The sequence below is a fragment of the Streptomyces sp. NPDC012794 genome, from assembly GCF_042901085.1.
Lineage (GTDB): Bacteria > Actinomycetota > Actinomycetes > Streptomycetales > Streptomycetaceae > Streptomyces.
Window position 1 is genome coordinate 131,630 of sequence record NZ_JBIBCI010000011.1, and the last position, 57,005, is coordinate 188,634.

Annotated in this window: 46 protein-coding genes (1 of these 46 cut by a window edge); 22 read left to right on the forward strand and 24 right to left on the reverse strand. The window is 74.9% G+C overall.

Features of this window, described 5'->3' with window-relative positions; genetic code table 11:
• Positions 1–474, forward strand: the 3' end of a protein-coding gene (locus ACFY7H_RS21605) for a M64 family metallopeptidase (protein WP_388940231.1). Its footprint begins 873 nt before the window's first position; 474 of the gene's 1,347 nt are visible here — the last part of the coding sequence; its start codon lies beyond the left edge, outside the window; the stop codon is at positions 472–474.
• Between the two features lie 52 nt (positions 475–526).
• Here ACFY7H_RS21605 and ACFY7H_RS21610 read toward each other — a convergent pair whose 3' ends face one another.
• From ACFY7H_RS21610 to ACFY7H_RS21625, 4 genes are all read right to left on the reverse strand, one after another.
• Entirely contained in the window at positions 527–2,194 is a 1,668-nt protein-coding gene (locus ACFY7H_RS21610; RefSeq protein ID WP_388940233.1) for a carboxylesterase/lipase family protein, read from the reverse strand.
• 321 nt (positions 2,195–2,515) lie between these two features.
• A complete protein-coding gene (locus ACFY7H_RS21615; RefSeq protein ID WP_388940234.1) occupies positions 2,516–3,541 on the reverse strand; it encodes a PHP domain-containing protein in 1,026 nt (341 codons plus the stop codon).
• Between the two features lie 60 nt (positions 3,542–3,601).
• Positions 3,602–4,363, reverse strand: coding sequence for a VOC family protein (locus ACFY7H_RS21620; protein ID WP_388940380.1), 762 nt, complete (start codon positions 4,361–4,363; stop codon positions 3,602–3,604).
• A 105-nt stretch (positions 4,364–4,468) separates the two neighbouring features.
• Positions 4,469–5,014, reverse strand: coding sequence for an HPP family protein (locus ACFY7H_RS21625; protein ID WP_388940236.1), 546 nt, complete (start codon positions 5,012–5,014; stop codon positions 4,469–4,471).
• 272 nt (positions 5,015–5,286) lie between these two features.
• Here ACFY7H_RS21625 and ACFY7H_RS21630 point away from each other — a divergent pair, with 272 nt between their 5' ends.
• The 3 genes from ACFY7H_RS21630 to ACFY7H_RS21640 all read left to right on the forward strand — a co-directional run bounded on the left by ACFY7H_RS21630 (position 5,287) and on the right by ACFY7H_RS21640 (position 7,961).
• Positions 5,287–5,787: a hypothetical protein gene (locus tag ACFY7H_RS21630; protein WP_388940238.1), complete on the forward strand. Its 501-nt coding sequence runs from the start codon at positions 5,287–5,289 to the stop codon at positions 5,785–5,787.
• Between the two features lie 92 nt (positions 5,788–5,879).
• The gene (locus ACFY7H_RS21635) at positions 5,880–6,413 is read left to right on the forward strand and encodes a GNAT family N-acetyltransferase (protein WP_388940240.1); all 534 of its coding nucleotides are present in this window, start codon (positions 5,880–5,882) and stop codon (positions 6,411–6,413) included.
• 186 nt (positions 6,414–6,599) lie between these two features.
• Positions 6,600–7,961 (forward strand): FAD-dependent oxidoreductase, encoded by a 1,362-nt coding sequence (locus ACFY7H_RS21640; RefSeq protein WP_388940241.1) that lies wholly within the window; start codon positions 6,600–6,602, stop codon positions 7,959–7,961.
• Positions 7,962–8,039: 78 nt separating this feature from the next.
• Here the strand turns inward: ACFY7H_RS21640 and ACFY7H_RS21645 are convergent, their stop codons facing one another.
• Positions 8,040–8,501: a hypothetical protein gene (locus tag ACFY7H_RS21645; RefSeq protein ID WP_388940243.1), complete on the reverse strand. Its 462-nt coding sequence runs from the start codon at positions 8,499–8,501 to the stop codon at positions 8,040–8,042.
• A gap of 222 nt (positions 8,502–8,723) precedes the next feature.
• On the opposite strand from ACFY7H_RS21645, the gene ACFY7H_RS21650 reads away from it, so the two are divergent.
• The 5 genes from ACFY7H_RS21650 (at position 8,724) to ACFY7H_RS21670 (ending at position 13,164) form a co-directional block, all read left to right on the forward strand.
• Complete coding sequence (locus tag ACFY7H_RS21650; protein ID WP_388940245.1) at positions 8,724–9,386, forward strand: NADPH-dependent F420 reductase; 663 nt, start codon at positions 8,724–8,726, stop codon at positions 9,384–9,386.
• Positions 9,387–9,555: 169 nt separating this feature from the next.
• A complete protein-coding gene (locus ACFY7H_RS21655; RefSeq protein WP_007268031.1) occupies positions 9,556–9,759 on the forward strand; it encodes a cold-shock protein in 204 nt (67 codons plus the stop codon).
• A gap of 138 nt (positions 9,760–9,897) precedes the next feature.
• Positions 9,898–11,337: a VWA domain-containing protein gene (locus tag ACFY7H_RS21660; protein WP_388940247.1), complete on the forward strand. Its 1,440-nt coding sequence runs from the start codon at positions 9,898–9,900 to the stop codon at positions 11,335–11,337.
• 238 nt (positions 11,338–11,575) lie between these two features.
• Positions 11,576–12,193, forward strand: a complete 618-nt coding sequence (locus ACFY7H_RS21665) for a HutD family protein (protein ID WP_388940248.1) — start codon at positions 11,576–11,578, stop codon at positions 12,191–12,193.
• A gap of 53 nt (positions 12,194–12,246) precedes the next feature.
• Complete coding sequence (locus ACFY7H_RS21670) at positions 12,247–13,164, forward strand: RNA polymerase sigma-70 factor (RefSeq protein ID WP_388940250.1); 918 nt, start codon at positions 12,247–12,249, stop codon at positions 13,162–13,164.
• Here the strand turns inward: ACFY7H_RS21670 and ACFY7H_RS21675 are convergent.
• Entirely contained in the window at positions 13,161–13,745 is a 585-nt protein-coding gene (locus ACFY7H_RS21675) for a YdeI family protein (protein WP_388940252.1), read from the reverse strand. The genes ACFY7H_RS21670 and ACFY7H_RS21675 overlap by 4 nt on opposite strands.
• Before the next feature lie 184 nt (positions 13,746–13,929).
• On the opposite strand from ACFY7H_RS21675, the gene ACFY7H_RS21680 reads away from it, so the two are divergent.
• The 3 genes from ACFY7H_RS21680 to ACFY7H_RS21690 all read left to right on the forward strand — a co-directional run bounded on the left by ACFY7H_RS21680 (position 13,930) and on the right by ACFY7H_RS21690 (position 18,789).
• On the forward strand, positions 13,930–14,889 hold the full coding sequence (locus ACFY7H_RS21680; RefSeq protein WP_388940254.1) for a PLP-dependent cysteine synthase family protein: 960 nt from the start codon (positions 13,930–13,932) through the stop codon (positions 14,887–14,889).
• A gap of 85 nt (positions 14,890–14,974) precedes the next feature.
• A complete protein-coding gene (locus tag ACFY7H_RS21685; RefSeq protein WP_388940256.1) occupies positions 14,975–17,533 on the forward strand; it encodes an ATP-grasp domain-containing protein in 2,559 nt (852 codons plus the stop codon).
• Positions 17,530–18,789 carry an MFS transporter gene (locus ACFY7H_RS21690; RefSeq protein WP_388940258.1) on the forward strand — a complete coding sequence of 420 codons (1,260 nt, stop codon included), beginning with the start codon at positions 17,530–17,532 and terminating at the stop codon, positions 18,787–18,789. The genes ACFY7H_RS21685 and ACFY7H_RS21690 overlap by 4 nt, the downstream gene beginning before the upstream one ends.
• Positions 18,790–18,904: 115 nt before the next feature.
• Here ACFY7H_RS21690 and ACFY7H_RS21695 read toward each other — a convergent pair whose 3' ends face one another.
• Complete coding sequence (locus tag ACFY7H_RS21695; RefSeq protein ID WP_388940260.1) at positions 18,905–19,144, reverse strand: DUF6296 family protein; 240 nt, start codon at positions 19,142–19,144, stop codon at positions 18,905–18,907.
• The gene (gene cynR, locus ACFY7H_RS21700) at positions 19,141–20,142 is read right to left on the reverse strand and encodes a transcriptional regulator CynR (protein WP_388940262.1); all 1,002 of its coding nucleotides are present in this window, start codon (positions 20,140–20,142) and stop codon (positions 19,141–19,143) included. The genes ACFY7H_RS21695 and cynR overlap by 4 nt, the downstream gene beginning before the upstream one ends.
• 150 nt (positions 20,143–20,292) lie before the next feature.
• On the opposite strand from cynR, the gene ACFY7H_RS21705 reads away from it, so the two are divergent.
• Positions 20,293–20,754: a hypothetical protein gene (locus tag ACFY7H_RS21705; protein WP_388940264.1), complete on the forward strand. Its 462-nt coding sequence runs from the start codon at positions 20,293–20,295 to the stop codon at positions 20,752–20,754.
• Here ACFY7H_RS21705 and ACFY7H_RS21710 read toward each other — a convergent pair.
• Positions 20,747–22,075: an amidohydrolase gene (locus tag ACFY7H_RS21710; protein ID WP_388940265.1), complete on the reverse strand. Its 1,329-nt coding sequence runs from the start codon at positions 22,073–22,075 to the stop codon at positions 20,747–20,749. The two genes, ACFY7H_RS21705 and ACFY7H_RS21710, sit on opposite strands and share 8 nt — an antisense overlap.
• Positions 22,076–22,312: 237 nt before the next feature.
• Between ACFY7H_RS21710 and ACFY7H_RS21715 the strand changes: the two genes are divergently transcribed.
• Positions 22,313–22,486, forward strand: a complete 174-nt coding sequence (locus tag ACFY7H_RS21715) for a thiazolylpeptide-type bacteriocin (RefSeq protein ID WP_007268044.1) — start codon at positions 22,313–22,315, stop codon at positions 22,484–22,486.
• 147 nt (positions 22,487–22,633) lie between these two features.
• Here the strand turns inward: ACFY7H_RS21715 and ACFY7H_RS21720 are convergent, their stop codons facing one another.
• From ACFY7H_RS21720 to ACFY7H_RS21770, 11 genes are all read right to left on the reverse strand, one after another.
• Positions 22,634–24,595: a TOMM precursor leader peptide-binding protein gene (locus tag ACFY7H_RS21720; protein ID WP_388940267.1), complete on the reverse strand. Its 1,962-nt coding sequence runs from the start codon at positions 24,593–24,595 to the stop codon at positions 22,634–22,636.
• Entirely contained in the window at positions 24,592–25,347 is a 756-nt protein-coding gene (locus ACFY7H_RS21725) for an ABC transporter permease (RefSeq protein ID WP_388940269.1), read from the reverse strand. Before ACFY7H_RS21725 ends, ACFY7H_RS21720 begins: the two co-directional genes overlap by 4 nt.
• The gene (locus ACFY7H_RS21730; RefSeq protein ID WP_388940271.1) at positions 25,344–26,312 is read right to left on the reverse strand and encodes an ABC transporter ATP-binding protein; all 969 of its coding nucleotides are present in this window, start codon (positions 26,310–26,312) and stop codon (positions 25,344–25,346) included. Before ACFY7H_RS21730 ends, ACFY7H_RS21725 begins: the two co-directional genes overlap by 4 nt.
• Before the next feature lie 102 nt (positions 26,313–26,414).
• Complete coding sequence (locus ACFY7H_RS21735) at positions 26,415–27,521, reverse strand: peptidase M50 (RefSeq protein WP_388940273.1); 1,107 nt, start codon at positions 27,519–27,521, stop codon at positions 26,415–26,417.
• Positions 27,518–28,585: a lantibiotic dehydratase C-terminal domain-containing protein gene (locus ACFY7H_RS21740; RefSeq protein ID WP_388940276.1), complete on the reverse strand. Its 1,068-nt coding sequence runs from the start codon at positions 28,583–28,585 to the stop codon at positions 27,518–27,520. The genes ACFY7H_RS21735 and ACFY7H_RS21740 overlap by 4 nt, the downstream gene beginning before the upstream one ends.
• The gene (locus ACFY7H_RS21745; RefSeq protein ID WP_388940278.1) at positions 28,573–31,350 is read right to left on the reverse strand and encodes a lantibiotic dehydratase; all 2,778 of its coding nucleotides are present in this window, start codon (positions 31,348–31,350) and stop codon (positions 28,573–28,575) included. The genes ACFY7H_RS21740 and ACFY7H_RS21745 overlap by 13 nt, the downstream gene beginning before the upstream one ends.
• 30 nt (positions 31,351–31,380) lie before the next feature.
• Positions 31,381–32,928 (reverse strand): SagB family peptide dehydrogenase, encoded by a 1,548-nt coding sequence (locus ACFY7H_RS21750; protein ID WP_388940279.1) that lies wholly within the window; start codon positions 32,926–32,928, stop codon positions 31,381–31,383.
• Positions 32,929–32,976: 48 nt separating this feature from the next.
• Entirely contained in the window at positions 32,977–34,887 is a 1,911-nt protein-coding gene (locus tag ACFY7H_RS21755; RefSeq protein WP_388940281.1) for a TOMM precursor leader peptide-binding protein, read from the reverse strand.
• The gene (locus tag ACFY7H_RS21760; RefSeq protein WP_388940283.1) at positions 34,877–37,069 is read right to left on the reverse strand and encodes a TOMM precursor leader peptide-binding protein; all 2,193 of its coding nucleotides are present in this window, start codon (positions 37,067–37,069) and stop codon (positions 34,877–34,879) included. The genes ACFY7H_RS21755 and ACFY7H_RS21760 overlap by 11 nt, the downstream gene beginning before the upstream one ends.
• Positions 37,070–37,143: 74 nt before the next feature.
• Positions 37,144–38,856: a BTAD domain-containing putative transcriptional regulator gene (locus tag ACFY7H_RS21765; protein ID WP_388940284.1), complete on the reverse strand. Its 1,713-nt coding sequence runs from the start codon at positions 38,854–38,856 to the stop codon at positions 37,144–37,146.
• A 515-nt stretch (positions 38,857–39,371) separates the two neighbouring features.
• Positions 39,372–39,992 (reverse strand): L-threonylcarbamoyladenylate synthase, encoded by a 621-nt coding sequence (locus ACFY7H_RS21770; RefSeq protein ID WP_388940286.1) that lies wholly within the window; start codon positions 39,990–39,992, stop codon positions 39,372–39,374.
• Positions 39,993–40,190: 198 nt separating this feature from the next.
• Between ACFY7H_RS21770 and ACFY7H_RS21775 the strand changes: the two genes are divergently transcribed.
• From ACFY7H_RS21775 to ACFY7H_RS21785, 3 genes are read left to right on the forward strand one after another with little or no spacing between them, the layout of a single operon-like run.
• Entirely contained in the window at positions 40,191–41,612 is a 1,422-nt protein-coding gene (locus ACFY7H_RS21775; RefSeq protein WP_388940288.1) for an Ig-like domain-containing protein, read from the forward strand.
• A 3-nt stretch (positions 41,613–41,615) separates the two neighbouring features.
• Positions 41,616–42,965 (forward strand): MFS transporter, encoded by a 1,350-nt coding sequence (locus ACFY7H_RS21780; RefSeq protein WP_388940289.1) that lies wholly within the window; start codon positions 41,616–41,618, stop codon positions 42,963–42,965.
• Positions 42,962–44,161, forward strand: coding sequence for an anhydro-N-acetylmuramic acid kinase (locus tag ACFY7H_RS21785; protein ID WP_388940291.1), 1,200 nt, complete (start codon positions 42,962–42,964; stop codon positions 44,159–44,161). The genes ACFY7H_RS21780 and ACFY7H_RS21785 overlap by 4 nt, the downstream gene beginning before the upstream one ends.
• 25 nt (positions 44,162–44,186) lie before the next feature.
• Here ACFY7H_RS21785 and ACFY7H_RS21790 read toward each other — a convergent pair whose 3' ends face one another.
• On the reverse strand, positions 44,187–46,091 hold the full coding sequence (locus ACFY7H_RS21790; protein WP_388940382.1) for a choice-of-anchor R domain-containing protein: 1,905 nt from the start codon (positions 46,089–46,091) through the stop codon (positions 44,187–44,189).
• 159 nt (positions 46,092–46,250) lie between these two features.
• Positions 46,251–47,393 (reverse strand): ADP-ribosylglycohydrolase family protein, encoded by a 1,143-nt coding sequence (locus ACFY7H_RS21795; RefSeq protein ID WP_388940293.1) that lies wholly within the window; start codon positions 47,391–47,393, stop codon positions 46,251–46,253.
• A 169-nt stretch (positions 47,394–47,562) separates the two neighbouring features.
• On the opposite strand from ACFY7H_RS21795, the gene ACFY7H_RS21800 reads away from it, so the two are divergent.
• The 5 genes from ACFY7H_RS21800 to ACFY7H_RS21820 all read left to right on the forward strand — a co-directional run bounded on the left by ACFY7H_RS21800 (position 47,563) and on the right by ACFY7H_RS21820 (position 55,228).
• Positions 47,563–49,038, forward strand: a complete 1,476-nt coding sequence (locus tag ACFY7H_RS21800) for a multicopper oxidase family protein (protein ID WP_388940295.1) — start codon at positions 47,563–47,565, stop codon at positions 49,036–49,038.
• A 147-nt stretch (positions 49,039–49,185) separates the two neighbouring features.
• Positions 49,186–52,365 carry an amidohydrolase family protein gene (locus ACFY7H_RS21805; protein ID WP_388940297.1) on the forward strand — a complete coding sequence of 1,060 codons (3,180 nt, stop codon included), beginning with the start codon at positions 49,186–49,188 and terminating at the stop codon, positions 52,363–52,365.
• A gap of 71 nt (positions 52,366–52,436) precedes the next feature.
• A complete protein-coding gene (locus ACFY7H_RS21810) occupies positions 52,437–53,951 on the forward strand; it encodes an alpha/beta hydrolase (protein WP_388940299.1) in 1,515 nt (504 codons plus the stop codon).
• A 106-nt stretch (positions 53,952–54,057) separates the two neighbouring features.
• Positions 54,058–54,717: a DUF2278 family protein gene (locus tag ACFY7H_RS21815; RefSeq protein WP_388940301.1), complete on the forward strand. Its 660-nt coding sequence runs from the start codon at positions 54,058–54,060 to the stop codon at positions 54,715–54,717.
• A 181-nt stretch (positions 54,718–54,898) separates the two neighbouring features.
• The gene (locus ACFY7H_RS21820) at positions 54,899–55,228 is read left to right on the forward strand and encodes a methyltransferase domain-containing protein (RefSeq protein WP_388940303.1); all 330 of its coding nucleotides are present in this window, start codon (positions 54,899–54,901) and stop codon (positions 55,226–55,228) included.
• An 18-nt stretch (positions 55,229–55,246) separates the two neighbouring features.
• On the opposite strand, the gene ACFY7H_RS21825 is transcribed toward ACFY7H_RS21820, so the two are convergent.
• Both ACFY7H_RS21825 and ACFY7H_RS21830 read right to left on the reverse strand, forming a co-directional pair.
• A complete protein-coding gene (locus tag ACFY7H_RS21825) occupies positions 55,247–56,323 on the reverse strand; it encodes an N-acetylmuramoyl-L-alanine amidase (protein WP_388940305.1) in 1,077 nt (358 codons plus the stop codon).
• Positions 56,324–56,533: 210 nt separating this feature from the next.
• Complete coding sequence (locus ACFY7H_RS21830; protein WP_388940307.1) at positions 56,534–56,968, reverse strand: CBS domain-containing protein; 435 nt, start codon at positions 56,966–56,968, stop codon at positions 56,534–56,536.
• Positions 56,969–57,005 lie beyond the last annotated feature (37 nt).

Consider the following 57,005-nt stretch of genomic DNA (forward strand, 5'->3'; position numbering starts at 1 on the left):
CGCTGGCTCGGCGAGACCTCCCCCGACGGCGGCACGGTCGGCGCGTACGAGGGCGGCGGCTACTACGTCACCGGCCTCTACCGGCCCACGGACAACTCCCTGATGCGGATCCTGGGCAAGCCCTTCAACCTCCCCGGCGTCGAGGCGATGATCGCCGGATTCCACCGGCACGCCCGCCTGGCGACGCCGCTCACCCCCACCGACCGCACCCTGCGCCTGGGGGACGCCGCCGAGGTGGCCGTCCCGCGCCTGTACGGGGCCGACGGGCGCGAGCCGGAGGTGCGCTGGTACCTCGACGGCCGGGAGCTCAAGCGGTTCGCGGGCCGCAGCGAGGTCCGGGTGGCCGAGCTGTGGCTGCTCGACCTGCGCGGCCACAGGCTGTCGGTCAGCGTGCGGGACCGCACCCCCTCGGTCCGCGACCCCGAGATCGCGCGCACCCTGGTCTCCACGGTCGCCTGGGACGTCAGGCTCTGAACCCCCGCCCCCGGGCGACCGCCCGGAGGCGGCGCCCCGCCCGGTCCGGCCGTCACCGGCCCGCCCCGGAGGCGGGGGACGCGGGGGCGGGCAGGCCGTCCCAGAGGGCGCAGTGGTGCGCGGCCGCCGGGTCGATCCGCCGGATACCGCCCGCGCCCGGCGCCAGGCGCAGCACGGAGGGGGCGGGCGGCGCGAACCGGGGCCAGAGGGGGGAGTCCGGCGCGTTCGGTGAACCGGTGCGGGCGAAGCGCGTCCAGTAGTCCGTCATCCGGCCGGACAGGGCGCGCTGGGGCTCCGTCAGCTCCGCCATCGTGAACAGGTAGGACAGTTCGAAGCCGTGCGCCGCGCCGTACGGAAAGCCGGCCGGCTCGGGCAGTCCGGTGAAATTGGGCGCCGTCCTGTCACTGAAGAGGTAGCCGTACACCGGCACGTGCCGGGCCAGCGCACGGCCGTCCCGCAGCGTGGGGCAGGTGAAGGACGCGTCGGAGAGCACCGCGGCCCAGGCCAGCGCGGGCGTCGCGAAGCGGTCCGGCGGATAGGCCGCTTCCACGGCGGGGGCCGCCGCACCGAAGGAGACCCGCAGCCGCTCCCGGTAGCCCTCCGCCCCCTCCACCGGATACGCGGCCAGGGTCTGCCTGAGGAAGATCCGCATCTCGTCGAGGTTGCTGCCCTGCATCACCGGCACCCGGTGGAAACGCCCCGAGACCAACGCCCGCGCCGGCTCGGCCGGCAGCAGGGCATTGCCGTACGCGACCCCGGAGAACCGCTCCATCAGCTCCGCCGTCAGCAGCCGCCCCGTCTCCAGCCCGCGCAGGCAGTCGAGCACCCGGCCCGCCGGCCGGCCGCCGCAGCCGAGCGCGCCGGCCGCGGCCGCGCCGGCCGAGACCGTGCGCTCCTCGGGCACGAACGGCTCGTACGTCCCCAGCGTCGGCAGCAAGGAGTACGGCGGGATGGTCGTCGAGCAGGATCCGCTCTGCACGATCGCCCGCTGGAACAGGCCGGCCGAGCCGGGGGAGACCAGGTGCGCGCAGACGCTGAGCCCGCCCGCGGACTCCCCGAACACGGTGACCCGCTCCGGATCGCCGCCGAAGCGGGCCGCGTTCGCCCGTACCCAGCGCAGCGCCGCCTGCTGGTCGGCGAGCCCGAAGTCCGGCGCGCCGCCCAGCTCCGGGTGGCCGAAGAAGCCGAAGACGCCGAGCCGGTAGTTGACCGTGACCACCACGGCGTCGCCCCGCACCGCCAGCGGCTCCGGCCGGTACGTGTCCGCCGAGCCGACGCGGAAGCCGCCGCCGTGGAACCACACCATCACCGGCCGGCCGCGTCCCCGCCCCGCGGGGACGGTGACGTTCAGGAAGAGGCAGTCCTCCGAGCCGGACGGCCCGCCCGGGCCGAGCGGCGGCAACTGGGCGCAGGGAGCCCCCGGCGCCCCCGCGTCGAGCACCCCCGTCCGGTGCGGCGCGGGCCGCGGCGGCCGCCAGCGCAGTGGACCGGTCGGCGGGGCCGCGTACGGGATCCCCTGGAACGTGTCGTACGCCCCGTGCGCGCGCCCCCGTACGGGTCCCTCGGCGGTCCGGACCACGGGCCGCTCGCCCTCGCCGGCCACGGCCACGGCGGCGGGCGGCCCCGAGCCGGCCGCGCAGAGCAGGACCAGCGCGGCCAGCGGCGCGCCCAGCGGCCGGCGGCGGACGCGCGCGCCGCGGGCGGGTCGGGGATCCGGCACGGCTGCCCCCTCCTCGACGGGTCGGTCGGGCCACTGTGACCCGGCCGCGCCGTCCCGGGCCGTCTTGGCCCCCGGCGTGTCCGGCCCGGGGCGCGGACACGCCGGGGCGCCCCCCGTTTGCCCGCCTCGAACGGCGCAGTGGGGACGGAGGCCGCTGCGCATGCGCCGGCGCCGCGGCGGTCCAGGCCGGCCTGGACCTGACGTACCGTCGCCCGCCGCCCGGCGCGGAAGGCTGACCCTGACGGACCCGACGGGCCCCCGGCGGCGCACGGCGCGGCCGGGGGCCCGTCCCGTGCCGTTCTCGGCCCCGCCGGGCCCGGACTACGCGGAGCGCGTCCAGGCGAGCAGCCGGTCAGCGGGCCAGGTGTTGACCACGCGTTCGGCGGGCACCCCGCACTCGGCCGCCCGCTCACAGCCCAGGATCTGCCAGTCCAGCTGGCCGGGGGCGTGCGCGTCGGTGTCGATCGCGAAGAGGGTGCCTGCCCCGACGGCCAGGCGCAGCAGCCGCCGGGGCGGGTCGAGCCGCTCGGGACGGCTGTTGATCTCCACGGCCGTGCCGGACTCCGCGCAGGCGGCGAAGACGGCCTCGGCGTCGAAGGCGGACTCGGGGCGGGTCCGGCCGGTCACCAACCGCCCCGTGCAGTGCCCGAGGACGTCCATCAGAGGGTTGCGCACGGCCTTGAGCAGCCGCCGCGTCATCGCGGGCGACTCCATCCGCAGCTTCGAGTGGACGGAGCCCACCACCAGGTCGAGCCCTTCCAGCAGTTCCGGCTCCTGGTCGAGCGAGCCGTCGAGGAGGATGTCGCACTCGATGCCGGTGAGCAGCCGGAAAGGGGCCCACGCCTCGTTCAGCTCGGCCACCACCCGCAGCTGTTCGCGCAACCGCTCCGGCGACAGGCCCCGGGCCACCTTCAGGCTCGGCGAGTGGTCCGTCAGCACCGCCCACTCGTGGCCCAGTTCCGCCGCCGCCCGTCCCATCGCCTCGATGGGGCTCCCGCCGTCCGACCAGTCCGAGTGCAGGTGGCAGTCCCCGCGCAGGGCGGCGCGCAGCGCGGTGGCGGCGGGGGAGGCGGGCGGCCCGTGCGGCATCGCCGCGGCCTCCTCCTCCAGGACGCCCAGGTACTCGGGGATCCCCCCGGCCAGCGCCTCGCGCACCACCTTGGCCGTCTTGGGCCCGATGCCCTTCACCGCTTCCAGCGAGCCCGCCGCCACCCGCTCGGCCGTCTCCCGCTCGCCCAGGTGCGCCACGGCCGCCGAAGCGGTACGGAAGGCCCGTACCCGGTAGGTCGGGGCCTGAGCGCGCTCCAGCAGGAAGGCGATCCGGTCCAGCGCCGCCACCGGGTCCATCGCGTACCTCCTCCAGGACCCAGTGTCCCCGCGGGCCCGGGGTCAGGCGAGCGGACCCCGTCAGCGCGCGCCGTCCTGCGGTCCGGGCGGCGCGACCCGCTCCGTGAGCGTGAAGAGGGCGCCGTCCGGGTCGCGGAGCGCGATCGAGCGCACGGCACCGTCCGTGGTGACCACCGAAACGGCCCGTCCGCCGAGGTCGACGGCCCACTCGACGGCGGAGTCCAGGTCCGCCACCCGGAAGTGGACGTGCCAGCGGGGCCGGGTGTGCGGGGTGTAGGCGCCCTGCTCCACGGGGCCGCTGTCCAGCCGGGCCACCGGCTCCCCGCCCTGCCGCAGGACGACCCGCTCGTCCTCGTACGAGACCTCGCAGCACCCCTCACGGCCCGAGGCCCACTCCAGCACCTCGCCGTAGAACAACGCGGCGTCGAACGCGTTCCTGGTCCGCAGCTCCAGCCACGCCGGGGCGGGTCCCACCCCCACGCGCCAGCCCGCTGAGACGGGCCCCTGCCAGACCCCGAAGGCCGCGCCGTCCACATCGGCGACCAGCGCCGCCCGCCCGCCCCCGGGGAAGGAGACCGGGCCCACCCCGACCGTGCCGCTGCGCTCGCGGACCCGGGCCGTCGCCACGTCGACGTCGTCGACCGCGAAGTACGGGGTCCAGGCCACCGCCACCGCCAGATCCGTGGCGAGCGCCCCGATTCCGGCGACGGGCACGTCGTCCACCACGGCGACCGAGAAGGCGGAGCCGAGCCTGGCCCGCCGGAAGCTCCAGCCGACGACCGCCCCGTAGAAGCGCTGGGACGCCTCCAGGTCACGGGCCATCAGACTCACCCAGCAGGGGGCCCCGAAGACGTCCTTCGTAGAAATGTCCACACCTCAAGGAGTAGCGCCCGCGCCCCCTCGCCGCGGCGCAGGCGCGCCAGCGGATCACCACCAGTACGCGGGGTACCTCGGCGCGGTACGGCGGATGCGCGAACCGGCGTATCCGGTCAGGACCAGCAGCACGGTGGACCCGAGGAGCAGGGGGACGAACCGGGCCGGATCGGGGGTCTGGAGCACCGTCACCACGGCGGTCGCCACCGCCGGGGAGTGCGGCGTGCGGGCCAGCGTCAGCAGGGCCAGGGTGAGCCCGGCGGCCAGGGCGGCCGCCCAGGCGCTGCTGCCCGCCATGGCCAGGACCGCGAAGCCGGCCGCCGCGCCCAGGAGGTGCCCGATGACCACTCCGCGCGGCTGGGCCAGGGGCAGGGTGGGCGCGCTGTGCACCAGCGCCGCGCTCGCGGCCAGCGGGGGTATCAGTACCGGCTCGTGGATCGCCGCGCCGATCGCGACGAGGCCCAGCAGCACGGTGGTCGCGGCGCTGACGCTGTGGAAGGCGGCGACCGCGCTCGGGCGGGCCGGGGCCCGGGGCGTGATCAGGCGCCTGCGCGGGGCGGGGTCAGGGGCGGGAGCGGCGGTGGTGGTGCTGGGGTGCATGCGGGGCAGGTTTCCGGTACGGGCGGGGCGGGGAGGCGGGAGCGGCCGTGCCCGGGCGGTGATCGACCGCCGGCCGGGCCTCGCGTCCGAACCGGGTGGGGCCGGCGCAATCCGGACACGACCATATCGGCCGGACGGACGGAGGCGGTCGCCGGGGTGCGGCCGCCGGGACCCCGGGCAGTCGGAGTGCAAAGAGCGGATCGGCCGGAAATGGCCGCCCGCGATCGTGTATGACTGCGGAGGCACGTGCTCCAGGCAGGGAAGGACCAGCAATGACCACGCATCCCCAGCTCACCGGGATCCTGACGGACCTCGACGAGGTGATCGCCGGAGCCCCCGCCGACGCGACCGGCGCCCTGTGGCGGCTGACCGGAACCGGGCGCGGCCTGGACTCCAACCTGATCCGGCTGCGTCCGGGCGCGGCCATCGCGGAGCACGCCGAGCCCGCCCTCGACGTCCTGCTCGTCGTGGTGGAGGGCGGCGGGCGGATCGACACCGAGGACGGCCCGCACCCGCTGCGCCCCCACACCGCCTGCTGGCTCGCGCGCGGCGCCCGGCGCTCCCTGACCGCCGGCCCGCAGGGGCTGACGTACCTCACCGTCCACACCCGGCGCCCCGGGCTCGGCATCGGCACCGCCGGGCGGCCGGTCGACGCCGCCGAGGGCGGCGAGACGGCCTGCCTGCTGCACCGGGTCTGCCCGGACTGCGGCCGGCTCGCCACCGATTCCGGGGCCCGCTACTGCTCCCGCTGCGGCACCGGCCTGCCGGACTGACCCGGAGGCCCGACGCGGTCACCGCGCCCGGGGCGGGGCGCGGGCGGTGGGCCGATTACCCCTGGCCGGACCCCGTTCGGCAGGATGTGCGCATGACCGAGATCCGCACCCCCCGCCTCCTCCTCCGCCGCTGGACCGACGACGACCTCGTTCCCCTCTCGGAGATCAACGCAGACCCGGAAGTGATGCGCTGGATCGGCGACGGCTCCGCCCTCGACCTGGAGGAGACCGCCGAAGCCATCGAGCGCTGGGAGGAGGAGTGGGACGACGAGGGCTTCGGCGTGTTCGCCGTCGAGCTCCTGGCCTCCGGCGAGCTGATCGGGGCCGTGGGGCTGTCGGCCGCGGACGACCTGCCCGAGACGCGGCACCAGGTACAGATCACCTGGCGGCTGGGCCGGCCCTTCTGGGGCCAGGGCTACGCCTCCGAAGCGGCCCAGACGGTCCTGGAGTTCGCCCTTCAGGACCGGGGTCTGGACCGCGTCGTCGCCGTCAACCGGCTCGGCAACGACGAGTCCGCGAACGTGATCCGCAAGCTCGGCATGGAGGAGGACGGGCAGGCCTCCGACCCGCGGACCGGGGACCGGCTCAGCCTCCACAGCATCGACCTCACCCAGTACGAGGCCTGAGCGGACGGGCGCGTCGCACGTCAGCGGAGGGGCCGGCGGGGAGGCCGCGGTCAGCCAAAAGTCAGCCTTTGGCAAGCCATAAGATTCGATTATGGGGTCATAACCCGGGGGCGGGTGCCGGGTTAGGGTGGCCTTAGTTTAGGGTTTCCTTGATCAGTCAGATTGTCGGTCGAAGGGAACCCAGTCATGCCTCGCTCTCTGCGGGTAGCAATCGTCGGTGCCGGCCCCGCCGGTATTTACGCGGCCGACGCGCTGCTGAAGTCCGAGGCGGCGGCCGACCCCGGCGTGTCCATCGACCTCTTCGAACGGATGCCCGCGCCCTTCGGCCTCATCCGCTACGGGGTCGCCCCCGACCACCCCCGCATCAAGGGCATCATCACCGCCCTGCACCAGGTGCTCGACAAGCCGCAGGTCCGCCTCTTCGGCAATGTCGACTACCCGAACGACATCTCGCTCGACGAGCTCCACGCCTTCTACGACGCCGTTGTCTTCTCCACCGGCGCCACCGCGGACCGGGCGCTCAGCATCCCCGGCGTCGACCTCGACGGCTCCTACGGCGCCGCCGACTTCGTCTCCTGGTACGACGGCCACCCCGACGTGCCGCGCACCTGGCCGCTGGAGGCCGAGAAGGTCGCGGTCCTCGGCGTCGGCAACGTCGCCCTCGACGTCGCCCGCATCCTCGCCAAGACCGCCGACGAGCTGCTCCCGACCGAGATCCCGCCGAACGTCTACGACGGCCTCAAGGCCAACAAGGCCCTGGAGGTCCACGTCTTCGGCCGCCGGGGTCCGGCGCAGGCCAAGTTCAGCCCGATGGAGCTGCGCGAGCTCGACCACTCGCCGAACATCGAGGTCATCGTCAACCCCGAGGACATCGACTACGACGAGGGCTCGATCACCACCCGCCGCTCCAACAAGCAGGCGGACATGGTCGCCAAGACCCTCGAGAACTGGGCGATCCGCGACATCGGCGACCGCCCCCACAAACTGTTCCTGCACTTCTTCGAGTCCCCCGCCGAGATCCTCGGCGAGGACGGCAAGGTCGTCGGCCTGCGCACCGAGCGCACCGAGCTGGACGGCACCGGCAACGTCAGGGGCACCGGACAGTTCACCACCTGGGACGTCCAGTCCGTCTACCGCGCCGTCGGCTACCTCTCCGACGAACTGCCCAAGCTGCCCTGGGACGTGGAGTCCGGCACGGTGCCCGACGAGGGCGGCCGGGTCATCGAGAACGGCGAGCACCTCGCCTCGACGTACGTCACCGGCTGGATCCGGCGCGGCCCCATCGGCCTGATCGGCCACACCAAGGGCGACGCGAACGAGACCGTCGCCAACCTGCTGGCCGACCACGCCCAGGGGCGCCTGCTCACCCCCGCGACCCCCGAGCCGGAGGCGGTCGAGGCCTTCCTCGCCGAGCGGCAGGTCCGGTACACCACCTGGGAGGGCTGGTACCGGCTGGACGCCGCCGAGAAGGCGCTGGGCGAGCCGCAGGGCCGTGAGCGCGTGAAGATCGTGGAGCGCGAGGAGATGCTCGGGGCGAGCGGCGCGTAAGGGCGCCCCGCCGCGAGCGGAAGACGGACGAGCGGGGCCCGCCGGGTGGCGGGCCCCGCTCGCGTCACGGGGACCGGGTCAGTCCGTGATGGCCGTGATCTTCTTCGTCCGCAGGTCGGCCTGCACCCGGATCTGGGTCGTGGAACTTGCGCTCCAGGTCAGGGTGACCGTGGCGTTGGTCTTGCCCGCCCCGCTGCCCGTGGAGGTCACCTTCCACTCGACCGGAACGTTCTGCGCGCGCAGCACGCCGTTGGCGTGGTGGGTGTCCTCCCACTGCCTCAGCTCCCGCTGGAGGGGCTCGGAGAGGTAGAAGGAGCGCAGCCGGTCGGCCGTCACGCCGTCCCCGTCGTACATCGCGTCGACGTACGAGCCGTAGAAATCGGCGATCCGGGTGAAGGCCCCCTCCGGGCTGCCGGAGACGGACGGCGGCGCGGCGGCGGTCGCCGAGGTGGTGGAGACGAGGGCCAAGGAGAGGGCTGCGGCGCCCGCGGTGGCCGCGAGGGCGATGGAGAGGGTGCGCTTGGTCGGGAGCTTGGGCATCGATCGGTACCTTTCCCCGTGCTGGGTGCGGGCCGGTACGGTCCCCGGCCCCGCAGGGAAGGACGGGTCCCGCTCACCCGTCGGTTGACACCGAAGGGATAAATGGCGGGATTTCACCCGTACGGGCCATCACGGAGCCATGGCGTGCCGGCGCGGAATGCGGCGGCCGGGCGAAGGGTTGGGGCAGGGGTCGCACGCATTTCCGTACGCAATGGAGGGCTCATGAAGATCGGCATCATCGGCGCCGGCAACATCGGCGGCAACCTCACCCGCCGGCTCACCTCGCTCGGACACCAGGTCCGCGTCGCCAACTCCCGCGGACCGCAGACCCTCACGGCCCTCGCGGAGGAGACCGGCGCCACCGCCGTCACGGTCGCCGAGGCGGCGCACGGCGCCGAGATCGTGGTGGTCACCATCCCCTTCAAGAACATCCCCGACCTGCCCGCCGGGCTCTTCGACGGGGCGGCCGACGGCTTCATCGTCATCGACACCGGCAACTACTACCCGCGGCAGCGCGACGGCCGGATCGCCGCCGTCGAGGACGAGGGCCTGACCGAGAGCCGCTGGACCGAGCGCCGGCTGGGCCACCCCGTCGTCAAGGCCTTCAACGGCACCTACGCCGCCGACATCATCGACCGGCCGCGGCCGGCCGGACACCCCGAGCGGATCGCGCTCCCCGTCGCCGGTGACGACGAAGCGGCCAAGAAGACGGTCCGCGCGCTCATCGACGAGCTCGGCTTCGACACCGTCGACGCGGGCGGCCTCGACGAGTCCTGGCGACAGCAGCCCGACACGCCCGTCTACGGGCTCCGGGGCGGCGTCGAGGCGGTCACCCGGGCCCTGGCCGAGGCCTCGCCCGAGCGCACGGCCGACTTCCGCGGCTGAGGCCCGTACGCCCGATCGACGTAACGCTCCGCAATGAGGCGGGTGCCTTGTGCTACGGTCGGGACAGTTGCAGGTGTGGTTCCCAGAGTTCTTCGAACGGGGTCAATCAACCCGGCGACGCCGGGTCCGCACAGTGCGGCTCCGGGTACGGCCCCGAAGGAGAATCGATATGGCGTCCGGCACCGTGAAGTGGTTCAACGCGGAAAAGGGCTTCGGCTTCATCGAGCAGGACGGCGGCGGCGCCGACGTGTTCGCCCACTACTCGAACATCGCCACCCAGGGCTACCGTGAGCTCCAGGAGGGCCAGAAGGTGAACTTCGACGTCACCCAGGGCCAGAAGGGCCCGCAGGCCGAGAACATCGTTCCCGCCTGAGCTGATCGACCCGCTCGGCCCGAGCGACGCCGGGGCCCGCACCGAAGGTGCGGGCCCCGGCCGCGTCCGAGCACCGCTTCCGTTCCCATTCGGCCCCGCGGAGCCGGACCACCGGGCAGACTGTCCGATGTGACGACAATGAGCAAAGGCGCCAACCTCCCGGTCGCCGCCCCCTCGGTCAGAGCCGTGCTCGGCTGGTCCGCCGGGCCCGGAGTACCCGACGTCGACGCCTCCGCGCTGCTCCTGGCAGCCACCGGACGGGTCCGCTCCGACGGGGACTTCGTCTTCTACAACCAGCCCCGGCACGCCTCCGGAGCCGTACGCCACCTCGGCAAGCAGCCGGGCTCCGACACCCTCGACGTCGACCTCGCCGCCCTGGAAGGGGACATCGAGCGGGTCGTCCTCTGCGCCTCCGCCGACGGCGGCACCTTCGGCCGGGTCCCGGGTCTGCACCTGCGCCTGCTGGACGCCGCCTCCGGCGCCGAACTGGCCCGCTTCGACATGGAGGCCGGGCCGGAGACCGCCTTCGTGAGCGGCGAGCTCTACCGGCGGGCCGGCGCGTGGAAGTTCCGCGCCGTCGGCCAGGGGTACGCGAGCGGCCTCGCGGGACTCGCCACCGACTACGGCATCACCGTGGACGACGCGCCGGCCCCCGCGGCCGCCCCCGCGCCCGTGCCCCGGCGTGCCCCCGCGCCTGCTCCCCGCCGGGCCTCCACGCCGGCTCCCGCCCCTGCGTCCCGCCCGGCTCCCGCGCCCGCGCCCGCGCCCCGCCCTCCCGTGCCCGCCGCCGGTGCGGGTGAGGCGGTCGTACGGCTCGTCAAGGGCGAGGAGTGGCTTCCGGAGGACATGCGGGGGCGCCTGTCACTGCGCAAGAAACAGGTGGCCGTCAGCCTGAGCAAGGCCGGCGCCCAGGGCGTCACCGCCCGCGTGATCCTGGTCCTCGACGCCTCCGGGTCGATGAGCGCCCTCTACACGCGCGGCACCGTCGCGAGCGTGGTCGAGCGGATGGCGGCCGTCGCCGCGCAGCTCGACGACGACGGCGAAATGCAGGCCTGGACCTTCGCCACCAACCCCGCCCGGCTGCCGGACCTCGCCGTCGGCGACCTGCCCGAGTGGCTGCGGCTGCACGTACGCATCGGCCAGATGAGCCTCTTCGGCCGCAAGAAGCCGGCCAAGGGGCTGCTCCCGGGCCAGGTCGACATGCGGCAGGTCGGCTTCCAGAACGAGGAGCAGAAGGTCATCGCCGAGGTACGGGACTTCGTGCGCTGCCACCCCGTGCCCGCCCCGACCCTGGTCCTCTTCTTCTCCGACGGCGGGGTGTACCGCAACGACGAGATCGAGCGGGAACTGCGGGCGGCCGTCGAGGAGCCGGTGTTCTGGCAGTTCGTCGGCCTCGGCCGCGCCGGCTTCGGCGTACTGGAACGCTTCGACACCATGCCCGGGCGCCGCGTCGACAACGTCGGCTTCTTCGCCGTCGACGACATCGACAAGGTCTCGGACCAGGACCTGTACGACCGGCTCCTGTCGGAGTTCCCCTCCTGGCTGCGGGCGGCCCGGCAGGCGGGAATCCTGCGCTGACCCGCCCGCGCCCCCTCCCGCACCCACCCCCTGGGCCCTGTCGTCAAAGTCCCGCCTGTCCCGCGGCGTCCGGCAACGCACCTCGCCGCGTTGTCGGGGCACCCGAGTACGTCCGGTACTCGGGCGCCCCTCCGCCTTGCGATGCACGGCACCGGCCGCCGCGGGCCTGACCGGCGCCACTTTGACGACAGGGCCTAGGCTCGAGGCGGTACGCACCCGAGGGAAGGAAGCCCCCGCCATGCCCGGCCCCGCCGAGATCCGGATCCTGCGCGCCGCCGACCGTACGGCCGTGCCGTGGAAGAACCGCGGCGGTGTCACCCGCGAGATCGCGGCCTGGCCCGAGGGCGCGGGGACCGCCGGCTTCGCCTGGCGGGTCAGCCTCGCGGAGGTGGAGGCCGACGGGTCCTTCTCGTACTTCCCCGGCGTCGACCGGATCCTCACCCTGGCCGAGGGCGCGGGCATGGACCTCACGGTCGGGGGCGAACGACGCCTCGTCGACGAGCGCCACGCGCCCCGGCGCTTCCCGGGGGACCGGGCGACCGACTGCCGGCTGCTGGCCGGCCCGGTCGTCAACTTCAACGTGATGTACCGCCGGGACCAGGTCCGCGCCCGCACCGCCGTCGTGCGCGGCGAACTCGCCCTCGCCGCCCGGCCGGACGAGACCCTGCTCGTGGCCGCCCTGGAGGGGCGGGCGGTCCTCCACCGGCCCGGGGACCCGGACGGCGACATCGAACTCGGCCTTCACGACGCGGCCTTGACCGCGCACCCCGTGGACTGCGTGATCCGCACCGACGGACGACTGGCCGTCGTGGGCGTACGGCTGCGCGCGGACCCCTCGCCGTCGCCCTCCAACTGAGCCGCGGCGGGGGCGGGGTGGCCGGGCCGTCGTACGCCGGGCAGAATCGGACGGTGATCACGAGCGAACCCGAAGCGGATCCCTTCAACGAACACCGACGGCTGTTGTTCGCCACCGCCTACCGCATGCTGGGGACCGTCAGCGACGCCGAGGACATCGTCCAGGACGCCTGGCTGACCTGGCACAAGGCCGACCGGTCGGAAGTCCGGCACCCCAAGGCGTACCTCGTGCGGACGGTCACCAACCTGTCCCTGAACCGGCTCACCTCGGCCCGGGCCACGCGGGAGGAATACGTCGGCCCCTGGCTGCCGGAACCGCTGCTCACCGAGCCCGACGTGGCGCAGGAGCGGGAGCTGGCCGAGAGCGTCTCCACGGCCATGCTCGTCGTCCTGGAAACGCTCACCCCCGTAGAGCGCGCCGTCTTCGTGCTGCGGGAGGTCTTCGGCTACTCGCACGCCGAGATCGCCGGCTTCCTGGAGCGCCCGGAGCCGGCCGTCCGGCAGATCTCCCACCGCGCCCGCAAACACGTCGCGGAGCGCCGCCACCGCTACGACTCCGACAGCGCGCAGCGCGAGGAGGTCACGCAGCGCTTCCTCCGCGCCTGTGCCGGGGGAGACCTCAACGCCGTCCTGGAGATGCTCGCCCCCGACGTCACCGCCTGGTCCGACGGCGGAGGCAAGGTCACCGCCGGCCGCCGGCCCGTGTACGGCGCCGACCGCGTGGCGCGCTTCCTGCTCGGCGTGCTGGCCAAGCCCGCCATGGCCGGGGTCACCGTCACCCCTGCTGTCATCAACGGCGAGCTCGGCCTCCTCGTCCTGGCGGGGGAGGAGCCGATCGGCTCGTGCACCTACGACCTGGAGGGCGGGCTGCTCCGCAACATCCGCATCCAGGTCAACCCCGACAAGCTGGCGGGCCTGCGCCGTGACGCGCCGTCCGGCGACAGGGCCCGAGGTCCGGAAGGGACGGACTAGGCCCCGGCCGGGCCTCCGGTGCGGCGCAGCGTGTCGAGGGCCCGGTCGAGGCGGGCCCGGCGGGTGCCGGGGGTGAGGGCCTGGAGGAGTGGCAGCGCCAGCTGGTAGCGGCCGGACCGGTCGAGGGCCTCGAACGCCGTCCGGGCCCGGGGGTCCGCCTCCAGGGCGGCCGCCAGGTCCGGCGGGACCGCCGCCGTGCGCTGGGACTCGTACGCCGCGGCCCACCGCCCGTCGGCCTGCGCCCGGCGTACCTCCGCGAGGCCCGGTTCACGCATCCGGCCGGCCGCCGTGAGCGCCGCGACCTTCTCCACGTTCACCTGCGACCACAGGCTCCGGGGGCGGCGCGGTACGTACTTCTGGAGGTAGTACCGCTCGTCGTGGGAACGCCGCTGGCCGGAGATCCAGCCGTAGCAGAGGCCGACGTCCACCAGTTCGTCGTCGGTGACCGTCGGGATGCCGGACTTCTTCTTGGCCACCTTGATCCACAGACCCTCCGTACGCGTGTGGTGCCGCGACAGCCAGCTCTCGAAGGCACCGGCATCCGCGAAGGTGACGACCTCCCCACCGTTGATCTCGTCCATGCGTCCAGGCTAGCGGCGGGGTACGACAACGGTCCGTGCTCCGCTGCCCGTTCGGGCCCGTTCCGCGATCGCGGGCGCGCGAGCGGCGCTCGAGTCCGGCCCGAGCCGGGCACCAATCGCGCGCTACCGCCTCTGGCTACTTTTCGGAGACCGACCGCACGCACAGCACCAAAGGGGTTGGCACGTGAACCACGCGCGCACCACCCGCCGCATCGCGGCATCATTCGAGGACCTCGTCGGCGACACCCCGCTGTTCCGCCTCCAGCTCGACGGCCTGCCCGACACCGCCCGCGTCCTCGCCAAGCTGGAGGCGGCCAACCCGCTGTCCAGCATCAAGGACCGGGCCGCCCTGTTCATGCTGCGGGCCGCCGAGGAATCCGGCGCGCTCCGTCCCGGCGCCACCGTCATCGAGTCCACCTCCGGCAACACCGGCATCGCCCTGGCCGCCCTCGCCGCCGCCCGCGGCTACCGCTGTCTGATCGTCCTTCCCTCCAACTCCTCCCGCGAACGCGTGTTGACCCTGCGGATGCTCGGCGCCGAGGTGGAGTTCACCGACCACGCCCTGGGCTTCGCCGCCTGCGTCGAGCACGCCGCGAAACTGCACGCCGAGATGCCCGGCTCCTGGTACGCGCGCCAGCACGAGAACCCCGACAACGTCCGCGCCCACTACGAGACCACCGGCCCCGAGATCTGGCGCGACGCCGGAGGCCGCGTCGACTACCTGGTGTGCGGGATCGGCACCGGCGGCACCCTCACCGGCTGCGCCCGCTACCTGCGCGAGGGCAACCCCGACCTGAAGGTGATCGCCGTCGAACCGGCGGGCTCCGCGCTGCTCTCCGGCGGCGACCCCGGCCCGCACCGCATCCCCGGCCTCAACGGCGGCTTCATCAGCCCCGTCACCGACCTGCACCTCATCGACGAGGTGATCGCCGTCGAGGACTCCGACGCCGCGGCCACCACGCGCGCCATCGCCGCACGCTCCGGGCTCCTCGTCGGGATCTCCTCCGGTGCCGCCGCGTACGGCTGCCTCGAACTGGCCCGCCGGCACGACCTGTCGGACGCGGTCGTGGCGACGGTGTTCCCCGACAGCGGCGAACGCTACCTCAGCTGGTGGCCGGAAGAGGACCCCGCCGGCCCGCGGTGAGGCCGGAGCCCGCCCCACCCCCCGCCCCTACCCGAGTACGAGCCCGGAAAGATATCCCTGCCGCCGCAGGGGGAGATGAGAGCGAATGAACCCCGAGCGCACCCTGCTGCTCGTCGGTGCGACCGACGAGACCGTGCGGAAGGCCCACGACCTGGGACTGAGCGTGCTGCTGCTCCAGCACCCGACCAAGGTCAGCGAGGAGCAGAACCGGCTCGCCGCGGCCGTCGAGGTCGTGGACTTCACCCAGTGGGAGCTGATCGAGCCCCTGGTACGCGCCTGGCACGAGAGCCCCGGCTTCGCCGCGTGCGTCTCCCTGACCGAGCCGGGACTCGAGAACGCGGGCCGGATCAACGACCTGTACGGACTGGGCGGGACCGGCTACGAGGTCACCGCCCGCATCCGGGACAAGGCCGCCATGCGGCGGTACGTCGCCGAGCACGACCCGGAGCACGCCGTCGGGGCCCAGTCCCTGAAGAGCCGTGAGGACCTGGACGCCTTCGGCGCCGCCTACGGCTTCCCGTTCATCGTCAAGCCCGTCGACGCCACCGCGAGCATCGGGGTCATGCGGGTCGAGGGCCCGCACGACGCCGACCGCGTGTGGGCCGAGGTCACCCGGCTCTCCGGCACCCGCACTGACCGGGTCTCCTCGCTGTTCGTCCTGAAGGACTTCCTGATGGAGGAGTTCCTGGACGGACCCGAGTACAGCGTCGAGTCCTTCAGCTTCGGCGGCCGCCACGTGATCGTCACGGTCACCGAGAAGTTCACCGCCGACGGCCACTTCGCGGAGCTCGGCCACGCGGTCCCGGCCCGGCTGTCCGACGCCGACGAGGAAGCGATACGCGACGGCATACGCGGCTTCCTCGACGTGATGGGCCTGCGCGACGGCGTCTGCCACACCGAGGTCCGCCTCACCGCCAAGGGCCCGCGCGTGATCGAGGGCCACAACCGGATCGGCGGCGACTCCATCCCCGAGCTGGTGCGCAGCGCCTTCGGCGTCGACCTGGTCACGCTCGCGGTGGCCCACCCCTTCGGCCTGCTCGAGGAACTCCCCGACCGGCCGCAGGCGCACGGCGGTGCCAGCGTGCGCGCCCTGATCGGGACGCCGGGCAGCCGGGTGGAGTCCATCGCCGGGATCGAGGAGGCCCGGGCCGCCGAGGGCGTCATCTCCGTCACCATCAGCGCCAAGCCCGGCGACGACGTCCGGGTGCTCCAGGACAACTGGGACCGGCTCGGCCTGATCGCGGTCGCCGCCGAGGACACCACCGCGGCGATCCGCCGCGGGGCCGAGGTGATCCGCGACGACATCCGGATCACCCTGGCCCGCCCCAACGGGGAGACCGTGCTCGCGCAGCCGTCCGAGATCGCCCCGCGCGAGAACCTGCTGATCCTGCACCGCAACCCGCTGGAGCCGTTCCCGTACCGCTCCTGGCTGCCGGACCACACCGGCGACATCGTCGTCCTCGCCGCCCGGGACAAGATCGAACTGGCCGGTGAGAAGGTGCCGGACGGCACCCTCGGCTACACCCGCCTGGAGATCTTCGACGACTTCGACGCGGAAGAGGTCGACGCCCGCGCCCTCGAACTCATCGCCGAGCACAACATCACCGGCGTGACCGCGCTGCACGAGGCGGACATGCTGCGGGCGGCTCGGCTGCGCGAGCGGTTCGGGCTGCGCGGCGCCTGGCACGACGACGTGATGCCGTTCCGCGACAAGGCGCTGATGAAGACCCGCGCACAGGCCTCCGGGATCGACGTGGCGGCCTGGGTCCAGGCCCGCACCGCCGACGAGGCGCGCGAGTTCGCCGCCGCCGAGGGCTTCCCGGTGGTGTTCAAGGAGCGCAGCGGCTTCAACGCGGTCGGCCTGCGCATCCTCCAGGACGAGGCCTCCTTCGAGGAGTGCCTGACGGAGGTGTACCGGGCCGGCGAGCGGGACGACGTCCTGCTGGAGGACTTCGTCCCGGGCCGCATGTGCCACGTCGACGGCGTGGTGCGCGACGGCCGGGTGGCCATGGCCTGGCCCTCGCAGTACCAGTACGACCTCTCCTCCTTCGCCTCCGACCCGGGCCCGCGCATCGACCTCACCCTCGACGAGGACGACCCGATCACCCCGAGGCTGCTCGACCTCGCCGAGCGGGTCCTCGCCTCGCTGGCCCCCGCCGGCTCCCGGCTGCGCGACCACGCCTTCCACATGGAGGTCTTCCACACTCCGGACGACCGCCTCGTCATGTGCGAGATCGCCTGCCGGCCCGGCGGCGCCAAGATCCGTGAGGTCTTCCACAGCCTGTTCGGCGTGCACCTCGGCGGGTACGCCGTCCGCGCCGAGGCCGGCCACGAACTGCACCCCGAGGTACGGCGCGGCGGTGACGCGGCCGGGCTGCCGAAGCCGCGGCACATGGCGGGGCAGCTGCTCATGATGAAGCGGCCCGGACTGGTGCGCGAGCTGCCCGCGGTGCCCGAGCACGACTGGCTTGCCGGATTCTGGCTCTACGCGGAGGAGGGCCAGGTCATCGCGCCCGCCTCGGGTTCCTCCGACTTCCTCGCCGCGGCCGTGGGCACCGCCCCGACCCGCGCCGAGGTCGAGCGTCGGCTGCGCGAGCTGGGCGAGTGGGTCCGCGAACACAGCGTGATCGGCGACGGGTCATGACGGGGGCCCGCCTGTCGGCGAAGACGCGGTACATGCTGGGCATGGTCGTCGATGCCACCGGCGCCGGCATGTACCTGCCCCTGTCCCTGCTCTACTTCCACCACGTGACGGGGCTGCCGCTCACCCAGGTGGGCACCCTGATGACGGCCGCCGCCGTGATCGGCCTGATCAGCAACCCGGCGGCGGGCGTCCTCATCGACCGCTTCGGGGCCAAGGCCGTCGTCACCGGCGGGTACCTGCTGCGGGCCGCGGGCTTCTGCACGTACCCGCTGGTGGACAACGGCTACACGATGTTCGCCGTGATCCTGCTGGTCGCGCTCGGCGACACCTCGTACCCGCCGGCGATCCAGTCGTTCATCGCCGAGTTCGTCCAGGGCACCGAGCGGGACAAGCTGCTCGCCGCGCAGCGCAGCCTGCGCAACGCCGGTCTGGGCGTGGGCGGTCTGGTCGCGGGCGGGGTCCTGGCCCTCGGCAGCGACGCCTTCTACTACGTGATCGTGTTCGGTACCGCCGCCGGGTACCTGCTGGCCGCCGCCTGCTTCGGCTCGATCCCGATCGCGAAGGCGGCCGTCCCGCCGGCCCGGACCTCCCGCAAGGGCGGCTACCGGCTGGTGGCGCGGAACCGCCCGTTCCTGGCGCTGACCCTGCTCAACGTGCCGACGGCGTTCGGCTACACGGTGCTCGCCATCGGCATCCCGGCGTACGTCACGCAGGACCTGGGCGCGTCCACCTCGCTGGTGGGCGTCCTGTACGCCGTCAACACGGTCGGGATCGCGCTGCTCCAGATCCCGGTCACCCGGGCGCTCGTCGCCTACCGCCGATCCCGTGCGGTGTCCCTGGGCGCGGCGGTGTTCGCGGCTTCGTTCGTGGTCTTCGCCGTACTAGCCGCGGTGGGGGACAAGACCGTCATCCTGATCGGCATCTTCGCGGCGACGGCCCTGTTCACGGCGGGGGAGCTGATGCACGGCGCCACGGCGTCGGCCCTGTGCGCGCAGGCCGCGCCCGAAGAGACGCGGGGCCGGCACCTGGCCGTCTACCAGCTTTCCTGGGCGGTGCCCAGCGCCTTGGCCCCGGCCGTCCTGACGGCCCTGCTCACGCTGTCGCCGACGGCGATGTGGCTGGTCCTCGCGGCGGGCGCGACGGTCTCCGCCCTGGGCGTCCTGCGGCTGGAGCCGAGGCTGCCGGAGGAGGCGGTGTACCCGGCTCCGCGTCAGCGCCCGGTGCCGAGCACGCCGGCGGAGCCCGCGGCGGCCTGAGCGGCCTGACCCGCCGGACACGCCCCGAGCCCCCTGCCGCCGCGGTGACGCGGCCCGGCAGGGGGCTCGCGCGTACCGCGGCGCCGGGGCGGGCGCGACGCCGGGACCGGGCCGGTCAGCCGTCGGCGTCGGGCAGCCGGCGCGTCGAGGTGGGGTGCGAGAGGGCCTGGTGGCCGCCCGAGGGGAGCATGCGGACCTCGCCGCGGTCGCTGATCTCGGCGCGGACGATGCCCGTGGCGTCGGCGTAGACCGGGTGGCCGCCCGGTCCCGCGGCATCGGTGCGCTCCAGGACCACGGTGTCCTCGCCCGTCCCGTCGCTGCCGGGAAACGTCAGCTCGTACCGTCGGACGCTCATGAGTCCATCGTGGGCCGGGCGAGCCCGCCCCGCCTTTCGACTTTGCCTTCACTTTGCACGGTGCGCCGGGCCCCTTCCGCGGCGCCCGCCCGCGGGGGCTGCTCCTCCTGCCCGGCGGGGGCGTAGCCCCGGGCCAGGGTGGTGAACGCGCGGGCGGCGGCGCTCTCGTAAGGGGTGTCCCGCCGGAGCAGGGTGACCGTACGCGGGGGCGGGGCCGGGGCCAGGGGGATCCGGGCCAGGCCGGGCTGCTCGCGGACGACGGCTTCGGGCAGGAGTGTGGCCAGCCCGGTGCGCCGTACGAGTTCGGTCAGTGCCTGGACGGAGTCGGCCTCGACCGCGACGCGGGGGCGCACCCCGTGGGCCGCGCAGTAGGCGTCCACGTGCCGCCGGGTCGGGAAGTCCCCGTTCAGCAGCGCCAGCGGACGGTCCGCCAGGCCGGCCACCGGCAGCGCCGCCGCGGCGGCCGGCGCCGCCGGGGTGGCGCAGACGACCAGGGAGAGGGTCTCGGTGAAGAGCGCGGTGGCCGCGATCCCCGGCAGGTGGGGCCCGGCGAACGCGATCCCGAGGTCGGCCCCGTCCGCGAGCAGGGCCGACTCCATCCGGTCCTGGGTCATCTCCCGCACCTCCACGGTGATGCCGGGGTGTGCCGTGTGCAGGGCGCCCAGCAGCGGGCCGAGGAGGTACGCGGTGAAGACGGGGGCCAGCGCCAGGCGGAGGTGGCCGCGCGAGAGGCCGGCGACGTCGTGGACGGCCCGCTCGGCGGCCGCTAGGTCCCGCAGCGCGCGGCGCGCGTGGTGGGCGTACGCCTCTCCGGCGTCGGTCAGCCGCACCGTGCGGCCGCCGCGGTCCAGGAGCCGCACGCCCACCGTCCGCTCCAGCTGCTTGATCTGCTGCGACAGGGTGGGCTGGGAGATGTGCAAGTCCTCCGCCGCGCGCGTGAAGCTGTGGTGCTCGGCGACCGCGAGCAGGTAGCGCAGGTGACGCAGTTCCAGGGCCATGGGGGCCACTATAGATGGCATCGATGGAAGTGACGGTTCAGGGCGCTTGCGTACTATGACACCAGGTCAGGCCGTGCTCGGGGTCTTGACCCGTCGGGAGGCCGCCCGGCACGCGCACTAAGATCGCTTACTCATTCGTGAGGGAGAAACATGCGCAAGATCATCACCGGCCCAGTCCTGACGGCGCTGACGGCCCTTCTGCTCACCGGCTGCGGCGGCGGCGCGGCCGGGGACGGGGGAGCCGAGGGGAAGCCGGCCGGCGCGTCCGCCGGGGCGCCGTCCGCCGGCAAGCCGAAGCCGTCCGCCGAGGACGCGGCGGTCAAGCACGAGGTCACCCTTGAGGTCCTCGGCACCGGCTCCACGCAGGTGTACTACAACCTCGAGACCAACAAGATGGAACAGGTCACCCTGCCCTGGAAGAAGACCGGCACGGTCACCCTCGCCACCGCCGCCGAGAAGCGCGCCGGCACCACGGTCTCCGTCGTCCCCGGTTCGGTGACCGGCGCCGACGGGCTGCTGCACGCCGCGGAGTGCGTGATCACCGTCGACGGCAAGAAGGTCGCCGACAACGGCGGCGGCAAGACCGGCATGTGCCGCTACGACATCAAGTAGCGGGACTCCGGGCCCCGTCCGCCCCCGCTCGCCGGGCCCCGTCACCGCCGCCCGTGCCGTCCGCGCCGGGCGCCAGGCAGGCCAGGGCCGCCGCCGCCAGCGCGTCGACCCCGGCGGGGAGGGCCGTGCGCACGTCCGGGGCGAAGTCCGGGGCGTGGTTGGCGGGGAGGGCCGCCAGCTTCCCGGCCGCCCCCTCACCGGGCGCCGCTGCCCAGGCTGCCGGTCCGATCACCCCGAGCATCCAGTAGGCGAGCCGTACCCCCCGCGCGCCGTGCACGTGCCGTCCCGCGTCGCCGAACAGCCCGAAGTCCTCCGTGGCGAGGGACGGCGGCCACATCGCCACCCGCTCCGCCCCCAGCCGCGCCGTGTGCGCCGCGCGCACCGCGGCCGTCGTGGCCGGGTCGGGGTGGGTGACGGGGGAGGCGCCCGTACGGACGATCTCCGGCTCCCGGGGGCAGCCCGAGGCGGCGCACTCGGCGCGCACGATCCGCTCGACGGCCTCCGCGGCCCGGGTGAGCGCGGCCTCGCCGGCCGCCCGTACGGTGATCCCCAGCTCGGCCCGGTCGGGGACCACGTTGGCCCGCTCGCCGGCCCGCAGCGAGCCCACGGTGACGGCGACCTGCTCCGAGGGAGCCGCCTCCCGGGCCACCACGGTCTGGAGCCGGGTCACGACGTGGGCCGCCGTCACCACCGGGTCCACGGTCAGGTGCGGGGCGCCCGCGTGTCCGCCGCGCCCGTGCACGACCACGCGGAAGGTGACGCTCCCGGCGGTCATGGGCCCGTACCCGTGCGCGACCATCCCGGCGGGCAGCGGGGCGGCGTGCTGCGCGAGGACGGCGTCCGGGCGGCCGACGCGCTCGTACAGCCCGTCGGCCAGCATCGCCCGCGCCCCCTCCAGGGTTTCCTCCGCGGGCTGTCCCACCACCACCAGCGTGCCCCGCCAGGCCCCGGGACCGGCGCCCGCCAGCAGCGAGGCGGCCCCGGCGGCCGCGGCCAGGTGGAGGTCGTGTCCGCAGGCGTGCGCCGCGGGGCCCTCGCTCGCGTACGGCAGCCCCGTGCTCTCCCGGACCGGCAGCGCGTCCAGCTCGGCGCGCAGCACGACCGTCGGCCCCGTGCCGCGGCGCAGCACCCCGGCCACGCCGTGGCCGCCGATCCCGCGCGTGGTCTCGTACCCGGCGGACTCCAGCCAGTCGGCGAACCGGGCGGCCGTACGCTCCTCCTCGCCCGACAGCTCGGGGTGGCGGTGCAGGTCCAGGTACAGGGTCGTCAACGGCCGCAGGAGCGGCGGGAGTCCGGGGAGCCCGGCGGCGGAGACGGTCATGACGCCATGCTCGGCCACCGGCCCGGCGGCCGGACTGTCAGAACGCTGACACTTTCTGTCAGGGGAGTGTCAGGGGATGGACGGGTGAAGTGAAGGCGCGACCGGTTTTCCTGGAAGGGCACCACAGGAAACCGGCCGGAACTCACGGACGGCACACCGCCGGTAGCACCGGAACCACCAGAACCAGCTGCGCCGACCACGCCGGCTGAACCGCCCGAACCCATGAAGGAGAGTCCCATGGAGAAGTCGCCGCTCGCCTCGCTCGCCGACGAGATCCTGGAGCTGGAGTCGGAGACCTTCGAGATCTCGGACTACTCGGACGCCAGCGAGGTCGTGCTCGCCGGTTCCACGAGCTGCAGCTCCACCTCGACCTGTTCCTCCACCACCAGCACCACCTCCTGCAGCGCCTGACACTCCTGGCGCGGCACCGCACACACCGGATGCCCCGGACCCCGCAGGAAGGGGTCCGGGGCATCCGGCACGCGTCGTGGCCCGCAACAGGGGGCCCCGGGGATAGGGGGCCCCGGGCCGCAGCCCGGGGCCGGAGGGGGCGGGGGGTCAGGGGAAGGGGTGCGGCACCATCCGGATCTCCGCGTCCGTCAACGGGCTCCCGCGCAGCCCCGCGCGCACGGCCGCCGTGCGCAGCCGGGGCATGTACGGGGCCCGCTGGCGCGACCAGCCGAAGTCGATCGGCAGCAGGCCCGGGACGATCGCGCACACCGTGCTCAGCCCCATCCGCCGCTGCTCCGGCGTGGTCTGGTCGACGACGATCACATCGTGTCCGGCGCCCGTCAGCTCCCGCACGCAGAGCAGCAGGTCGTCCCGCAGGTCGCCCGTCCTCGGACGCCCTCCCGCCTCCCACCCCGCGTACAGCTCCGCCATGGACCGCACGGCGAGCGGCTCGCGGTAGGTGCGCGCGTGCGGGGCCATCGCCGGCAGCCCGTACAGCTGGGCATGGTCCTTGAGGTGCCTGACCCGCCCGAAGTCCCGGGACATCTCCTCCAGTTCGTCCTGCCGCTCGGCCACCTGCCGGGGCAGGTGCGGGATGTAGGTGAGGACCTCCGACAGCGCGGCCTCCACCGCCGACGCCGGATCGAGCGCCGCGCCCGCGCCGAAGGAGTACAGCCCCGGCCCGCCGTCGCGCCGTACGGCCAGCCCCGTCACCACGGGCACCGCGAGGTCGATCCGGTTGTCGAAGGCGTGTACGTCGTACCCCTGGAGGGCCGCCCGGTCCACCATCATCCGCACCGCCGGCCCGGGCACGGTGTCCAGGTCGATCTCCGTCAGCCGCTGGCCGCCGTACCAGGCGAGCAGGAAGGCGTCCCGCTCGATCAGCTCCAGCAGGGCGCCCAGCAGCGCTTCCTCCGGGCAGCCGCCGATCGCACAGCCGTTGGAGCACTCGAAGACGAAGTTGTCGGCGGCCAGGCCCGCGCTGTAGTAGGCCAGACGCGCCGGGACCAGCACCGGCCGGTCGTCGCGCAGCGAATGCCCGTACACCCAGGGGATGGGCCGCTCGGGGTCGAAGGACGACACCATCGGGTCGTCCCGGTAGGTCTCGGGCGGGTAGAAGCCGCACTCCGCCGGGTTCAGGGCCCGTTCGCCCAGCTCCGCGTAGGAGGCGGTGAGGGCCTCGGCGCCGGTGCGCCGGTGCGTGCCCGCGTACCGCTCCAGCCCTTCCAGGAAGGCGAGGTCCCGGCTGGCGGAGAAGCTGTTGGCCTGCCCGCTCCAGGTGACGTCCGTCAGCCCCGCGTAGCCGCGCATGAACACGCTGCCCGCGACCGGGGCGGTGGTCGGCGAGGTCACGTTGATCCAGGTGCCCCCGCCCAGCACCCCGGTCACCGGATTGGCCAGTGCCTCCCGCGGCACCGGGTACGAGGAAGCCTCGCGCAGCCGCTGCGCGTCCGGGGCCGGCTTGGGCCGGGACGCGGGGGTGAAGGGCAGCGGCGCGGCGGCGGCCCGCGGCCCGCAGTCGGGGCAGAGCGGGTCGGCGGCCAGCGGGTACGTGCGCACCTGGAGGGTCTCCAGGTCCAGCCGGGACACCTGCGGCAGGGCCCGGTCGGCGGCCGCCGCGCCCGGGGCCCGCGCCTCGCCGCCGGCCGCGGCCGCGTGCAGGGCCGCCACCGCGTCCAGCACGTACGGCGACAGCAGGGGCCACTGAGCCGAGACGGGGGTGCGCGGCCCGCTCCCCGTCTCCAGCGCGTCCCGCTCGCTCTTGCTGCGCAGCCGTTGCCAGCGCATCGCCAGGCACTGCCCGCAGGCGGGGGCGGTGCCGTCGCCGCCCCAGGGCCCCAGCAGCACGGCCTGGGCGCCGAGATGGACGGTGGCGGCCGGGCGGACTGCGGCGAAGGGGTCGGCGGTACGCGGCCCGAGGGCGTCGTGCACCCCGAGCGTGACCACGTACGGCGCCGCCGCGCCCGGGGCGGCGGCCAGCACCCGCTCCAGTTGCCGGCGGGCCGTCTCCAGTGCGGTGCCGTCGGGGGCCGCGGCCGCCCGTACGGTCTGCGTCGCGGTAGCGGTCATGACTGGTCGCTCCAGCGGAAGGTCTTCAGCCCGATCCCGCCGAACAGGAGGGCGAAGCCGGCCAGCGCCGCGCAGCCCGTCCCGATGGCGGTGAGGGAACCGGAGCCGGTGAGGGCACCGGAGGCGGCGTCGTTGAGGTAGCGCAGCGGCAGCACCCGGGAGACCGACCGCAGCCAGGACGGCATCATGTCGAGCGGCAGGAAGGAGCCCGACAGGAAGGCCATCGGCACCATCATGCAGTTGGCGATCGCGGCGACGGCCTCGGGCGTCCTGGCGTAGTTGCCGACGATCACCCCGATCGCCATGAAGGCGGTGATGCCGAGCACCAGCGCGGGCAGTACCAGCGGCCAGCGACCGTCCAGTTCGAGCCCGAACCCGGGGAGCATCGCGACGGCGATGAACACCGCCGCCTGCACCACGCCGACCACGAGCGCCAGGACGTAGCGCGAGGCCAGCACCGTGGTCAGCGGTGTAGGACTGAGCCGGATCAGCCGCAGCAGGTCGTCCCGGCGCCACTGCATCAGGGTGAAGGCGATCCCGAAGACGGCGGCGTTGGCCACGCCCCACGACATCACGCCGGGCGCGATGTACGAGATGTAGGGGCGGCCGCTCTGCTCCACGTCCTGGCCGCTGAAGATCAGGCCGAAGACCACGAGGAAGAGCAGCGGGAAGGCGAAGGTGAAGAAGAGGGTGGCCTTGTCCCGGACCTGGGCCCGGTAGCCGGCGGCGGTCAGTGCCGTGTAGGCGCTCATGCGCGGGACTCCAGGGTGTGAGCGGGGGCGTGGTCGGCGGCCTCGGTGCGGCCGGTCAGCTCCAGGTAGACGTCCTCCAGGGTGGCCGTACGGGTCATCACGCCGTCGAGCCCGGTGAGCGCGTCGACGGCCTGGAGCACCTTGCCGGGGACCGAGGTCTCCAGGACCAGCGAGCCGCCCTGTTCGCTGACCCGCTCCACCCCTTCCAGCGCGGCGGCCTCGGCCCGGCCGATCCGACCCTCGGGGACCAGCAGCCGGGCCCGGGCGCCGGCGGCGGTGATCAGCTGGTGCGGGGAGTCCAGGGCCGCGATGCGGCCGCCGACGAGGATGGCCACCCGGTCGCACAAGGCCTCGGCCTCGTCGAGGTGGTGGGTGGTGTAGACGATGGTGCGGCCCTCGCCCTTGAGGGCGCGAAGCACCTGCCACAGGTCGCGGCGGGCCTGCGGGTCCAGCGCGGCGGTCGGCTCGTCGAGGAAGATCAGCTCGGGGTCGTGGACGAGGGCGGAGGCGATGGCGAGGCGCTGGCGCTGGCCGCCCGAAAGGTTCTCCACCAGGACGTCGCGCTGCTCGGTCAGCCCGACCACCTCCAGCGTGCGGTCGGCGGCGGCAGCGTCCTTGCGGTACAGCCCGGCCACGGTGGCGAGATGCTCGCGCGCCGTCTGCCGGACGAAGAACGCCGAGGCCTGCGTCTGGACGCCGATCCTGGGCAGCAGGGCCGTGTTGCGCGGCCAGCAGCTCTGGCCGAGGACCTCGACCGTGCCGGAGTCCGGCCGGCGCAGGCCTTCGACGATCTCGATGAAGGTGGTCTTCCCCGCGCCGTTGGGGCCGAGCAGGCCGAAGAACTCGCCGCGGCGCACGTCGAGCGAGAGGCCGTCCACGGCCTGCCGGTCGCCATAGCGCTTGCGGACCTCCCGGACGGAGACGGCCACGGGCGCGTCGGGCGGTGAGGTGCGGTCAGTTGTCATGGGCGTGCGGTTCCCTCGGTGTCGGAATCGGGTGGGGGACGAAGGAGCTGCCGGGGCCGGCGGTGGTCGGGAGAGCGCTGCCGCCCCGGCGGCTGACGGGGTTCAGGATCTGATGACGAAGATGGCGGCGGCCGTGAGCAGCCCGGCCAGGAGCAGGACCAGCACGGCCGAGCCGATCCCGTAGCCGAGGTAGAGCCGCCGGGCCCGTACCGGGTAGGCGGCCGCCGCGCCGCGGTCCCGCAGCCGCAGCCGCAGGTACGCCGAGCTCGCGGGCGCCAGCCGGGTCACGCGCAGCGCGTGCCCGAGCAGCGTGTAGCCGTCGAGCGGCGGCAGCGGGACGAGGTTGACCAGGGCCTGCGCGCTGCCGAGCAGCAGCAGCGCGCCCAGCACCCGGCGGGTGGGATCGCCCGCGGGCAGGGCCGCCCACCAGGCGCAGAAGGGCAGCAGGAACAGGAGGTTGGCGAAGGCGCCCGCGCCGGCGACGGCCAGCTGGTCGCGGCGGCGCGGCAGGTAGCGGTAGTTGTCGACCCGGCAGTACATGATCACCATCGGCAGCCGCCAGCGCAGCCCGATCTCCCCGACGGTGCCGCCCACGTGCCGGGCCGCGATGCCGTGCGCGAACTCGTGCAGGGCCGTACTGAGCCACAGCAGCGTCGCCACGGCCAGCAGGGGCACCGGACGCGACAGCAGCCACCCCAGATCGGCGAGGAGCCCGCCCGCCGAAGCGGCCAGCCAGCCCTCCATCGCCAGGAACACCACCAGCAGCGCCCCCAGTACCGCCGGCCGCAGCGCCGGCCGCAGGAAGCGGTGCAGCCGCGCCGTCGTGGCATCGGCGTCCGCGACCAGGCGCAGGGTCCCGCGCAGCAGGGTCCCGGTCCGCTGCGGACCGGGACCGGCCTCCGCCTGCGGGACCGGTCCGCCCGCCAGCAGCCGGCGGGTCCCGAGCAGCCCCAGCAGCTGCTGCCAGTTCCGCTCGCCCAGGCGGCGCCCGAAGGCGTGCCCGTACGCCTCACCGATCTCCGCGAGGCTGCGCGAGCCGTCGAGGCGCGAGACGAGGAAGTACTCCTTCGGGCCGATCTCGAACGCCGCCCCCGACACCGGGTCCTTGACCAGGTGGACCACGGCGGGGCCGTTCAGCAGCGGTGGTGACAGCAGGACCCCGGGCCGCAGCGCGGGCCGGTGCTCCAGCAGTCCCGAGGGGGCGGTCACGGCACGACCGTCCCGGCCGCCTCCGCGCCCTCGGCGGCCCCCTCCCGCAGCACCCGGCCGAGCAGGTGCGCCAGGTAGGCCTCGTCCCGGATGGTCACGTGCAGCCGGTTGTTGGTCATGTGCATGTACGGGGACAGCAGCAGCGGCAGCGCCGCCGCCGGATCCGTCACCCGTTCGTCGCGGCTCCCGTCCCAGGACCGGAACACCAGCTCCCCGCCCACGGCCAGGGCCTCCGCGCGCCGCCTCAGCTCCCGGCAGTGTTCCGCCCAGCCGGCGAGGAAGCCCGGCAGCCGGCCGGTCTCCCCGGAGCCGAGCGCCTCCAGCACCGCATCGAACCGCCGTCCCAGGGCGGGGCCGGTCTGCTCGTACGTCCGGTCGTACTCGACGGAGCCGATGAACCCGGTGCCGGGGAACGCGCGGTGCCAGAACTGGTAGTAGCTGTCCAGGTAGTCGCCGAGCTCCTCCCGGTCGGGCAGGAACACCCCCGCCATCACCATCATCAGCTGCGCGGAGGTGCCCAGCAGCACCGTCCGCAGGTGCAGGTTCATGGAGCCCAGGGCGTCCATGACGAGGTCGCTGGAGTGCGCGAAGTGCCACTCCGCGAGTTCCACCCCGGCCGGGCCGCCGTACTTGCCGTATTCGGGTTCGTACGGCTCGTAGGAGAAGGAGTTGTTGGGCCGCAGGTTCATCCGGCCGTCCTCGCCCATGAAGGCGGCCCGGTCCCCCTCGGGGAACTCGATGTCGAACAGGGTGTTGTAGAACTCGTTGAGAAAACCGGAGTCCACCTCGTACAGCGCGGGCCGGGCCTTCAGGAACGCCGACACGGCCTCCTCGGCACGGCGGCGCACCTCCGGCTCCGCCTCCGGGCTGACCGGCCGCAGCCGCAGCCGTACGTGCGGACCCTCCAGCCAGTAGTTGATGAAGAAGTGTCCCGCCAGCAGCCCGTCCGCCGTGAGGGAGGCGATCAGCGGCCGCACGCACTGCACCAGCAGCGGCTGCGGGTTGGCGGCGTAGAAGACGTGCATGGCCTGCCACGCGCCACGCGTCGGGGTCAGCTCTGGCATCGGGGTGCTCCCTCCGGGGTCCGGGTGGTCGTGGTGAAGGTCTCGACGGCGAGCTCGGCGACGTGCTCGCCGCGCGCCGACCGGGTGTGCAGGCCGCCCGGGTCCGGGAGCATCTCCCGGAACACGACCCGGTGGCCGCCCTCCCGCAGCAGCGGCTCGAAGGCCGCCAGCGACAACAGGCTGGAGAAGTCCACGTACTGCGGTTTCGCCCCGAGCGCGGAAGGGCCCGCCGACACGGTCGCGAACACCCGCTCCGGCAGCCCGTGCGCCCGGCGCCACCGCTGCCAGTCCAGGAAGTCCCCGGCCTCCCGCGCACCCCGCGCCGGCAGTTCGCCCGCCGTGGTGCTCCAGCTGCGCCGACTCAGCACCAGGTCCCCGTGCACCACCCGCGGCCGGGTGGTCACACCGCCCTGCGGGACGCCCTCCGGCACTCCCGCCCAGACGTCCAGCGGCGACATCGACGACGGCGAGAGCAGCAGCAGGGTGCGCGGTACCGCGGGCAGCGCGAGCGGCACCAGGTACCCCAGGTAGACCGGGATCACCTCCAGGCCCAGGCGCCGGGAACGCAGTACCACCCGCCCGGTGCCGGGCACGTGCTCCGCGTACAGGTCGTCCAGGCGCAGCAGCCGGTCCTCGGGCAGGGTGCCGCTCTCGCCCGGGCAGACGATCTCGTACTCGGTGAGCCGGCCGTGCAGGTTCAGGTTGGTGGTGACCGCGCCACCGGTGACCTCCGCGAACACCGCGCCGGGCGGCGTGACCGCGGCGGCCGTCGCGCGCAGCCGCCCGTCCAGCCCGTCCGGTTCCGGGTACAGGTGCGTGAACCGGCTGAAGGGGAAGGAGAGCCCGCCGTACGAGCGGTTGAGGACCGTCAGCTCCGCACCCGTCCGCGGGTCCCGCGCCAGCTGGACGTGGTGGCAGCGCGGTGCGAACCCGGGCACCACCGGCTCCAGTTCACCGGCGACGGCCTCGACGTCCTCCTCGGAGAGCCGCAGCTCACCGTCCCCGCCGTGCTCCAGGTACGCCGCCCAGTGCGCCCGCATCCGGCCCGTGAAGGCCCGCCGCGCCGCGTCCAGGGCCCGGATCCCGGGCAGGCCCAGCCAGTTCTCCTCCGGCACGTACTCGCCGCGCGCGTCGAAGGGCGTACGCCGCGCCGTGAACGACAGGTACTGGTCGAAGAAGTCCTCGTGGAAGTCGTGGACCAGGCCCAGCAGGTCCTCGCAGCGGCCCCCCTGGCCGTAGCGGGCCGTGAAGAACCCCTCGAAGGTGATCCGCTGCGCCACCGTCAGGTCGAAGGCGGGCAGGATCCGCTCGACCGAGCGCAGGGAGCCGCCGCCCGCACCCGGCTCCGCCCAGGCCGGGGGAGCCGCCGCCAGATCACGGCCCGCGCTCGTGTCCTCGTACACCAGCGTCTGCGGCAGCGGCGCGTCCGGCGGAGCGCCCAGCTCCACCTGAGCCCGGCGCAGGGCCGCGCGCAGACCGTGCAGGAGCTCGCGGCGCTCGGCGCGCCCGGCGAGCGGATAGCGCTCCAGCAGCCGGGCCGGCTCCTCCAGCAGCGCCGCCAGCTCATCGGCCCAGGGCCGCTCCAGACCGGACAGGGCCCGCTGGAAGGCGCGTACCGGATCACCGCCGTGCACCTCGGTGTCCAGGCACGGCACCCGCACCATCCCGAGCTGGAGCAGCGCCCCGATGTACGCCTCGCACTCCTCGGGGGAGGCCCCGTGCTCCGCCGCCAGCCAGTCGGCCAGCTCGTGGTGGCGCAGCTCCGGCCCACCACCGCCCGGCCGGTCCTGCGTCTGCCGCGCCCGCTCGGCGAACAGGGCCAGCAGCCGGTCCAGGGTGCCGCTGCGGCGCAGGAAGAACAGCCGGTCCTTGACCGCGTCGAAGGTCACGGCGGCCGTGTCGTCGCCGGCCGTGACCGAGCGGCGCACGTACCGGATCCGGTCGTCCTCCCGGCCCCAGCCCGGGGCCGGGCGCAGCGGCAGGTCCCGGCGGCGCACCGGGTCGGCGAGGATCAGCTCGGCGAGCCGCGCAAGAACCACCACGTTCAGCCGGACATGGCTGCTCCAGGTGTCCTCCACCCGGATCCCGTCCGCCCCCGCCTCCGGGGTGAACCGGCCGGTCGCCACCCCGGTGAAGGTACTGAAGGGACTGGTCTTGCAGGCGGTGCGGTAGAGGTACGAGAGCACCGAGCGTTCGGCCTTGCGCGCCCGGCCCGCCGGCTCCGCGCCCCCGGCGGTGGCCGCCGCGTACACGTCGAGCTGTCCCTCCAGCACCGGGGAGGCCAGCAGCAGGCCGTGCCGCAGCCGGTCGTCGTCCAGCAGCCCGCGCAGCGCGGCCCGGCCCCGGACGAGGTCTCCGGCGAGCAGTGGTTCCCCCTCGGCCAGCAGCTTCTCCAGCTCTCGGGTCCGCCGCAGCCAGAGCGCGAGCCGGTCGCCCGCCTCCTCCCCCAGATCCGCCACCGCCCGCAGGGCGGCCCCGGGATCGGCGGGCAGGCGCCCGTTGTGGATCTGGCGGCGCAGCCGCAGCAGTTCCCGCCGGTGCGCGGCGCCCGGCCCGCCCGGCTCCGGATCGGTCGCGCCGACCGCCCGGTGCAGTACCTCGCTCAGCCACTGCGCGTCCGCCCGCAGCGCGTCCTCGGCCGCGAGCACGTCGGCCGCCCAGCGCCCGGTGTCCCCGCAGCGCAGCGCGTCGGCGGCGGCCAGGGGCAGCCCGGCGACGCGCAGCATGAAGCGCTCGCCGGTGTGCCATTCGGTGGTGGTGTTCATCCTGGTCTTCCTGCTTCTCTCGTCGCCCGGTCAGGCGATCTCGTGGCGGAAGTCGGCGGGCCCCGGCCGCTCGTGGCCGAGGAGCATGATCAGCAGCGGTGCCTCGTCGGTTCCGGTCAGCCCCAGCCGCTCGGCGTAGGAGACGTTGTCGAAGCCCAGCGCCACGCCCGCGCCGAGCCCGTGGGCGGCGGCCGTGGTGTAGAAGGTCTGCGCGATCGCGCCGACGGCCGCCCCCACGAGGCGGTAGCCCCGGTCGCCCACCGCGTCCAGGACCGCCGTGGTCCGCACGGTCGGCACCAGCACGGCGCCCGCCTGCTCCAAGTTGTAGTTGGACAGGAAGTAGTTCGCCTGGAGGAAGGGCCCGGGCGGACCCGGCACCACCAGCCGCAGCGCGTGGGCCCCGGCGTCATAGGCGTAGCTGCCCGGTTCGATCCCCTCGACGTGGTTGACGAAGACGTACAAGGAGGTCAGCGAAGGCCCGCCTGGCCGTTCCGCCTCGCTGCCCGGCCGGGTCGCCGCGCAGTCGGCCAGCGCCGCCGCCAGCTGCTCCGCCGTCACCGCCCGGGTGGCGTCGAACCGGCCGAAGCTGCTGCGCCGGGCCCGCAGCGCGGCGGCCTCCTCCACCCCCGGCGCCGCCGGGGCCGGCAGGGGGACGGGCCGTCCGCCCCGCGGCGGATACGCGGCGGCCGCGTCCAGCACCCCGGGCGCCGGACGGTCCCCGGCCCGGCCGAGGGTCGCCACGTGGATCCGCTCCAGCGTCTCGAAGGCGAGCACGGTACGGGAGCGCTCCGCGTCCCGGTGCCGGACCTCCGCGCCGGCCGACGGAGCCGCCCCGCCGTGCCGCTCCGCGCCGCCCTCCCATTCCAGGGGGAGCACCGCGAAGACGCCCTCCTCCCCGGGGGCGGTGCCCAGCAGCCGGGCGAGCCGCTCCTCGTCGAACCAGAGCGCGGGCGCGATCCGCAGCCCGTACGCCCTCGCCCACAGCCGCCAGGTCTGCACCAGGGCGCCCACGTCCATGCTGACCGCGTGGAAGGAGAAGCTGTTGTACTTGAAGGAGTTCTGCCAGTACTTGACGCTCAGCACCAGGTACTGGGAGCAGCCCTCGTCCGGCCCGAGGCCCAGCGCCTCCCGCACGTCACCGGTGACGTCGCCGGTCAGCAGCCGGCGCAGCCCGTGCTGGTGCGGGGCGTAGTGGTACAGGCCCGGGGTCAGCGGCCCGCCCGCACCGGCCGCCCAGTACACGCCGACCGGATACAGGCCGCCGCCCGAGGCGGTGCCGCGCGACCAGTTGGCCTGCGTGTAGTGGGGGAGCGCGGCCAGGTCGGTGTTGGCCTGCACGCCCAGGCGCCGGCCGGTCAGCCCGTACGACTCCTGGAGCATCCCGGACAGCAGGGGCAGCGTGAACCCCGGTGCGGGACGCGGCCCGGCCGCCGGATCCGGCAGCGGCAGGGTCTCCGCGTCCGGGTAGTACTTCGCCTTGCGGGGGCGGTCGGCCCAGTCGGGCACGAAGTCCACGGGCTCCATGGGCACCCGTCCCCGGTACATGATGGCGCTGGCGTAGTCATGGGCGTAGCCCACGGGTCCTCCTCGGTTCGGGCGGCCGTGCCGGGCGAGCCGGCGGCCGGGTCAGGGGAAGGGGTGCGGGGCCGGGTTGAGGTCGGCCGGCTCCAGGTCGCGCTCGCGCAGCCCCGCCTCGCGCAGGGCCGTACGCATGCGCGGCATGCCCAGCGCCCGCTGCCGCGACCAGCCGAAGTCGATCGGCAGCAGCCCCGGCACCAGCACGCTCACGGTGTGCAGACCCAGCGCCCGCTGCTCCGGCAGGGTCTGGTCGACCACCACCACGTCGAACCCCCGGGCGGCGACGGCCTCCACGCACCGCGCCAGGTCCTCGGACACGTCGTCCGACACCCCCTCGGGCCCGAGCAGCGAGGACACCGGCCGCAGCGGACCCCGCGAAGGCCCGCGCAGCAGGAAGTCGGCGTGGCGGCCCATCTCCGGCACCCCGTACACCAGCGGGTGGTCGTGCAGCGCGGTCACCAGGCCGAAGTCGGCCGCCATCGCGCGCAGCCGCTCCTCGTCCCGCTCGGTGCGCCCGGGCAGGTTCACCGCGTCCGTCGCGATCTCGCACAGCGCCGAGTCCAGCGCCGACTCCGGGTCCAGCCCGGCCCCCGCCCCGAAGCACATCCGCCCCAGGCCGCCGTCGAACCGCTCGGCGACCGCCGTCACCACCGGGATCGGGAAGCTGATCCGCGTGTCGAAGAACCGCGCCCGGTACCCGTACAGGGCGAGCCGGTCGACCATCGCCCGCGTCGAGGCGCGCCCGCTGGTCGCCGGATCGATCTCCGGCAGCGGCTGCCGCCCGTACCAGGTGAGCAGGAAGGCGTCCCGCTCGACCACCTCCATCAGCCCGAAGTAGGCGGCCTCGGCCAGACTGCCGCCCGACGCGCAGCCGTTGGAGCTCTCCTGCACGAACCGGTTCTCCAGACCCGGCGCGTGGTAGTACGTCAGCACCTCCGGCACCAGCCTCGGCTGCCGGTCCCGCAGCGACCACCCCCACACCCAGGGGATCTCCCGGTCCGGATCGAAGGGCCGCACACGGGGGTTGTCCCGGTAGAAGGCCTCGCTGTAGAGGCCGACCCGGCGCGGATCGACGGCCTCGGCCCCGAACCCGTTCAGCGAGCCGGTGACGCTGGTCGTACGGGAGCGCGAGCGCATGCCCGCGTACCGCTCCAGCCCCTCGAGCACCCCGACGCGCGCGCTGCGGTCGAAGGAGTCCGTGTGGCCGCCCCAGAACGTCTCGCGCAGGTACTCGCCGGAGCGCATCGAGAAGCAGCCGATGGTCGCGGAGGTGGAGGTCGAGGAGATGTCCTGGACCAGCGAGGGCCCCAGCGCCCCGCACAGCGGGTTCGCGAACGCCGCCACGTCGAGGGCGTACGACTCCACGGGCCGCGTACGGAACGCCCCCGGCCGGTACTTGGGCGCCGGCTCGGGATCCAGCGCCCGGGCCGCGTCCGCCTCGGGCGTCCCGCACACCGGGCACTCGGGATCGGGCACCAGCGGGTACCCCCGCACGGCCCCGCTCCGCAGGTCCAGCACCCACACCCCGGGGAACACCCCGCGCGCCGGACCGGCGGTGCCGGAGCCCGCCGAGACCACCAGCGCGGCCAGCGCGTCCGCCGCGAAGGGGTGCGCGTACGGCCAGCCGCCCACCGCCCGGGTCTCGCCGCCCAGCTCCAGGGCGTCCCGCAGCGCGACCGACCGCACCGCCTGCCAGCGCCGCTCCAGGCACCGCGCGCACCCCGGCCCGTCCGCCGGGAAGGGGCCGACCACCGCCTGGTGGCCGTAGAGCGCCACCGGGACCGCACCCGCCGGAACCTCCCGGTCCGGGGCGGCGAACGCGTCCCGCAGCCCCAGCGCCGTCACGGCCGGCGGCGGCCCGCCCAACGCGGCCACCGCCCGCTCCAGCAGCGCCGTGAACCGCCCGGCGGCCTCGGCCCCGAGCCCGTCCGCCACCGCGGCGGAGCCGCTACGCGTCATCGCCGGACTCCCGGACCGCCGCCGAGGCGAGCAGCACCCGCACGGTGTGGATGCCCACCCCGGCCAGCTCCGGCGACCCGGTCGGCACCGCGTACGCGTCGAGCCCGGCCACGGCGAGGCGTTCGAGCACCTGCTCCCAGGACGCCCCGGGCCCGGCCGCCACGGGCGCGGACGCCGCACCGCACACCGCCAGCGCGCGCGGGTCCAGATCGCGCAGCAGGGGATCACGGCCCGCGTCGGCGCCGTCCACCGCCCCGTACTGCGCCGCGCCGAGCAGCTCGCGCAGCGCCGCCACCGCCGCCGTACGCCGGTCCAGGCCCTCGCCCAGCGCCCAGCGCTCCCCGGCGCGCGCCAGCAGCACCTCCACCCCGGACCGCCGGCCCTCCCCGAGGTCCAGCAGCTCCGGTTCCAGCTCCAGCCGGTCCGCCGACCGCAGCAGGAAGACCAGTTCCGCGTCCTCGCCGTCCCGGTCCGGCAGCGGCACCCGGTCCGCCGCCGCCCCCCGCACCGCGCGCAGCAGCGCGGCGTGCCCGAGCGCCGACAGCAGCCCGGCCGCGGCGGCGTCGGCGGGGGAGGGGCCGGCCCCGGCCCCGGCGCGGGTGCGCTCGAAGAGCCGCTCGGCGTTGTGCGGGCCGAACGGCCGTACCGCGCCCGCCGGGACCAGTACGGGCTCCTTCGTCAGCAGGGACACCGCACACTGGTACGCGGACGGCTCGCCCGGTATCCCGGAGGCCGTCGCCAGCCCCGCCGCGGCCACCGCGCCCGGCTCCCCGCCGCCGACCACGTCCCGGGCCGGCACCACGTGCTCCGCGTACACCAGCGCCGCCGCGTCCAGGGCGCGCATCCGCGCCCCCGCGACGTGGTGCACGTCGAACGCGGCCACGGTGCGTGCCTCGCCGTGCCCGAGGCCCAGCTCGACCACCCCGGCCTTCAGCGGGATCTGCGTCAGCTCCTCGTCCGCGTACCGGGTGAACACCCCCGCGTACGGACGCACCACGGCGGAGCGCCGGTTCAGCTCCTCGACCAGCTCGTCCGCGTCCCGGGCGGTCTCCAGCGTCGGCAGCGCGGGCATGCCCGAGGCGCCGGCGGCGGCGAGGTCCAGGGGGGCCGCCTCCGGCTCCCCCGGCGTGCAGAACGGGCAGCGGGGGTGCGGGAAGAGCGGCTCGGCGGTGACGTCCAGCGAGGCCGTGTCCTGGACGAGGAGCCGCCCGGCGGTCTCGGCCGGCAGCGAACCGGAGGTCGCGCGGAACACCTCGTACCCGAGCAGGTTGCCGATCATCGCGGCCAGCGGCCGCCCCGGCACCGGGCCCTGCGCGAGCGGTGCCTCCGGCAGTGCCAGCGCGCTCCACAGCGCGGCCGCTGGGGCCCCGCCGCGGGCCGAGCCCAGCCGCAGGGCCGCGCAGGACCAGCAGCCGGCGGTGCCGTGGGCCATGAGCGGGCCGACGACGGCGTCGTTCCCGTACGACCAGGCGGGCAGCAGGGTGCGTCCCTCGGGTATCCCGGCGCGCAGCAGCGGCAGCAGCCGGGCCGGAGCCGCCGCCCCGCCGGTCACCACCACGAAGTCGTACCCGTCCAGCGCCTCCCAGCCGAGGGGCTGTCCGGGCAACGTACGGACCTCCACCGGGCAGCCGTCGGCGACGGCCTCGGCCGCCTCGGCCCGTACCTCGTCCGCGTCCGCCCCCGGCGGCAGGCCGACGGTGGCGCAGCCGTTGCGCACCAGGCTCAGCGCGCACCAGCGGGCCACGGCGTCCTCGCCCAGGACGGCGACCCGGGTTCTGCGGAAGCGCAGGAAGCGGGTTTCGGCGTCATCGGCGTAGTGGTCGGCGTAGGCGATCTGCGACGCGAACCTGCGGGCCACGTCCGCCGACGGCGCGGCGGCCGGCTCCGGCGGCGCGGACTCGGCGACGGAACGGGCGAAGTCCCGTTCGTACAGCGTCTTGACGAGTTCGCCGACCATCGCGCGCTGCGCGTCGCCCAGCCCCCGGCAGAGCTCTTCGACGGTGTGCTCGCCGGTCAGGTGCGGGACGATCAGCGTGGCGAACCGGTACGCGGTGCGGGCGGTGAGGCGGAACCCCCCGTCGGAATTGTGGAAGAGCACGCCGTCGGGCGTTTCGGTGAAGAGCACGTCCCGGCGGATCCTGGGGCGTGTCGCGGCAACGTGCTGGTAGCTGTCCAGGGACATGGAACACCTCTGATTGCGGTCTGATGGGGACGAAGACGTGAGGTGGGAAATGTCGGGGAGGCGGCGGAGCCGCCTCAGCCGGGCAGGAGGGCCGCGGCGCCGTCACGGCCCCGGGCCAGCCACCGCGCGTAGACGCGGAGGAAGGCGTGGATCCGGTAGGGCTCGCCGGGCGGCCCGTCCTCGAGCATCCCGGCCTCCACGAGCTGTTCCAGCACGCTCTCGCCCGCGGCTGTGGCCGGACCGGAGTGCGGCTCGAGCGAGCCGATCCGCAGGAAGGCCTCCCGCAGATCGGGCGGGAGCGCGCCGACGGCCTGCCCGAGGACCTCCGGCACCGACAGCCGGGGGTCCTCGGCGAGGGCCAGCCGGCCCGGCGGGTCCTCCGCCAGCCAGGCCGCGCAGTCGGCGACGGACAGCCCCGGCCGGGTCAGCAGCCGTCCGGCGGCGATGCGCAGCGCGAGCGGGAAGTAGCCGCACACGTCGGCCAGTTCGCGTGCCGCCCGCTCCTCGGTGGCGATCCGCCCGGCCCCGACGAGACCGGTGAGCAGTTCGTGGGCCTCGGCCGGCGCGAGGACGTCGAGCCGGTGCACGAAGCCGCCGTGCCGGGCGACGGCGGCGGCGAGGGCGCGCCGGCTCGTCACCAGTACCGTGGCGCCGCCGGTCTCCGGCAGCAGCGGCAGCACCTGCCCGGCCCCGGCCGCGTTGTCGAGGACCAGCAGCCGCCGGCCGTTGCCGCCCGGCTCCGGCAGCAGCTTGCGCGCCTCCTCGACGTCCAGCGGGCTCCCGTCGGGCCGGGCCAGGTCGATGCCCGACATTCCGCCGGGGAAGGCCCGCCGGACCTCGTACGCGCTCTGCTGCGCGAGCGCCGACTTGCCGATCCCGGGGGCTCCGGAGACGACCAGCAGCCGGGGCCCGTCGGCGTCGGTGAGGCGCAGCTCCAGGGCCCGCAGATCCGCCCCGCGCCCGGCGAAACCGGGCACCGGCGGTGGCCCGGGGTGCTCGGGGGCACGGTCGCGCACGGCCGGCGCGGGGCGCGGCGGCGCCGGTCCGAGCTCCTCGGGGCGGCCGGCCGGGCCCAGCTCCTCGGCCCGCAGGATCGCCAGTTCCAGGCGCCGCAGGCCCGGGCCCGGGTCGACGCCGAGTTCCTCGCGCAGCCGCTCGCGCACGGTGCGGTACTCGGCGAGGGCTTCCGCCTGCCTGCCGGTGCGGTAGAGCGCCTCGATGAGCTGCTCGGTGAAGCGCTCGCGGACGGGCTGGCGGCGGGCGCCCTCGTACAGGTCGACGAGCACCTGGTGGCAGTTCCCGGCGGCCAGTTCGAGGTCGCACACCCGCTCCAGCACCCGGAGCCGCTCCTGTTCGAGCGCGGGCACCGCGTCCCGGTGGAGCATGCCCGAGGCCACGTTGGACAGGGGCTGCCCCTGCCAGAGCGAGAGCGCCTCCCGCAGCCGGTACAGCTCCTCGGGGGTCCCGGCGGCGGCCCGCGCCTGCGCGGTCAGCAACCGGAACAGCACGAGGTCGAGTGTTTCGGTGTCGTTGCGCATGCGGTAACCGCCCGGCACGGCCTCGATGGTGGTCGCGGATATGCCGTATTTCGCGAATAACCTGCGCAGGCGCAGCACACAGGTCTGGAGTGCGGCCCGGGCCGTGGCGGGAGGCTCCTCGTCCCATACGGCGCGCAGCAGATAGCCGGTGGAAACGACGGCTCCGGGATGGAGCAGGAGAGCGGCGAGAAGACTGGTCGGTTTGGAAGGTTTGAGAACTACTGTCTCGGGGCCGTGCGCAATACTCAAGGGCCCCAAAAGCTGGAACCGCATTGGTCCCCCGTGTCGGGTCACGTGTGTCGCAGATGAGCGTGATGACGGGGGCGTCGTTCCCGCGAGCCGCGATGACGGACGCGTACTCCCGAAGGAGTCCGGACCAGTGCCCGCGGCTGCTCGCCGCTCCCCGTTGGGCGGTGAATATCTGGAACCCTACAGAACGGATCTTGTGGAAGTCGAACCGAGATCCGGGTCGATTCCGGCAGTCCAGGCGTTTTTCTCCTCTCCGTCACGCCGGCAATCCGTGGAGTTACCGCCGGTTCGTCAATTCTGTTCAGACATAAACGAGTTCTGATGGAAGCGCGGTCGAGTATCGATGGAGGCAGCTTTCGCGGAGGGGCGCCGGATGGCCGGATGAAGTGACCGGACTGGCGGATTCCAATCGTGCACGACGGCTGGAACGATGAATTCCGGAACCCGAACCGGAACCCGCCGCCCAGGAAAAAGCGCCCCGGCCGGGAGCCGGCCGGGGCGCGCGGGCCGGCGTGCTACTCGAAGCGCGTGGTGTCGCCCGCTCCGCGGCGCAAAATCTCCACCCCGCCGCCGGAGAAGTCGACGACCGTGGTCGGCCGGGTGCCGCAGTCGCCGGAGTCGACCACCGCGTCCACCACGTGGTCGAGCCGCTCCTTGATCTCCCAGCCCTGCGTCATCGGCTCCTCCTCGTCCGGCAGCAGCAGGGTGCTGGAGAGCAGCGGCTCGCCCAGCTCGGCGAGGAGGGCCTGGGTGACGAGGTGGTCGGGGATCCGGACCCCGACCGTCTTCTTCTTCGGGTGCAGCAGCTGGCGCGGCACCTCCGAGGTGGCCTTGAGGATGAAGGTGTAGGGGCCCGGGGTCGCCGCCTTGACGGCCCGGAACACGTCGTTGTCCACGTGCACGAACTGCCCCAGCTGGGCGAAGTTCTGGCACACGAGGGTGAAGTGGTGCTTGTCGTCCAGGTTGCGGATCGACCGGATCCGCGCGATGCCGTCACGGTTGCCCAGCTGGCATCCCAGCGCGAAACAGGAATCCGTGGGATACGCGATGAGCGCGCCGGAGCGGATGCTGTCGGCCACGCTGCTGAGGGTGCGCCGCTGGGGGTTCTCGGGGTGCACGTCGAAGTACTTCGCCATCCGCCGAGCCTACGGGACCGGATCGCTCCGCTCCGCCGCTGTCCCCAGGGCGGGCGCTGTGCTCCGTCCGGGTTCATTTGGGGCGCCCGTTCGGGCGCAGCACCGAGTTTATGATCATCGTTTCGGCTTTCCGTCCTCTTTGATGCTGTCATCCGGCCGTGGGGCAACCGGGGCAACCGGGACAACTGGGAGGGCTGCGTGGCGAAGTCAGGGACGAAGGCGTGGAGTGCGGTCGCCGCGGTGACGGGGGCCGCGCTGGCCCTCGCCCACGCACCGGGCCGTACGGCCGAAGCGGCGGCGGCCCCCGGCCCCGCCCCGGAGGCGGCGGTCACCCTGCTGGTCGGCCACGCCCTGGACGGCGGCCCGCGCGCGGACGCCGCCGGGTGGTGCGCCGCCGGAGCCTTCCGGGGCGGCCGCTGCGGCACCTGGCGGGAACAGCGGGTGCTCGCCACCGCCCGGGGCGGCGCCGTCCTGCGGGACCCGGCCCTCGGCGAGGCCGGCGAGCTCCCCACCGACCCGGGCTCCCCCCTGGAGATCACCCTCGCCCGGCCGGAGGCGGGCCGTCTGACCGACGTGACCGTGACCGACGGGCACGGCCGCCACCTCGCCGGCGAGCTGGGCCCGGACGGCGGACACTGGCGCAACACCGAACCCCTGCGCGCGGGGGAGGGCTACACCGTGCGGGTCCGCGCCCAGGACGGCCGCGGCGCCCCCGTCGGCGTCGGCCTGGTCTTCCGGACCTCACCGGCCGACGCACCCGACGACGGGGGCAGGCTGACCGCCGAGTTCGGCCCCCGCCCCGGCACGTACGGCGCGGGCCAGATCGTCACCGCCGAGCTCAGCCACCCGGTCCCCGCCGACGACCCCGGCGCCCGCGCCCGCGTCGAGCAGGCCCTCCAGGTCACCTCCCGGCCCCACGTCGAGGGAGCCTGGCACTGGGTCGACGGCTCGACCCTGCACTTCCGGCCCCGCACGTACTGGCCCGCCCACACTGTCGTCCGCGTCCGCAGCGGCCTCGACGGGGTCGAACTCGGCGAACACGGCTACGGAGGTCCCTCCGAACCCCTCGAATTCACCGTCGGGGACCGCATCGAGGCCGTCACCGACTCCGCCGCCCACCTGATGACCGTACGCCGCAACGGACGCGTCATCAGGACCATCCCGGTCACCACCGGCAAGGCCGGCTTCCGCACCCGCAGCGGCATCAAGGTCGTCCTCGGCAAGGAGTACAAGGTCCGCATGCGCGGGGACACCGTCGGCATCAAGAAGGGCACCAAGGAGTTCTACGACCTCCCCGTCTTCTACGCGACACGGGTCACCTGGAGCGGAGAGTACGTCCACGCCGCGCCCTGGTCGGTCGAGGCGCAGGGCGAGGAGAACGTCAGCCACGGCTGCACCGGCATGTCCACCGAGGACGCCGCCTGGTTCTACGGGACCGTCCGCGAGGGCGACATCGTCGAGGTGGTCAACAGCGGCGGCGCGAAGATGGACCCCTTCGGCAACGGCATCGGCGACTGGAACCTGGACTGGCGCACCTGGCTCGCGGGCAGCGCCCTGAACGGCGCCGCCGCGCCGCCCGCGCCGCCGGACAGCCCCTCGCGCCTCACCCCGACGACCTGAGGCATGGCCCCCCTCGCGGTACGCCGCCCCGCACCGCCCGCCGCCGGCCCGCGCCGGGTGCTGCTCGCGGGCTCCGTCGGGAACTTCACCGAGTGGTACGAGTTCGGCGTCTACGGAGCCTTCGCCACGGTCATCGCCGACCGGTTCTTCACCCCTGCCGGAGCGGCCGGCCAGGGCGGCGCCGGGCCGCTGGTCGCCACGTACGCCTCCTTCGCGGTGTCCTTCTTCTTCCGGCCCGCCGGAGCCCTCCTCTTCGGCCGCCTCGGCGACCGCATCGGCCGCCGCCCCGCCCTGAGCCTCGTCATCGCCCTGATGACCCTGGCCACCACCCTGATCGGCCTCCTCCCGACCCGCGACGCCATCGGAGCCGCCGCCCCCTGGCTGCTGGTCCTGCTCCGCGTCCTGCAAGGGCTCTGCACGGGCGGGGAGTTCGGCGGAGCCGTGGCCCTGATGACGGAATCCGCGCCCCCGGGCCGGCGGGGCCGCCACGGCGCCTGGCAGTCCTTCACCGTCGCCCTCGGCCTGCTCGCCGGCGCGGCCGTCGCCGCCCTCCTGGCCGGACTCCTCACCCCGGCGGCCCTGCACGCCTGGGGCTGGCGGATCCCCTTCCTGCTGGCCCTGCCACTCGGCCTCGCCGCATACCGGCTGCGCTCCGGACTGCCCGCGGAGCCCCCGCCCCCGCCCGCGCCCCCTGCCCCGCCGCCCCCGTCCCTGTCCCCGGCCCCGTCCCCGCCGCCGGTTGCCCGGGCCCCCGGCCGCACCGGCACCGTCCGGGCCGTCGCCCTCGCGGTGGGCCGGCTCATGGGCTGGTCGGCGGCCGGCTACACCTTCCTCGTGGTCCTGCCCTCCTACCTCCAGGCCACCCTCGGCGCCTCCTTCCACCAGGCCCTGGTCGCGACCACCCTCGCCAACCTCGGCTTCGCCGCCGCCATCCTGCCCGCCGGCATCCTCAGCGACCGCGTCGGCCGCAGCCCCGTCATGCTGGCCGGCGCCCTCGCCGTCACCCTCTTCGCGCTCCCGCTGCTCCACCTCCTCCAGGACCCCGCCGCCCCCGCCGCCGCCAAGGCCGCCGCCGTCCTCGCCGCCGGCGCCACCGTCGGCCTGCTCGCCGGCCCCGGCCCCGCCATGCTCGCCGAGATGTTCCCCGCCCGGGTGCGCTGCACCGGGCTCGGGCTGGCGTACGCCCTCAGCGGTGCGGTGTTCTCCGGCTGCGCCGGGCTCGTCATCACCGCCCTGACCGCCGCCACCGGCGACCACGACGTCCCCGCCTACTACGCCGCCGGCACCTGCGCCCTCAGCGCCCTCGCCCTGGCCGGCCTGCGAGGCGACGGCCACAGGAGGCCCCTGCCATGAGGGTGATCGGGCTGATGTCGGGCACCTCGTACGACGCCGTCGACGCGGCCGCGGCCCGGCTGGCCTTCGAGGACGACGGCGAGACCCTGCGTCTGGTCCCGCTCGGACTGGTCAGCGCCCCCTACGAGGACGGCCTGCGCGACGCCCTCGCCGCCTCCCTGCCGCCCGCGGCCACCACCCTGGCCGACGTGTGCCTCCTCGACACCCGCATCGGGCAGGCCTTCGCCGCCCTCGCGGTCCGCGCCGACCGCGAACTGTGCGCCGGCCGCGCCGGGCTGATCGCCTCGCACGGCCAGACCGTCTACCACTGGACCGACGCCGGGCAGGTCCACGGCACCCTCCAGCTGGGCAGCCCCGCCTGGATCGCCGAGGCCACCGGGCGTCCCGTCGTCTCCGGCTTCCGCCCCCGCGACATCGCGGCCGGCGGCCAGGGCGCCCCGCTCGTCAGCCTCGTCGACCTGATGCTGCTGCGCGGACGCCCCGGGACGCCCGCCGCCCTGAACATCGGCGGGATCGCCAACCTCACCGCCGTGCCCGCGGCCGGCCCGCCGGTGGCCTTCGACACCGGACCCGGCAACGCCCTGATGGACGCCGCCGTACGCGAAGTCACCGGCGGGCGCCTCGGGTACGACGAGGACGGCGCCCTCGCCGCCGCCGGCCGGGTCCACGAGCCGCTCCTGCGGCGCCTGCTCGCCGAGCCGTACTACCGGCGCCCCGCCCCCAAGACCACCGGCAAGGAACTGTTCCACCACGGCCACCTGCGCACCGCCCTCGACGGCTGCCCCGCCCTCCCGCCGCAGGACCTCCTCGCCACCCTCGCCCGGCTCACCGCCCGGACCGTCGCCGACGCCCTGCGCCCGCTGCGCGTCACCGAGGTCATCGCCTCCGGCGGCGGCACCCGCAACCCGGTCCTCATGGCCATGCTCCGCGAGGAACTGCCCCCGCGCACCACCCTGCTGGACTCGGCGGCCCTGGGCCTGCCCGCCGCCGCCAAGGAGGCGTACGCCTTCGCCGTCCTCGGCTTCCTCACCCTGCACGGCCTGCCCGGCAACGCCCCCGGCTGCACCGGCGCCCGGGGCCCCCGGCTGCTCGGCTCCCTCACCCCGGGGCACGGACCGCTGTGCCTGCCGCCCCGGCCGCCGCGCCCACCGGTACGGCTCACCGTGGGGCCGGCGTCCGGGGCCGGACCGTCTTGAGCGTGCCGCCGCGAGGCCCTGTGGGTCACGTACGGCGGGCGGGAGGCGTCGGCAGCGGAGTGGCCCCCTCCTGTACGAGCGTCAGCAGGACGAGCGCGTCCGTCCAGCCCAGCGGCATGACCGCGCGCGGCCGGCCCTGCTCGTCCACCGTCTCGGGCAGTTCGCCCAGCACGTTGCGCTGGGCGAGCACCCAGTCCAGCACGGCGCGGCCCTTCTCCCGCTCACCCGTCGCCGACCAGGCCAGGGAGAAGAACGTGGTGCTCGGCGTCCACGTGACGTTCCCCCACTCCGAGTCGTCGGTACCCGGCACGATCCCGCCGTTGGACCTCCGCAGGGCCCGGTACGTGTCGTCGAGCGCCCGGGGGAGATCGGCGGGGGCCCGGTTGAACGGCGGCGCCATGAACGCCACCGCGGTGTCGGGGCCGAACTGCCCGTCGAGGGTGCGCGGGTAGCCGAGCGGACCGAACCGCCTGGCGATGGCCGCCTCCAGCCGCCCCGCGGCGGAGGCCCAGCGGGCGGAGTCCGCTTCCCGCCCGAGCCCGGAGGCCAGGTCGGCGGCGGCCCGCAGGCCGGACAGCAGCGGTGCGGCGGTGCCGAGGTTGGCGGTCTGCGTGGGCAGTTCCCAGTAGTCGGGGGAGGCCGGCGGCAGCCCCTCGCCGTCGAGGGAGGCAGCCGCGTAGTCGGCGGCCTTCGCGAGCGCGGGGTACAGCCCGCGCAGCCGTTCCTCCCGGCCCTCGCGCGGAGTGGTCCGGTACCACTGCCAGGCCGCCCAGGGGATCCAGCCGTTGGCGTCGAGCTGCCACGGCCGGGAGTCCGGCGGTCCCGAGCCGTCGAGCTTGGTACGGGCCTCCCAGGTGCCGTCCGCCCGCTGCGTCCCGGCGCTGTGGCGCAGGATCCGGTACGCCTCCTCGTCGTGCCCGGTGTGCGCGAAGGCGGCCGCCGCGAAGGCGGCGTCACGCGGCCAGGAGAAGTCCCAGAAGGGGTGCCAGGCCGCGGCGAAGGCCCCGTTGGGCCGCAGCAGCGCCCGCATCGACAGCAGCGCCCGCCCGGCGCTCTCGCGGCGGGCCCCGGCCGCCCCCGGGACCAGGCCCTGGGCCAGCCAGCGCCGGGACTCGGCGATCTGGGCCAGCGCGCCCGCGTCGCCGGCCTCGACGACCCGGGACTTCTCAGCGCCCTCGGGCAGGTAGCGCCAGCGGCCCGACGGCAGCACCAGCACGTTGCTGCCCTCCACGTAGCGGGCGCCCACCGCGAAGGCCGGGCTCACGGCCTCCACCGCCCGCCCGTTGAAGAGCAGGCCCGCCGTCCGGGCGGGCTTCGTCGAGGCCGGTACGTAACAGGCCTCGGTCTCCCCGCACCGCTCGGAGCCCGCCGGGTTCACGTAGAAGGCCAGGCGGCCCGTGCCCGGCTGCCACTTCCCCCGGGCCTGGTCGTACTGCGCGGCCGCCGGAAAACCGGCCGGGGCCGCCCGCGTGCCGTACCAGGTGACCTTCGTGTTCTCGGCGGTGGTGGCCTGGGCGAACAGGTGGTACCGGGCGCCGGGCCGCAGCGGCGCACTCATCGGCACCTCCACCCAGCCCGTGCCCGCCCCGCCCAGGGCGGCCAGGTCGACGGTGGCCGAGGCGACCGCCGAGCCGGCGTCGCCCCGGGCGGTACGCACCTGCACGGTCAGCCTCCCGGCCGCCGCCGTACTGCCGAGGAAGAGCGAGACCCGCGAGAGCCGGTCGTCGTCGGTGGTGAACTCCTGGGCCGCCGCCCATCCGGTGTTCCCCCCGCCCCTGATCCAGTAGAGGCCCACGTCGTGAGCCGCCTGCCCGTCGAAGGCCGCCCGTCCGGCGGGGGAGAGGGGCCCGCCCGCGGCGACCGCGCCGTCCGCCGTCTGTGACAGGGCCGCGAGCAGGGCGACGGCCACCAGGACCGACCGTGTGCGCATCACGCATTGCCTCCACTGTGATGAAGCGTCAAGAAGCCGGGGGGAGCGCGTACACGGCGCCGTTCATCCAATATCCCCGGCGGTGCCCCCGCCGAGGGGGCGTGATCGCTCCAGCCGCGCAAGACCCCCCGAAGCACCGCCCGGACGGTCCAACGCCCGTCACCAGCCGGGGTAACGGTGCAGCCAGTACGGGTCCCAGCCCTTCTCGTACTCGCCGCCGCCCGGCGACTCCCGCAGCTCCGACAGCAGGTCCCGCGCCAGGGTGTCCAGCACCCACGCCAGCTCGTGCCGGCTCACCAGCCCCACCGGCAGCGCCCGGGCCCCGTGGACCGCGCCCAGCAGCGCCCCCGCCACACAGGCGACCGCCTCCCCGTCGGGCGCCCCCGCCGCGAACCGCAGCGCCCGCTCCACCTCCCCGCGCTCCGGGAACGAAGCCGCCGCGTACAGCCCCCCGAGCACCGCCGACCACGCCGTCGGGTCCGGCGCCAGCCGCGCCAGCCGGGCCGGATCCCCCGGATGGGCGGCCGCCCCGGCCAGCGCCCCGGCCAGCAGCCCCAGCTCCGCCCGCGGTAGGTCCTCCACCCCGCCGAGCGCCGCGAGCGCGTCCCCGGCGGCCCCGCGCAACGACTCCGCGACCAGGCAGTGCGCGGCCAGCGCGGTCGCGCACACCGCCGCCCACTGCGCCCCCGGATCCCCGTGGGTCAGCGCCGCCACCTCGCGCAGCGGGTGGTTCCTCAGCCGGACGTACTTCGGCGACCGGGCGTCGCCCCACAGCGCCAGGGGCAGCGTACGGCCCACCGCGTGCCAGCCGCGGCTGCGGGTCGCCGGCTCCTCCAGCGTGCCCTGCCAGGCCCCCGACAGGGCCTCGACGGTGGCCGGGGCGCTGCCGCGCCGCTCCGCCAGCGCCGGCACCCCGGCGAGCCAGCCGTCCGGCCACTCCCGGGCACCGTCCGACCGGTCCCAGCGCCCGCGCACGTGCTCGCGCGCGATGCCCTGGAGGTACGCCCAGCGTCCGTACGCGTGCCACAGCACCGACGGGGGATGGCAGATGCCCTTGTGGCTGCCGCGCACGGCGGCCCGTACCGAACCCTCCACGGTGAAACAGGCCAGCTGGGTGCAGACCCCCGCACGCAGCACCCCCGCGGGCACCGGCCCGCCGCGCGCCGCGCCCAGAGACTCCCCGAGCGCCAGCCCGAGCAGCAGCCCACGGGCTCCCTCCGTCGCCCTGCCGCGCTCCGCCGGCTCCTGGCGCTCCGTCAGCCCGTCCATCGGTTCCTGGTCCCCCTCATCCGTGTCGAACACCGGTGGGCATCGTACGCACGGCATTTCCGGCCATCTCGCCAGGCCTCCACATCCGCACCAGCGGCGCGCGAGCGCAATCGAACAGGCTCTCCCCGTCCAGCCACCGCGCACTTTGCGCCAACCCGACCGACCGGCACACGAGGCGCCGGGCCACACCCACGGGGGAAAAGTGATCACTCGACGGACCGCACTCCGGGCAGGCGTCGCCGCCACCAGCATCGTCGGCACCGGCGGCATGCTGCTGCCCGCCGTGAACGCCGCCACGGCAGAGCCGGCCCGCAACGCCGCAGGCGCCGCCGAACTCGACGCCGCGTCCATAACCAAGTTCACGCAGAAGATGCCCGTGCCCCCGGTCCTGCAGCCCTACCGGACCACGAGCACCACCAGCTACTACCGCATGACCCTGAAGGAAGCCACCAAGGAGATCGTGCCCGGGCTCAAGACCCCGCTGCGCACCTTCAACGGCTCCTTCCCCGGCCCCGTCATCAAGGCCGAGTCGGGCCGGCGCGTCGTCATCAAGCAGACGAACTCCCTCGCCGTCCCCACCTCGGTCCACCTCCACGGCGCCCACGTCCCGCCGGACAGCGACGGCGCCCCGATGGACCTGATCCCGGCCGGCGGCGGCACGAAGACGTACACGTACCCCAACACCCAGCCGCACGCGAACCTGTGGTTCCACGACCACGCCCACCACATGGAGTCGGAGAACGTCTTCCGCGGGATGACGGGCACCTACATCCTCACCGACGACATCGAGCGCCGCCTGCGCCTGCCCTCCGGCCAGTACGACGTCCCGATCTCGCTGCGCGACGCCCGCTTCCTCGAGAGCGGCGAACTCGTCTACGCCATGGGCGACTTCATGAAGCGCAACGTCGTCCTCGCCAACGGCAAGTCCTGGCCGTTCTTCGAGGTCGCGGCCCGCAAGTACCGCTTCCGCCTCACCAACACCTCCAACCAGCGCTTCTTCGACCTGCACCTCGCCGACGACTCCGAGCTCGTCCAGATCGGCACCGACGGCGGCCTGCTGCCCGCCCCGCACCGCACGAACGTGGTCGCGATCAGCCCCGGCGAGCGCGCCGACGTCGTCATCGACTTCTCCCGCTATCCCGTCGGCACCGTCATCGAGCTGCGCAACAAGGACATCGCCCCGTTCGAGTCCGCGGACGTGGTCGGCAAGGTGCTCCAGTTCCGCGTCACCCGCACCGCGGCCGACCACAGCGTCGTCCCGGACCGGCTGCGCACCCTGCCGCCGCTCGGCCCGGCCACCGTCCAGCGCGAGTTCGACATGCGGATGGACGAGGCCCCCGGCGGCAGCGCGTACATCAACGGCAAGACGTACGACATGGACCGCATCGACACCGACATCGCCTACGGTGCCACCGAGATCTGGACCGTGACGAACAGCAACAAGATCGCCCCGCACAACTTCCACATGCACCTCGTGCAGTTCCGCGTGCTGGAACGCAACGGCAAGCCTGTCACCTCCGGCCCCGAGACCGGCCTCAAGGACACCGTGCCCCTCAAGCCGGGCGAGACCGTGAAGCTCCAGGCCACCTTCGACGGCTACCGCGGCACCTACGTCTACCACTGCCACCTGTTCGACCACGGCGCCATGGGCATGATGGCCAACATGCGCATCTCCTGACGCCCCCCGGCCCTCCCCCCGCCCCGGCGGCCACTCGCGGCCGCCGGGGCGGACCCGTCCCCGTTGCCCCGCCGGGGTCCTGATCGTTTGGCCGCCTGACGGACGGCCGGGCAGGAACCACACACGGGACGGGTGACCGGGATGCGGATGGGGCGCAGGACGGTACTGCGGGCGGCTTCGGCCGGGGCGCTGACGGCACTGGCCGGGCTCCGCGCCCCCAGCGGCGCGGCGGCCGCGCCGGCCCAGGGACCCCCCGACGGGGACCGGGCGGTGCTGCGCTTCACCCGCGCCACCAACGGCGCGGCCACCGCCACCGCCGACGGGCGGCGCGTCATCGCCGAGGTACAGAACGTCCTCTGGTCGCTGCCCCCGGACGGCGGGCCCGCCACCCGCCTCACCCCGCCCGACCTGGAACCCGGCCGCCCGGTGTTCTCCCCGGACGGGAGCCGCGTCGCCATGAGCGCCTACCGCGGCGGAACCTTCCACATCTGGGTGATGCGCGCCGACGGCACCGGCCTGCGCCGTCTCACCGACGGCCCCTTCGACCACCGCGCGCCCGCCTGGTCCCCCGACGGCCGCACCCTCGCCTTCTGCTCCGAACGTGGCGGGGACCCCGTCGCCGGAAGCCCGTACCGCATCTGGACCGTCTCCCTCGCCGACGGCGGCCTGCGCCGCCTCACGGGAGCACCCGGCCAGGACGGACCCGGCCAGGACGGCGCCTGGGAGGACCTCGACCCGGTCTTCTCGCCCGACGGCGGCCGGGTGCTCTTCCCGCGTGCCACCCCGTCCGGCGAAACCCTCACCGCCCGCGTCCTCGCCTCCGTCGCCGCCGACGGGACCGGCCCCGTACGGACCGAACACACCGCCGCCGCGGGCAGCATGCTGGCCCCCGCCCTCTCCCCGGCCGGCCGCACCGCCTGGCTGTCCGCCGCCCCCGGACCCCGCAGGGCCGAGCACCTCACCCTCTACGCCGACGGCCGCCCCGTCGACCTCGACGGCGACCTCGCCCCCGCGCCCCCGCGCTGGATCGGCGACGACCGCCTGCTGGTCACCCTCGACGGCCGGTTCCGGGTGATCCGCCCCCACCGCGACGCCACCGCCCACGAGATCCCCCTCGACGCCACCCTCGACGTGCCCCGCCCCCGCTACCGGGTCAAGGACTACGACCTGGAAGCCGAACGCCCCCACCCCGTACGCGGCATCCACCTGCCCGCCCTCTCGCCCGACGCCCGCAGCGTCGCCTTCGCCGCGCTCGGCGCCCTCTGGACCGCCCCCGTCGCCGGGGGACCCCCGCGCCGGATCCTCCAGGCCCCCGCCACCGCCTACGTCCAGGGCCCGGTGTGGACCCCGGACGGCCGGGCCCTGCTCTACACCGACGACCGCGACGGGCTGAACACCGTACGCCGCAGGGAACTCGCCGACGGCCGGGACAGCGTCCTCTCCCCGCCCGGCCGGGTCTACGGCTCCCTCTCCCCGGACGGCACCCGGCTCGCCGCCCTGGACCTCGCCGGCCGGCTGATCGTCCGCGACCTCGCCTCCGGCACCGACACCCCGCTCGTGGCCCCGCTCGGCGGCGGAGGCCTGCCCAGCCCGCCCAGCTGGTCCCCCGACGGACGCCACGTCGCCCTCTGTGACCGCAACCGGCTCAGCCGCCGCTTCCGCGAGGGCTACAACCTGATCCGGATCGTCGACACCGCCACCGGCTCCGCCCGCCTCCACGCCCTCGCCCCGCACACCTCCCTCTCCGACCGCTACGCCGCCGGCCCCGTCTGGTCGCCCGACGGCCGCTTCCTGGCCTGCGTCGCCGAATCGGCCCTGTGGCTGCTCCCCGTCACCCCCGACGGCACCCCCGCCGGACCCGCCCGCCGCCTCACCGACGAACCCGCCGACCACCCGTCCTGGTCCGCCGACTCCCGCACCCTGCTCTACCAGTCCTGCGCCCGCCTGCGGCTGCTCGGACTCCGCCCCGACGGCACCCCCGAGGGGGCGCCCCGCACCGTCCCCGTCGCCCTCTCCTACCGCCGCCCCGAGCCCGTCGACACCGTCGTCCACGCCGGACTGCTGTGGGACGCCACCGGATCCCCGCCCCGCGCCGACGTCGACCTGCTCATCAGCGGCGGCCGCATCACCGCCGTCGAACCGCACCGCCCGCGCCGCCGGGCCGCCCGCACCGTCGACGCCTCCCGGGGCACCGTCCTGCCGGGACTGTGGGACGCGCACGTCCACCCGTACCCCTACACCTACGGAGCCCGCCAGGGCGCCCTCCACCTGGCCTACGGCATCACCACCGCCGTCTCCCTCGGCGGCTCCGCCTACGAACAGGCCCGCCTGCGCGAGGACATCCGCTCCGGCCGCCTCGCCTCCCCCCGGCTGCTGGCCGGCGGCGAACTCCTCGACGGCTCCCGCGTCGCCTACAGCATGGGCCGCGCCCACCGCACGCACGCCGGACTCGCCCGCTCCCTGGCCCGCGCCGAGGCCCTGGACTGGGACTTCGTCAAGACCTACGTACGCGCCCCCTACGCCTTCATGGAAGAGGCCGCCCGCTTCGCCCGCGAACGGCTCGGCGTCCGCTGCGGCTCCCACCTGTGCGCCCCGGGCATCCAGTCCGGCCAGGACCTGACCACGCACCTGATCGCCACCGAACGCGCCGAGTACGGCCACGGCGCGACCCCCGCCGGCCACACCCACCAGGACACCCTGGAGGTCTACACCCACGGAGGCTTCGACCTCGTCGCCACCCCCTTCACCGCCCTGCCCCTCATCGGCGCGGACCCCTCCCTCGCCGCGGACCGGCGCGTCACGGCCATGATGCCGCCCTGGGACGTGGCCGCCCTCCGGGCCGCCGCCGCCCGCCCGCCGACCCCCGAGCAGGACACCGCGCTGGAGCGGGAGATCGCCGTCTACCGGAGCGTCCTCGCGGGCGGCGGCCGCGTCGCACTCGGCACCGACGCCCCGCTCACCCCCGTCGGCCTCCACCTCCACCTCGCCCTGCGCGCCCTGCACCGGTACGGCTTCTCGCCCGCCGAGGCCCTCACCACCGCCACCCGCACCCCCGCCCGCGTCTACGGCGCCGACGGGCACCTCGGCACGGCCGAACCGGGCAGGCTCGCCGACCTCACCCTCATCGACGGAGACCCCTTCACCGACTTCGACGACCTGGTCCGCGTCCGCGCGGTCCTCCGCGCCGGCACCCCCTACGAACGCGACGCGCTGGAAGCGGCCTTCCCCGGTCCGGTCACCCCCGACCGGGCCTGGCGGCCCGTGCTGCGCCAGATGCACCGCGACTCCTGCTGCACCGCGCACCGGGTCAACGGACCGTTGCTTTAGGGGGATAGCCCCACCCCGGGCGGCCGGTCTGCCGGATGGGCCGCCCGGGCGCACTGCACGAGGCTTGCCGCATGACGATTTCCCGGAGCAAGGCCCTCCTGCTGACCCTCTCCGCCGCGGCCGCCGCGACCGCCCTCACCGCCTCCGCCCTCCCGGCGCAGGCCGCCGGCGGCCCCCGCACCGAGGTGCCCGGGCTCGACTGGCGCCCCTGCGCCAAGCCGGGCGGGCCCGCCACCCAGGAGTGCGCCGACCTCCCGGTCCCGCTCGACTACGACGACCCGCGCGGCCCGCAGATCAGCGTGGCCGTCTCCCGGATCCGCAGTGACCGCCCCGACGCCCGGCGCGGCACCCTCGTCGTGATCCCCGGCGGCCCGGGAGGCTCCGGCGTACAGCGTCTGACGCAGAAGGGCCCCGCCCTCCAGCAGCAGCTCGGCGGCGCCTACGACCTCGTCGCCTTCGACCCCCGCGGCGTCGGCGGCTCCACCACCGCGAGCTGCGGCCTCGCCCCCGAGGACCGCTACCTCACCGCCCTGCGCTCCTGGCCCGCCCCCGACGGGGACGTCACCGAGAACCTCGCCCGCTCCCGCCGCACCGCCGAGGCCTGCGCCCGCAACGGCGGACCCGTGCTGCGCAGCTTCACCACCGCCAACCAGGTCCGCGACATGGACCGCCTCCGCGCGGCACTCGGCGAGCGCAAGCTCTCCGCCTGGGGAGTCTCGTACGGCACCTACGTGGGCGCCGTGTACGCGCAGACGTACCCCGGGCGCACCGACCGCTGGGTCCTCGACAGCAGCGGCGACCCCGACCCCAAGCGCGTCGCCCGCGGCTGGCTGGCCAACATGGCCCAGGGCTCCGACGACCGCTTCCCCGACTTCGCCGCCTGGGCCGCCCACCCCGACCGCGACAAGGACGGCCTGCGGCTGGCGCAGCGCCCCGAGGACGTCGAGCCCCTCGTGCTCTCGCTCTTCGCCTCCCTGGACCGCGCACCCCGCCCGTCCACCACCCCCGGGGTGCCCCTGACCGGCAACGGCTTGCGCCAGGCCCTCCAGAACACCCTCTACAGCGACTCCGCCTTCCCCGGCTTCGCCCGGCTCGTCGCCGCCCTGCGCGACCCGGCCCACACCCCCGCCCTCCCGCCCGAGCTCGCCCGCCCCCTGCGCGACGAGGACGCCGCCCAGCTCGTCGCGGTCCTGTGCAACGACGTGACCTGGCCGGGCGGTTCCCGGGCCGACCGGCAGCGCGCCGTCGACGAGGACCGGGCCCGGCACCCGCTGACGGCCGGCATGCCGGTCAACGTGCTCCCGTGCTCCTTCTGGAAGGACGCCCCCGAGCACAAGCCCACCAAGATCACCAACCACGGCCCCTCCGGCATCCTGATGATCCAGAGCCGCCGCGACCCCTCCACGCCCCACTCCAAGAGCCTGAAGATGCGCGAGGCCCTCGGGGACCGGGCCGTACTCGTCACCGTCGAACAGGGCGGCCACGGCGTCTACCTCGGCAACGGCAACGCCTGCGGGGACCGCACCGTCACCCGGTTCCTCACCACCGGCCAGCGCCCCGCCCGCGACACCAGCTGCGCGAACTGAGCGCCGGGGCCGGCCGGCCGGGAAGGACTGGGCCGCCCGGGGGCCGGGGCGACGGTGCCCCGCGCGTCACGGCGCCGGGCGCCGGGACGGTGGTTGACTGGCCGTCATGCCGCTCGACTCCTACGGGGTGCTGTCGGGAACGCTGCACCGCCACTTCCGAGACCGGCCCGACACCCAGGGGCACTGGTTCCACGTCAACCTGGAGGTGGACGCGCCCGCCGGCCGGTACCGGTGCGCCGTCGACGTGGACAGCAAACAGTCCACCACCGGCGTCCAGTGGAAGGTGTTCACCTTGGCCGCCTCCGTCCTCGACCCGGTGCCCTCCCTGGATCCCGGCTACCACGACCTCTCGATGAGCCCGGGCTCCGGCGCCCTCGACTACCTGCGCCATCCCGCCCTCCAGCACCGCCCCGGCTGCGCCTTCCCCGTACGCCCGCCCGCCTGGCTCCAGGACCTCATCAACCGGCTCAACCCGCCCCGCTCCTGGATCTCGGGCTCCAACCTCGACGCCGCCCGGGCCCTGGAGCCCATCCTGGTGCCCGGACGGGAGGTCATGGTCTTCGGAGAGCCCTTCGACCACGGGCTCGGCATGCACAACATCCACCAGAACCAGGGCGATCCGTACGGCAGCCAGTGGTGGGACGAGAACGGCACCTGGCAGGACGGGGCCACCCTCACCCGCCGGCCCGACGGCCTGTACGACGTCTTCCTCAACAAGTTCTCCAGCCAGTCCGACCACACCGGGCCGGACGGGCACCCGGTGTGAGCGCCGCCGGCCCGGACGGACGGCAGCGGCGCTTCGACACCCGGGCGGCCGGGGACGGCTACGAGCGCTACACGGCCGCTGGAGCCGGCCCGTCGCCGTAGCCTTCGAGGCCTCGCTCGGCGTCGCCGCCGGCGTCCGGTGGCTCGACGCGGGCTGCGGTACGGGCGCCCTGGCCGCGGCGGTGGCCGCGCACGGCCGGCCACGGCTGGTCCCGGGCCTTGACCGGTCGGCCGCCTTCATGGCGGCGGCCCGCACCGCCGCCGCGGAAGCCGACGCCCCCGGCACCGCGGCGTGCGCCCCGCTCTTCGCGGTGGCGGACGCCCAGGCGCTGCCGGTGCGCGACGGGACCTTCGACGCGGCCGTCAGCGCCCTCACCCCGAACAACCCTTCCTCTGCGGGCAGGGTCCCGCGCCCGGCTACGTCACCTGCCTCGCCCCCGGCGCCCGCCGGCGGCTGTGCGACACGCTCGCGGGGGCCCTGCCCGTACGGTCCGACGGCTCCATCGCGCTGACCGCCCGCGCCTGGGCGGTCAGCGGCCGGCGAGCACGCCGTTGAAAGGGTCCGAGGCCAGCGTCCGGACGGCGGGCAACTGCCGGTGGAGGGCGGTTCCGGGGCAGTCGGTGGCGAAGACGTCGCGGTGGCCCGAGATCCGCTCCACCGTCACCCGCTCGCCGGCCCGGAAGCGTCCGTTGTCGATGGAGGCGCCGAGTTCGACGGTGCCCGCGGGGGAGTGCCCGTACCGGCCGAGTGCCCAGGCCGCGAGCCGCGCGACGGCCGCCGTGGCCGCGGGCGGCGCCTCCAGGCCGGAGTACCGGCCGATCACCGCGACGCCCAGGGTGTCCTGGTTGAAGCCGAGGGTGTGCGCGCCGGTGACCGGCCGCCCGGAGCCGCCGGCCCGTCCTTCGAAGACCGTGCCGCACTTGTCGACCACGTAGTTGTAGCCGAGGTCCTTCCAGCCGTTGACCCTCCGGTGGAGGGCCTGCAGACCGCGTACGACGGCGGGGGAGTCGGAGCACGCGTAGTCGTTGCTCTGGGCGGTGTGGTGGACGAACACGGCCTTGACGTCCCTGCCGTACACGACGGGCTCCCCGGGATCCTCGGCCGCGCCCCAGCGGGAGCGGGGGACGACGCGGGGCCGCGACGCGGCGGGGCCCGCCACCGCGTGAACGACCGGCACCGGCACCGGCCCGGCGGCCGCCCCGGGCCTCCCCGGCCCCGGATCCGGGCCCGGGTCGACCAGATCCAGGCGCACCCCGGCCGGCAGCTGCCCACCGGCGCCGGCCGCGCGTACCTCCACGGCGTCCGAAGGCCCCGCCCACCACGGCTCCCCGGCCTCCACCGCCGTCCACGGCGTCCAGTGGCCGGAGCCACGCTCCCGGACGCGGACCCGGTAGGTCCCGCCCGGCCAGCCGGCGGGCGCCGTGACGGCCAGCATGCTGAAGGGGGTCCGGGCGTCCGCGAGGACGGGGGCGCCGGCCGAGGTGAGCGTGACGCCGCGCGGCGGCGGGGGAGCGCCGGCCGGTTCGGCACCGGCAGCGGCCAGGGTGACCAGAGTGCAGGTCAGGGCGGCGCTGAGGGGCGTCAGCGGGAATCCGTGGGTGCGCAACTCGGCTCTCTCCAGGATCCCGGACGACGGCGGAACGGGAACCGCGGCCGGCGGCTTCGCCGGCCGGCCCCCGCGCGTTCCCGGGCCCGAGGACACAAGGCGCCGGCCGGGCTGGAAGTGCCCGGCCGGCGCTCTGCGCACTTCGCTGACCGCCCTTTCAACGAGCCGGCGGCCCGGTGGTCACGGCCGGCGGCGGGCGGATCGCTGCGCTCAGTTGGCGGCGTACACCCGGATCGCGAACTCCGCGATGTCCGCGTCGGAGAGGTTCTTCGCCAGATTGGCCTCGGTGATCATGCCGACCAGGCGGTGGCCGCCCTGCACGTCGATGACGGGCAGCCGCTTGATCTGGTGCACCTCCATGGTGTCCAGCGCCTCCTGCGCGTTGCTGTCGGCGTCGATCCAGTGCAGGTTGCCGGCGAGGTCCCCCGCCCGCATGCTCGCCGGGTCCTTGCCGTCGGCGCAGCACTTGACGACGATGTCGCGGTCGGTGATCAGGCCCTGGAGACGCTGGTCGTCCCCGCAGATCGGCAGGCATCCGACGTTCAGCTCGCGCATCATGCGCGCCGCGTCCTGCAGGGACTGGTCCTCGCGGATGCACTGCACGCCCCGGGTCATGATGTCGCGGGCCCGCAGGTTCCTGTCCATGCTTCCTCCTCGGTGCTCCGAGTACGTTCCGAAACCC

Bases quoted from the DNA above. Each gene is read 5' to 3' on its own strand.
- ACFY7H_RS21740 (WP_388940276.1), bottom strand. From the start codon at position 28,585: ATGCCAGAGCTGACCCCGACGCGTGGCGCGTGGCAGGCCATGCACGTC.
- ACFY7H_RS21625 (WP_388940236.1), bottom strand. From the start codon at position 5,014: ATGCACCCCAGCACCACCACCGCCGCTCCCGCCCCTGACCCCGCCCCG.
- ACFY7H_RS21710 (WP_388940265.1), bottom strand. From the start codon at position 22,075: ATGACCGTCTCCGCCGCCGGGCTCCCCGGACTCCCGCCGCTCCTGCGG.
- ACFY7H_RS21675 (WP_388940252.1), bottom strand. From the start codon at position 13,745: ATGGACGAGATCAACGGTGGGGAGGTCGTCACCTTCGCGGATGCCGGT.
- ACFY7H_RS21815 (WP_388940301.1), top strand. From the start codon at position 54,058: ATGCCGCTCGACTCCTACGGGGTGCTGTCGGGAACGCTGCACCGCCAC.
- ACFY7H_RS21690 (WP_388940258.1), top strand. From the start codon at position 17,530: ATGACGGGGGCCCGCCTGTCGGCGAAGACGCGGTACATGCTGGGCATG.
- ACFY7H_RS21645 (WP_388940243.1), bottom strand. From the start codon at position 8,501: ATGCCCAAGCTCCCGACCAAGCGCACCCTCTCCATCGCCCTCGCGGCC.
- ACFY7H_RS21830 (WP_388940307.1), bottom strand. From the start codon at position 56,968: ATGGACAGGAACCTGCGGGCCCGCGACATCATGACCCGGGGCGTGCAG.
- ACFY7H_RS21635 (WP_388940240.1), top strand. From the start codon at position 5,880: ATGACCGAGATCCGCACCCCCCGCCTCCTCCTCCGCCGCTGGACCGAC.
- ACFY7H_RS21780 (WP_388940289.1), top strand. From the start codon at position 41,616: ATGGCCCCCCTCGCGGTACGCCGCCCCGCACCGCCCGCCGCCGGCCCG.
- ACFY7H_RS21640 (WP_388940241.1), top strand. From the start codon at position 6,600: ATGCCTCGCTCTCTGCGGGTAGCAATCGTCGGTGCCGGCCCCGCCGGT.
- ACFY7H_RS21685 (WP_388940256.1), top strand. From the start codon at position 14,975: ATGAACCCCGAGCGCACCCTGCTGCTCGTCGGTGCGACCGACGAGACC.
- ACFY7H_RS21715 (WP_007268044.1), top strand. From the start codon at position 22,313: ATGGAGAAGTCGCCGCTCGCCTCGCTCGCCGACGAGATCCTGGAGCTG.
- ACFY7H_RS21620 (WP_388940380.1), bottom strand. From the start codon at position 4,363: ATGGCCCGTGACCTGGAGGCGTCCCAGCGCTTCTACGGGGCGGTCGTC.
- ACFY7H_RS21720 (WP_388940267.1), bottom strand. From the start codon at position 24,595: ATGACCGCTACCGCGACGCAGACCGTACGGGCGGCCGCGGCCCCCGAC.
- ACFY7H_RS21760 (WP_388940283.1), bottom strand. From the start codon at position 37,069: ATGTCCCTGGACAGCTACCAGCACGTTGCCGCGACACGCCCCAGGATC.
- ACFY7H_RS21770 (WP_388940286.1), bottom strand. From the start codon at position 39,992: ATGGCGAAGTACTTCGACGTGCACCCCGAGAACCCCCAGCGGCGCACC.
- ACFY7H_RS21630 (WP_388940238.1), top strand. From the start codon at position 5,287: ATGACCACGCATCCCCAGCTCACCGGGATCCTGACGGACCTCGACGAG.
- ACFY7H_RS21790 (WP_388940382.1), bottom strand. From the start codon at position 46,091: ATGCGCACACGGTCGGTCCTGGTGGCCGTCGCCCTGCTCGCGGCCCTG.
- ACFY7H_RS21650 (WP_388940245.1), top strand. From the start codon at position 8,724: ATGAAGATCGGCATCATCGGCGCCGGCAACATCGGCGGCAACCTCACC.
- ACFY7H_RS21755 (WP_388940281.1), bottom strand. From the start codon at position 34,887: ATGACGCGTAGCGGCTCCGCCGCGGTGGCGGACGGGCTCGGGGCCGAG.
- ACFY7H_RS21725 (WP_388940269.1), bottom strand. From the start codon at position 25,347: ATGAGCGCCTACACGGCACTGACCGCCGCCGGCTACCGGGCCCAGGTC.
- ACFY7H_RS21615 (WP_388940234.1), bottom strand. From the start codon at position 3,541: ATGGACCCGGTGGCGGCGCTGGACCGGATCGCCTTCCTGCTGGAGCGC.
- ACFY7H_RS21655 (WP_007268031.1), top strand. From the start codon at position 9,556: ATGGCGTCCGGCACCGTGAAGTGGTTCAACGCGGAAAAGGGCTTCGGC.
- ACFY7H_RS21660 (WP_388940247.1), top strand. From the start codon at position 9,898: ATGAGCAAAGGCGCCAACCTCCCGGTCGCCGCCCCCTCGGTCAGAGCC.
- ACFY7H_RS21730 (WP_388940271.1), bottom strand. From the start codon at position 26,312: ATGACAACTGACCGCACCTCACCGCCCGACGCGCCCGTGGCCGTCTCC.
- ACFY7H_RS21785 (WP_388940291.1), top strand. From the start codon at position 42,962: ATGAGGGTGATCGGGCTGATGTCGGGCACCTCGTACGACGCCGTCGAC.
- cynR (WP_388940262.1), bottom strand. From the start codon at position 20,142: ATGGCCCTGGAACTGCGTCACCTGCGCTACCTGCTCGCGGTCGCCGAG.
- ACFY7H_RS21695 (WP_388940260.1), bottom strand. From the start codon at position 19,144: ATGAGCGTCCGACGGTACGAGCTGACGTTTCCCGGCAGCGACGGGACG.
- ACFY7H_RS21705 (WP_388940264.1), top strand. From the start codon at position 20,293: ATGCGCAAGATCATCACCGGCCCAGTCCTGACGGCGCTGACGGCCCTT.
- ACFY7H_RS21665 (WP_388940248.1), top strand. From the start codon at position 11,576: ATGCCCGGCCCCGCCGAGATCCGGATCCTGCGCGCCGCCGACCGTACG.
- ACFY7H_RS21810 (WP_388940299.1), top strand. From the start codon at position 52,437: ATGACGATTTCCCGGAGCAAGGCCCTCCTGCTGACCCTCTCCGCCGCG.
- ACFY7H_RS21805 (WP_388940297.1), top strand. From the start codon at position 49,186: ATGGGGCGCAGGACGGTACTGCGGGCGGCTTCGGCCGGGGCGCTGACG.
- ACFY7H_RS21745 (WP_388940278.1), bottom strand. From the start codon at position 31,350: ATGAACACCACCACCGAATGGCACACCGGCGAGCGCTTCATGCTGCGC.